Source organism: Ruminiclostridium sufflavum DSM 19573 (genome assembly GCF_003208175.1).
GTDB classification, from domain to species: domain Bacteria; phylum Bacillota; class Clostridia; order Acetivibrionales; family DSM-1351; genus Ruminiclostridium; species Ruminiclostridium sufflavum.
The window spans coordinates 1-41,661 of sequence record NZ_QKMR01000029.1 but is presented as its reverse complement, the minus strand read 5'-3'; the positions used below and the strand labels follow the sequence as shown (position 1 = coordinate 41,661).

Genomic DNA, 41,661 nt, shown 5'->3' with positions numbered 1-41,661 from the left:
CTTTAAAAGGCTTGTTCTTTTTTGATATGAATTTCAGTATTTCTGTCTGACCCTGCTCCATGAGCTGCTTTAAATGCACAGGTGACAACAGCTTCCCGGAGGTTACCTTCCAGACTGTCATACCGCACTCACAATACCATTTTTTATCATCCCCCTTCATCGGTTTCTTGCAGTTGATACATAAGATTTCTTCCAACAGCACATCACTCTCCGTTTCCTTTTGTTTTTGGATATCAAAAAAGCCATAATCCGGTTGGGACTATGGCTTAAAGGTTAACTGCGGTATTAATTTTTTGTTGTGTATTTCGATATATATAATAAAAGCTCCGTTTCCGGAGCTGTATCAAAATGTTATAGGAAAGAAAAAATGAAAAAAGACTATGCTTATATAATACTTGCCATATGTTAATATATATTGATGGTTAGGTTAATTTTATGTGAACATTTATATTTCATTGTTTCTTTAATATTTGTTTGTCGTCCTATTTTTATGCTTGTATTATTTTTTCAGCAGCAGTACATTTGCAGAGTGAGTAAGATAAACCTGACCATGTTCATCCGTTACTTGCATCTGGTCACCGTCAAAGTCCCTCCATTGCTTGATATTTACATCAATCTTTTCGTTTCCGATTACGATAATTGCCTTTTTAAAGGTATAATTCGTATCAATAATATCCTTATTGCATCCTGATAGAGCTGTTGATAAAGTAACAGTTAAAGCAAGCAGCACTGACCTTTCAGCTATTTTTTTCATGGTATGTACCTTCCTTCCGCAGCTTCAGCTGCACTAATTCTTTTCAAACAAAAACTGGGTGAAACTTCGCAGTCCTCTCAAAAAGGCAGATCATCCTCCTCATCCATAGGATAGAAGCCGTCATCACTATTACCACCTTGTGTATTTGCTTTTTGTGAGGCTTCGCCGGTGCGCTTGCTGTCGGCAAAATAGGTTTCTTCCGCCACCACCTCGGTAACATAGTGGCGTTTTCCCTCACTGTCATCCCAGGTTCTGGTCTGAATTTTGCCTATAACCGCCACCTGCTGCCCTTTTACAAAGTACTTTGAAGCAAACTCGGCGGTCTTGCCCCAGGCTATTATATTTATGAAGTCGGCCTGAGGCTGCCCCTCCTGTGTAAACCTCCTGTTTACCGCCAGTGTGAAGCTTGCCACAGCCGTATTGTTTTTGGTTGTGTACCTCAGTTCGGGATCTTTTGTAAGTCTCCCCATTAAAACTACTTTATTGATATGTCATTCCTCCCTTTCCTCTGCTGAATATAGTCAATTGACCTAAAAAATGATAATAAATACCGGACCGATATTTTATCACACAAAGGCTTTCAACCGTAATTGACTTTGCTAATCCTACTGTTTAGAAATCAGCTAAACAAATAAATCTGTTTAGCTGACGGTTCATAGTTCATCCATAAATTTTCTGTCCTTCTCAATCCTTTTTCTACTGTTGTATTTTTGGACACCTTGCTCCATTCCTTTAAACAGCTGTTGTACATGTCATTGTCATACCCTGACAATAGAACCTTTCCGGGATGCTTTTTCAAAAGGCAAATAAGCTCTTCATGTTCGCAATCCTTCATTTCATGCCTGTACAAATAATTTTTTCTTGTACCCTGCAAGTACGGAGGGTCTGCATAAATGAAGACATCCTCCGTATCATACCTTTTGATTAGTTCCACTGCCGGTAAGTTTTCAATTTGTGCCTGCAGCAATCTTTTGTTTGCAAGCTGTAATGTCTCCGGATATTCACGCCATGCTTTTGTAGTTGCCGGTGAACTTCCTTGCTGAGAGCTTCTGAAGCCGTTTTTATACAGATTGCTGCAGCCGAACCCCTGCCAGCACCTGACTGCGAATTTTCTCGCCCTTTCAGCATCGCTGTCTTTATCACTTATTTTATACGCAGCCTCGTATTCATCCCTTGCATAAGGAGTCAATCTGAGGGCGCTTATCAGTTCGTCCTTATTATCTCTTAGCACCCTGAAGTAATTAACCACATCAACATTAAGGTCATTTATTGTTTCTATTCTTGCAGGCTGCTTATTAAAAAATACTGCTCCGCTGCCGAAATACGGCTCCAAATACACCTCATGCTCGGGTATGTACTCTAAAATCCATGAAGCCAGTCTATTTTTGGCACCCGGATATTTCAAAACCACATTCATAATTTCACCCCTGTCTAAAGTCAATTAAATTTTACATTTATAATCCATGCTGAATTTTTGCTCAACTTACCAAAACACATAAAAAATACACCCTTTCAGGTGCAGATACAATTAGTTTTTTATATTCGGCTTTTTTCTTAATCTGTAGTAATAAACTGCAAAAGCTATGAAAAGTATGCCTGTTAAAGTATTAAATACTTTTAATACTGCCGGCTGTTCTGTCTGAGCATAGCAAAGGTTTATTATCCCGCCATACAGGTAAATTATTGAGTAATATTTTTTTTGAATGATATTAATCTTTTTATACAAATTCATATATATTCCCGTGATGAAAAGCAATATCAAGAATACTATATTACAAGAAATTAAAATAATCTTTATAACAGTCATCTCCGTTCATACAAACTTATTGTACCGCCTTTTATCTGTACTCCTTATCCATGTTTCTGTATTCAAAAGCATCCCAGACTTCATCGGGATGCTCAAGCCTTTTGAATGAAACACTCAGATTGCCGAAGCCATTGAATTTTACTTCATTAACAACAAGCTTATAGGTGTCATAAATATCAAAATCATTGGCTTCATCGGCTTCAGCTTCCTTGACCATATCCTGAATTTTTTCAGTTGTATTTCTGACAGTATAAACACCATCACTTATTGATATTATGTCGTACCCTATCTTTCTTAAAATATCAATTACATTCACAAATGCTTCCTCCCTTCTTTTCGTATAATGTATTTACGGTGTTTTTAACAAGGGCACCGTAGAAAAACTTGTTATCCTGTGGTGGATATGGGATAATGAGCGTAACAGACAGAGGGCGCAGTTGTCCTCCTTGAGGTTTGGCCTCGAACGAAAGAATTGCGCCTCTGTCCTTACGGTTAGATACGAATGAGTTGGATAGCATTTAGTGCTGCATATCTAACGAGGTTGTATTGCTGTAAGAATCAGAGGGTACTCTGTCTGTATATCTTGTACATGGGAGGGTTATCGTTGTTTTACTGTGGAATTGACATTGCCAAGCACAACCATGAAGCATCGGTCGTTGATGCAGAAGGAAAACCTTTGCTCGACTCTGTCTGAATACTACCAATCTCTAAAAGCCAGAGGAAAACATCACTTGACTGCTGTTGGTGCGATTGCACGGAAAATGTGTAACATCATCTTTACCATCCTCAGAGAGAACAGGCCATATGAAGCAACGCCACCCAAAAAGACTAAACCGGAAGGAGAATCATCATGACAAACATATATTTTGTCCGCCATGCCCAATCAGACTATACCGTTCACGATGATATGAAGCGCCCACTCACAAAGAAAGGGATGTGCGATCGTGCTTTAGTGTCTGAGTTCCTTGAATCCAAAGGTGTTTCCGTAGTTATTTCCAGTCCATACAAGCGTGCATATGACACGGTTGCAGAGTTTGCTCAACTAAACAACTTGGCTATCATCTGTATGGATAAATTTAAAGAGCGTCAAATTGCAGATATCTGGATAAATGATTTTGATGCATATTCAAGAGCACAATGGTCTGATTTTAGCTACAAGCTGTCTTCTGGTGAAAGCCTCGGTGATGTGCAGTCCAGAAATATTGAAGCATTATGTGAGGTCCTTGAGACTTATCCAAATGAAACTATCGTTGTGGGTACTCATGGGACTGCTTTGTCTACTATTGTGAACTACTTTGACAAGACATTCACCTATGAAAACTTTGCGGCTATCGTTGGCCTGATGCCGTGGATTGTTCACTTCCAGTTTGACGGAAATACTTGCGTTCACATTGATTCCATTAATCCTTTTGATTTGTAATTATTTGCTTTTTTCATATTGACTTTTTATAGCTGGTCTTTCCTCAGCTTTGCCGCCGCTCTTTTTGTTAAAATACATACATGTCTTTTGTCCTGCTTTGCAGGGAATATTCAGCTTCATGCACCGGTAATCTCCCTCGCTGTTTTCTTCAAACTCCATGCAGTTTCCGCAGTATCCCATTTCGCTCATCCTCTCTGTTTTTAATATAATGCTGTTTTAAGTTTGTTTACTATGCTAGTAGTAATCCTCATCCCTCCTTATGGTTCTCCTTATTGGAATAGGCATAGGCTGAGGCTGGGCTTGAGGCTCCTGCACTCCCTCGCATACCTCCTGCCAGTGCTTCCAGAATTCACTCCACAGCTCAATGTTTTCTGCACGCTGCTTTGTTATTCTCTCCGGCCTTTGCTTCTCCCGGTAGTCTCTGGCTTTTTCGTTGTGCGTTCTGCCTCCCAGCCCCAGCATTGTGTTGAAATGCCATTTCGACAAATCCGGCGAATACATTATTACCGGGTCCGCTCTTGAGGTTATCAGGCTGTACGGCCTTGTGATTCTTTGTATTTCCTCCGTCATTAACAGTGCTCTGCCTGTCAGGTTTACACTGGCTGTGGAGGATGCCGTCTGGTATTTGCTTGTCTGCGTTGACAGGGAGTAGGTTGATGTTGTGTACTGTCCCAGCTTTTCTGATATTTCTTTAAGTGTTCCATTCTCATCGCTCTGCAGGTAATCCCATATATGACAGTTTCCTTTTATGGTTTTTGCCACCTTTTCATCGTATTTGCTTTCAAGCTGTGCAAAGTCCTGTATGAACAGGTTAAATCTTATTCCCCTGCCCCCTCCAACCGTAAGCAGCGTGTCAAAATACGGTATGGGGGCGAAATTTCCGAATTCGTCAAGCACCAGGTTTACCCTTTTTTTCAGTCTTCCTCCTCTGGTGTCACTTTCATTTACCAGTTGTATATAATGCTGGAGTACAAGGATGGAGGCTATGCTGTAATAGGTCGGCCTGTCATCGGGCAAAACAAAAAACAGGGCTGTTTTTTCCCTGCCCAGCTCCTTGGGATTGTAGTCGCTTTTCATGGTCATTGCATTTAAATAGCTTGATGTAAACAGCTTTAAGGTTGTAAGCGCGGCTGTGTAAAAGCTTCCCCTCGTTCTCTCCGGCGCTATTTCCGATATTGCCACAAGGGGCTTCGCCGGATGCTTGTAGGGCAGCTGCTTCACGTATTCCACTATTGGCAGCTTTTTGTTGACAGGCTTGCACATTTCGGCTATGAAGTAGTATACATTTGTAAGTGTCTGGTATTTTCTCCTTTCTGCTTCCCTGTTGTCATATACCACCGCCATTATGGCACATGCTATTGTGGAGGCTTCGCCGTTTGTCCATATTTTTTCGCCCTTTGCCTCACCCACGAGTATTCCTACCAGATCCCAGACACATTCTGTTGCAAGGGGTATGTTGTCATCGTCTATTGCATCAATTACCGGCTGCAGCAGATTGTACCTGTCACTTTTCAAGGGGTTCTTGAAGTCAAGGACCACAACCTTGTAACCCAGCCTTTTCAGGAACTCTCCCGTGTACTGGTTCAGCTCTCCCTTCAGGTCTGATATTATCATGCTTTCGCCTGACAGACCTATCAGGCATATGCTCTGTATTACAAGGGTTCTGCTTTTCCCTGATCTAGTAGCCCCGAGGCACATAATGTGACCGTCCTCGCCGGAATAGTATATAAGCTCCTTGCCGCCCGGCAGCTTTTTCTTCCCCAGTACGATACCTCCCTCCTTCAGCTGTATATTACCAAGCAGCTTTTCTGTTTCTCCACCGGGCTGCCGCTTGTTTATTCTTCCGGTATTTTCAGCAGCACTGCCTGCTAAGCTTTTACCGGCTGTTTCATTTGTTATTTCGTTTTCGCCTGTTTCAAAATCCTCAAAGTCTTCAAACAAGCCGTCATCTATCAGGCTCAGCTCCTTTTCTATCCTCCGCTGCTCCTTTTTTCTCCATAGCTGAGGAAAAAGCACTTCAAGGAATATGTCAGAATATCTTCCTGATACAGCCTTTAGCTTTGGTATTAAAATACCGGTACGCTTCTTTTTTTGTACTCCGTCTCCGGTTATGACATGCTTTTTAAAGGTTGCCTTGTCAGCCTTTCCGGCTTCGATAAGCTTCCTGAAAAGAGGCTCCTTAGGATTTATTACTGCTGTCTGGAATACCCTCGCCTTATCCTTCTCCTTCATCCACCTTGCCGAGCCGTGCTGGTTCTGTCCCACTGCCGCAGGTGTGTATATATCAGGAGTTATTTTATTCAGCCTGCTTATGTAGCTCCTGCTGTAGCTAAGCAGCAATGCTGCTGATACAAAAAAGGAAAAGCCCAGAAGGCATAAAAAAAGCAGTCGGTGTTTTTCGACCGCCTCTATGCTTTTGATGCATTCTCCTATCGGATAATACCTCGGTGCCCTGTCCTTTCCAATCAGAATATTGTGTAATGCCGTTGAAGCAAAAACACTGAATGCTGAAAATGCAATAAACACTGTTATTACAGTGGCATACTGCAATCTTATTTTCCGGTTATGCATTAACTTGATACACCTCCATATTAATTTTAAATTTCCCAGCCTGTTGACTCAAGCTCCTTTGCCTTTTCCTTTCTGGCCTGCTTTGACAGCTCATTTCCTATAACTCCCTTCCTTGAAATATAGTCCCTCCTGTTCTGCTTTGTAAGCCTTGTCAGCGCCGCAAATATTTCTGTCACCATCCCTTCGGTCTGCTGTATCCTCAGCTGCCTTTCAAATTCTTCACCTTTCATGCCCCACTCCATTTTATTGAATTTTTTCATGAGCTGCAGCAGCTTGTTGGCAATCAATTTCTCTGCCTCCTTTTCATATTTGTCTCCAAGCGCATCAAGCTCTATTTCATCAGACCTGTACATTTTTGCCGTATCAAGTCTGGATTCAACATAATTCCTGATTACCTCCTGCAAATCCTCATTTGCATCCACCAGCTCACGCACCAGGGAAATAAGGTCACCCTTCAGCTCAGGCTTCAGGTACTCAAACTTAAGTGAGCCCTTAGGAATTTGCTGTCTTAAATCAAACAGCCTTTTAGCCAGATACTCACACATATTTCCGTCAGGCTTATCATAGATGTCAAAATCCGCACCCGAAAGCTTGTCATACTCACAGGAGGATAATCCGTCTAAATATGCCTCAAATTCCCGTATCTTGTCACTTGTAACCTCCTTCATCCTTATTTCAGCCTGCTGCCATTCCTCGTAGAATTCCTGAAGCTCCTCATCAAAAATATTTTTTATAAGCTTCTCACGAATACCGGCCGGTACTTTGGGACTTACCCAGTTTTTTTCAATCTCCTGCTTGTCATCCCAGAAGGCAATATGTACATGCGGGTGATTGGGAGTGTCGTGGGCAGCTGCCACCCATTTGAAGTCAGACATTTTAATATTGTTTTCTTTAGCTATAACAGCAATATTTTGTCTTACAAGCTCCTCCCAGGCTTCTTTTGTAACAGGCTTACCCAGCTTGACGGCTGCGTTCTCGGGAGAAAAGGAAATAACGGCTCTGAAAATATTTTTCTTCTCAAGGGATCTCTGCCTGACAAGCTCCATTACATCCTTCACCCTGCAATCTATTTTAAGGGTATCTGCATCATAAATATTTCCGAAAAGCCCGTGCCGCTCTCCTTCATTTTTAATAACACCGGGGCGTGTGCCTATGTACCTGATGTGCTCTGCGTTTTTTATCGGAGTGCTTATATAATTGACAGGCTTGAAGCGCTGCTTGTAGATGAGTGCTGACATGGGATGGCCTCCTTAAATGGTTTTGGGGTATAAAAATCTTAACATTATAGTATATTATTTGAATTTATTTACCCTTATTAATTCCAAAAGCTCTTCCTTCTCCTAAAGTTCCAATCGGCATATTATACTTTTGGTCACCCTTTATATACTCTATAATTATCACCGGAGAATCTGTCTCAACTCTTCCTATATAAATTCCATCCGGAATATTGTCGGCATTCTTACAAAACTCACTCTTATGCTTCACTTCCTTTTTTACAGGTTTCAATCCCACTCTCCAAAAATTCCTCAATAGCTTTCAACACATTATCCTTAATACGCTTTTGCAGGAAGTAATCATGATACAGCAAGGAATGCAGATCATTACAAGCTCTTTGATATAAGCCATCTGATAATGCCTGTCTTATTTGAATTAAATATATCAAGTAAGAATAATGCCCCATTTCATTTCTGTAGCAATATCTTTTATCCTGTTTGCATTTCATATATTCATAATAAAATGTGATAATAGCTTTTTTAGCCTCTGTATTTTCCTGTTCTGAACAATCATTAAGCCAGCTGTCATGTCCTCGTAATATTCCGCTCAGGAGCCTATATTTTTTTGAATAATACCCAATTGATTTATCTATTTTATTAGGTTTATATTTTAAATCCGCTATAATGGATTTTACATCTTGCTTGATTTTATTCCATTTTGATACCCATTTGAGCTTTTCAGAACTTTTAATCTTAAAATCCTCTTTGTCTTTGATACTCAGTGGATTAATACGGCCGCAGTGCTGCTTTAATGGCAGGTCACTGAAATCAAACTCTTCCGGTTTTATCATTACCTTCCTGTATCCTTCATAGAGTTCGTTACTTTTCAGTTCTCCCGCCTTAGTCATATATCCTACACTTTGTCCAAAAATGCCGTTATCGGTTTTGTTTTCCTCTTTCATATCATCTGCCTCCTATTTTTTCAAAATAAAAAACATGCAATCTGTTTGATCACATGCTTTGATTTAATATGCTAATTCTGTTTTCAGTTTATCCGTTTATATATACAAACGACTGAGGAGCAGCCTTTATTCCATAGTATGATAGTCTCTTCGGGCTTTCATATTTAACAATATCCTTTAATTTATATGCTATAGCTTTTTCTCTTCCGTTATAATATTTTTTAAAAAAGCTTTCGTTTATTCCTGAACTTTTACTTGTTTTCTTCCACACTTCGGCCGGACTTCCTTCCAATACTTCCTCAACAACTGCTTCACCCACTACTTTCATTACGGGAGCTGTTGAGTATATTATTATTTTATCAATACTCTCCTTACATTTTTTCTTACGGAATTCATATTTCTTTGTCCCATTAAAAATGCTTTCAACATGCTCTGGATTAATTGATAATAATATTTTACTCATTTTTTACCATCCTTTTAAATGCTTCATTGGAGTTTTATTAACAATTATATTCAATTTAATTAATCGCATCAACCTTTTCTTTAACCTTATAATCGTTACTTAGCATCATTCTCTATTCTGAAATTCTTTCCCTGTCCAGGTGTTCCAAGTGAAATTGAATTAAAATCACCAACCCTAACACTGCAATCAATGAATGTTGCATAAGTATCACCGGCAGACTCAGTTCCCAAATAATATCCCTTGGAAGTATCATCAAATTCCGTATTAAATAAGCTTTCAATTCCTATAGCTTTATTATTTTTCATTTTGTTATTTTCCCCTTTAAGTTTTTTATTTTAATCTTTCACTGTCACTTAATACTCCGCTTGCGTTATTTAAGTATGAATCCAATTCCATATCCTTCTTCTTCATATACTCAACCCCAAGTCTCAAGCTTTTATTTACCATCTCGAAATATGCCTGTTCATCTTCATCGGTGACAAGCTGTATTAATTTCAGGTTGGAGTACATCGTTCCGGCTGAAGCCTTGCCTATTTTCATCAGCAGCTTTACTATTCTGTTTACCTGTGGCTCCAGTACCTCCTTAAGCTCCCTGTGAATGATTTCTGTTATAAAGTCTATGTCGTTTTTGTAGCCGTCCACCGCCAAGCCCTTTTCAACGAATTCTCTTACTATGTCCGAAACTGTCAGTCCCCTTATTGCCGCAAGCTTCTCCATTTCCTCTATGCTCCTTGCTTTAAATCTGATTGACCTTTTGTGTTCATCAGGATTGCTTTTTTTCATGGTTTCGTTCATCCCCTTCAGCATCTATTACTATCTTAAATACCGTTGCAATTATTGTCATTACAGGCACAGTTAAAAATGAAAGAATCCGTGTAAATATCATTACTTTACTATAGTCAATATTAAATAAACTTATATCTTGCAGATTATGATTTCTAGCAACAGTTGCTTGAAATGCCATAAAAAGTGAAAAAAGTATTGCTAATCCAGCAAATAATAATTCAAATATAATCCACTCCATAATTTTTTTCATAACTTTTTTCATATTAAATTTTATCCTTCCTGCAGTCATTCTGCATATTGGACTAATCAAGTTTCCATTGCTGCAATGCAAAAAGGTTTATCGTTGGCAGAATAGTTGTGAAATTCAAGAGCCTTTATGAAAGGAACTTTTATAAACCATTCACAGTTAATTTTTTTCGTTGTTCCAAACCCTTCCTTACGCCCATCCTTAACAATCTGCTCAGAAATTCCCAATCTCTCCAGCTCAGAAATTTCATCAGTATTTTCATAAGGAATATACATTCCCTCTTTATCAAGATCACATTCCTTAATATCTTCAATTGTATATGTATCCTCCGGATCTGCTCCCATTTCTCTTAGATAGAGTTCCAAGGTTTCTTCTGGAGATAGGTTACTTGCCCACCATTCATAATCACTCATTTTATATACTTTCATATGCTCCCCGCTCTCTTGCAGCTCTCAACTGCATATCATAATTATTTTACGCACTAAAAAACCCGCATTTCTGAACTGCGGTAATTTATTATTAAGAAAATACTTTTCTATTGGATTTTTATGATATTCATAAATTGTATTTTTATTTCAAATCCTTACATCCCTATATATGCCTGCCTTCCAGCCTCCTGCCACCCGATTGCCACCCCAATTATAATATGTCACCCGTTGCCAACTTCGTTGGCAAGCTGTATTCCGTCGGGTGCGTCACCCGACTATTCCTGCCGTACATAGTACGGCAAAAAACAGCTACGTTTTTTGTATATTCTTTGGACAAATCAGCTGCATACGCACCTGCTTTTTGTACGGAAAGTTCGAAATGCGATACTGAAAAAAGAATTTTTTTGATAATATTACAGCTTGTATCATGTTCTCCAACTTGCCGCCTCCATTCTTTATCGGTTTACAGGCTCAAAGGCTCTTAATTGTACCAGAGCCTTCTGCCTGCATTTCTGATAAACCTGTTATTTTTTATTCAGTATCTCAACCTTTTATTATTACTGAACCATCTCTTCATCATCTGTTTCATTTATTAAATGATCAAAATCCCCCTCGTAATTTTTATATATTTTTACATTACCGCAATTCTTTCCAATTTCTATATTCATAGTGTTATTACTGAATACTGCCTGATTTTCTGATTTATTCCTGGGGCTATTCGCGGAATCTTCAGCCTTAAGGGATGATACTTTCATCTCTTGAGTCTCTTGAGTATTATTTACATGATAATTTTGAATATGGATTTGGAAAGGCGACGATAATTTCTCTGGCTCCTGTTTTTCATCTTTCAGAGGCTTATTCATCTTTTCCATTTCTTTATCCTCCTTCTCCATTGCCTTAAAACCCTCTATCTGTTCCATTATTTTCTCATGCCGCTGTTTTGACTTCTCCATTGCCTTAAAAATTTCTACCTGTTCCATCTCTCCCTCATGACGCTGTCTTTCCCTTTCCGCTGCCTTCTCTTTTTCAACGCATTCAATAAATTGAATATTCAGCAGCTCATCGTTCCAGTCCTTTGCATACGGCTTTTCGATTTCTGTTGTATAGCCCAGCTGCCTGTACTTATCTGCAAATTTTTCCGCTGCCTGCTGTCCCCAGTTTGGAGCAGGACTTCCGTCCGGTAACTTTGCTCCATAATCATCATCCAGTGCAAAGGTTATTTTTTTTATTTGAGGATGCATTTCAAGGTACTTTTTTAGCGGGTTGTCCGAAAGACCTCCAAGTGCTATCCTGTGCTTATTTTTCCAAACCCCGCCGAAATGTTTTTCAAGGCAGGCATGGCTTATTGCATCTATTGCCGCCTCACATACAGTCAGGCTGTCTCCCCTTCCTTCCATTGCAAAGCAGTAGTTTTTGTTGCTGCCGGCAACCTCACCCTTAAAGGGCAATCCGCTGACTGTTCCCCTCTGGAAGGCCTGTCTCGGTACTCCCTTTTCATCATATCCCACAAATACCACGTTATGATGGGGAGAGCTTTCATATATTTTCTTTTTGTTTACAAGGTCTGTTACAATATCCTTATCCAGTCCCCGGGTTTTTGTAAGGTATGCAAATAACCTCCTGTAGGAGGACGGTTCCTTCGCCGGCAGCTTGAATTCGGCTGGCTTTGCCTCAAGAGGCTTCTTCCACCTTTGAGTATTATTTGTCAGGTGCTGTGCTTGCTGTGTTTCTCCGTCTCCAACCAAAGATTTCATTGCCTCAACCCAATCCTTTTTTTCTATCAGCATCAGAAATTGAATCGGACCGCCTCCACGTTCCTGCGCCCAGCAATAAAACGAATTTTTCTGGTCGTTTATATAAAGGCCTCCATGCTCTTTTATGTGATAATTGCTTCCTCGTCTCTCCGGCTGATATCCTAACTGCTTTGCCAGCTCAAGCAAGCTGACTTGATTTGCCTGTGATATCTGTTCATCCGTAAATTTTTTCATCCCGTATCGCCTCCAATCCTAATAATTTGCACCTAAATCTCCGTTTTCTCCGTGCACCTCATCCTCTGCATATTCTTCCGTACTGTTCTGCTGCAGGGTAGCAGAGTATCCGTCAAATCCCGCATGCCTGCATATTTCATTAAGGAAGCCCTTGCTTTCGTCCGGCAGCTCATATTCCGGATTGGATTTTTGAATAAGCTCTATACGGTCTGTCAGCGTTTTTATGTCTGCGCCGAAGTTTATCAGTATCTTTGCTGTTTCAGGCTTGTTTGTTTCAAAGCAGGTATATAATGCTTCCCCGCCGTTCTCATTTATATTTGCATTCATGCTTGCAAGGGTATGCAGTGCATCCGCATCCTTTCTCTGGGCTGCAAAATAGTACAGTGAAGGAGCATGCTCGTCTATATTTTTGCACTGCTGCAGACAGGAATTGAAAAGGTCATATTTTCCGGCACGCAGCATTTCCTTGAATATAACGGTGTCGTCAAAGGCCTTTATGCTTGATATCTGTATGAACTTTTCTGCTTCGTTATCGGGCAGGGTATTGAGGGCATGGCTCAGGAAGCCTCTGATTGTATTGAACTGGGCTTCTCCGTGCAGGTTTGCATCGGAATATTTGTATATTGCCAGCGCCGATTCTACATTGTTGTCTATTGCGGTAACAAATGCATTTTGAAGTGTCCTGATTGATACCGGCACCTTTTCTTTATTCAGTATATGGTTTATTATGCTTGTGCTCTGGATGCTTTTCCCCTGAGCCGCCTCACTCAGTATGTCATGGCAGTATTTTATTTTCTGCTCCAGCCCTGCATACCTTTCTGCAAACAACTCATAGTTTTCATTATTGATAGCGGAATATATCAATTCCAGCTTATCCGATACTATTTTCTCGGAGTCTATTATACTGTCAAGCTTTTTGTTCAGGGCATGCAGCATTTTGCCCAGTACGTCTCCCAGCAGCCTGAACATTGAGCTCTTAGGCTCATATCTGTTCTGGTTTTCTTCAAGCAGGTTTATTACAACCTCAGCCTGGGCAGGTGTGAAGTTTACGTTTATCAGCTGGTTTTTTAAATCGCTGTTTTCAGTACCGGATGTATTTGCGGTATTGACTGTTTCAGAAGTACCGGCAGTCTGAGCAGTTTGTGCACTCTCACTGCCGGCCTTTTTATTTGAATACTCTACTATTTTTTTATCCGCAAGCACCTTATTATCCGCTTGTATTTTTATTGTTTGTGTTTTTGCTGTTTCTATATTAGCTGCCTGTGTGCTGCTTTTCTTATCGGCTTCCTGTTCCTGAAGCTTCTTGTATTCCTCCGCCACCTCGGAATCCGACAGCGCCTGCTGTATTGATTTTGCTATTTCCTGCGGGCTTCTGTTATCAGTGGATATTACCGCATTCTCTTTGCCGGGCTCCGCAGCTTTTTGCTGTTCTGATGCTTTTTGTGCCTGCTGCTCATTTTCAAGGTTGGTTTGGATATTCAGGTTTTCCTCCATATCCATATAGAAGCTGCCCAGCATTACTTTCAAGGCTTTAGTAGCCTTTTCAAAGGCCTCCGACATTTTGCCCTTTTCTATCTTGTACTGGGCAATGCACATCCTGCCTTTAATCTGGGATTCCTCGCCTTCCTCGGAGCTCAGGCTGATGAAGGCCCTTACCTCACCGTTGCCGACTGAAAGTGTTCCCGATATTTTTCTTTCTCCCGGAAATGCATTTTTTCTTAATACTTTGTATGGGTCAGATAAAAAATAAGAATCAGGTTTAATTCCCTGATTCTTTAGTCTTTCCTCCAGCTCATCGGCTACCTCCTGTATTGATTTTGGTATTCCTTCCTCTCCCTTGCCTCCCGGCTTGTACAAATTAATTTTCTTCACGTCCTTCTTCCTCCTCCTTATTTTCTTTTTCAGTTTCCTCTGCCTGACGTTTTCGTCTTTCAAAGTATTCTTCCAGAGCCGCTTCAATTGTTGCTGTTATTTCGTTTTGTGTTGTATATGCGTTGAAGAATCTTGAAATCAGCTTTGGCTTTACTGTTACTGCTGTTAGCTTGGCCTTTTTTCTTTTCTCAAAAAATTCCCCGGATGCTATTGCCAATATATCATCCTCTGTCAGTTTTCCGCTCCTTTCCTTTAATGTATCTGCTCTTTTCATGTCTATCCTGTAATCGTTCCGGGACAGGATATCGAAAAGAACAGCTTGCTCCTGATTTGTCAAGTATGACAGGCTTACTGCCGGAACCAGCTTTATGCTTCCTTCATCTACCATGTTTAATAACTCTTCCGTAAGGTGATTGAGGCGAATGTATTGTCTTACACTTTCATGACTCATTTTATTTTTTTTAGCTACTGAATCTCTGCTTTTACCAAGGTGCAATACTTTTGCACCCTCACTACAACTCTTACTCCCATCTGCGTTTGAGTCACTTTCAATTGCATTTATATACTCCTGCTTCTGCTTTGCTTCCTTGCAGGCCTCCAGCTGCATTTTTAAGCTTTTGGCAAGCTCGCTGGGGAGCATTTCTTCGGTGGAACGCTGTAAAAAGTTTGAGTCGGTTACTATGATTTTTGCCTGGGCATCCGATATGTTTTCCTTTATCTCAGCCGGTATTTTTATAAGCCCGGCAAGCCTTGCAGCATTAATGCGGTTATGACCGGCAAGGGTTTCATAGGTTCCGTCCTCTTTTTTCCTGACTACTATCGGTGTCATTACTCCGTTTTCCTGTATTGACTCAACCATTCGTTTGAGCTTCTCACCGTCATACAGTCTGAAAGGATGATTTTCAAACGGAACTATTAAATCAATATCCAGCTCGGAGGATGCCTTGTTCTGTGCATCGGCTTTTATCCCGAACATTTCCGCAAAGGAGTTGTTGGCTGTAGTATTATTCTTTGAAAAGTCTATTTTCAATTAAACCAGACTCCTTTCAATCAGCTCCTTTGTAACGTTTATGTATTCGGCTCCCAACACGCTGTTTATGTTTGAAACAAGACTTTTGCGCTCGTATGTACTGTTTGTCGCCTCCACTCTTCTGTGTATTCTGGTTACAAACAGCGTTCTGCCGTACTTGTCCTTGAGAGCCTTTTCAACGGCCTTTGACATGTTTGTGTTGTCAAGCATTGTCAACAGCACCCCTTCTATTTTAAGATTCGGATTTACATTGACCTTAACCAGCTCATAGACCTGTTCCAGCTGCACCAGCCCATCCAATGCAAATTTCTGCGCCTGCACTGGAATTATAAGGCTGTCTGCCGCCGTAATCGCATTTGTAAGCAGTATACCCAGACTGGGGAGACAATCTATAAGAATGTAATGATAGTTATTTAATATTTCTTTTTTCAGTATCCTTTTCAAAACATATTCCCGGCACATTGCATTGGACAGAAACAAGTCCGCGCTGGCAAGGCTTATGTTTGACGGAATATAGTCAACTCCTTCAGCATTGTGCAGTATGCTTGCTTTAAGCAGCTCATCCGTCAGATTGTTTCCGGCTGCTGCTACCATCAGGTCACTTATATTGGTTCTGCTGTCGTATTCATAACCCAGATACTCACTTAGGTTTGCCTGCGGGTCAAGGTCAACCGCCAGCACCCTTTTTCCTTCTTTAACCAGTCCCACTGCCAAATTTACAGCTGTTGTTGTTTTTCCCACTCCGCCCTTCTGGTTTGCTATTGCTATTATTTTGCTCATTTTGTTTTCCTCCTCATAATTGTTATAGGGTTAATTTTAATCAACAAGTTTTGCCGTACCATATTCCGTATTGCTTTTCCTGCCGGCAGAAATTATATTCTTCATCTCTATCCTGCCTGCTGCTATTCTTCCTTGCTTTTTCAGCCTTTTTCTTCTGCAGCCTGAATAATTTTATGAATTCGGCCTTGGTCAATTTTCTCTCCATCAATTTTCCTCCTGATTTTTCCCAAAATAAAAAAGCAGGCCTTTTAATTTTGGTCTGCTTTTCATTAACTCGGTTATTTAATTTTAATGTACCTTTACTTATCTAATTCTTTAATTTTATCTTTGAGAGCTTTATAATTTATAATTTCCTTTGTTGCAACAGATTCGATTTCAATAGACTCATCTGTAGAATCTGATGTCAATACCGATGTGAATTTTTCTGTACTATTTTTCAAATCACTGCTTTTCTGTTTAACTTTGTTAAAGCCTTGGTTATAACTTACTAATCTATAACTCCCATTCTCATTACTTTTATCTAAAAACAATACATACTCTGCCCCATTTTCAATTTTGTTATCTTTACTACCAATTAATCCAATTTCAAATTCATTATTAACAACGCCTTTAAGATTTTCAACTAATTTCATTTTATATGCCGTTACAGGTGATGTGATTGTAAATTCTTTTCCATCAGCTCCTGTTGTCATAGCAGTTTTATTTTCTGTTTTTGGTTCTCCTTCGAACACACACCTAACTATAATGTCAGAATCTTCTATCAGTTCAGCCTGACTTGCTTTACTTTCGTTAAAAGCTACCTCCAAAGATTTTTCTGTGTTTGCCTTATTATTTATATATGCTATACAAAATAAGACTGCTGCTACAACTGCCGATATAACTAGCAAATATAATAATTTCCGGTTCTTATGCATAAACCTTCCTCCCATCCGGATATTCCAAATAAGGAGCTTTCTTTTCATAATCATATTTTGCAATTGGATGGCCTTTTATCTTCTTTATCTCATTTTCTATTCGGACTGCTTCTTCAAAACGTTTTGTCAGCTCATCGTCAGAAAGTCCGCATGTAGAATCCAATTCGTTTTCTTCTTCCATGATTGCCACTCTCCTCATATTTAGTATACAAAAAATCCCAAAAATATACAACCGATTTTCCTATTTATATTTCCATAGCCTCGTTTTCTTCATCCCCAATATCGGCTTCAGCAGCATTGCATTCATCAGCACATACCTTTTCTTCCATTCCTGTTCGCTGCTTGTAATTTGCTCTATGGTGTCATCGAATATTGTTTTGAAATTTAGCATAAATGTATTCCTTTCTTAATCTGTACGCTCTTGCCTTTTATATTTCCATTTCCTCAACCTCTTCCTGCTGCATTCCTATGCTATTCTCATTTAATTTATTTCTATCCAGCATTTCATCCATTCCTATTGCAAAAGCAACCTTGATTACATCGTTCACCTTCCAAGGCTGATCATCTTCATCAAGGTTTTTGTTTCTATACTCTAAATACTTTCCGATATTCTTTTCATCCTCATCTGATAACCAAATTTTACGTTCCATAAAGAACACTTCCTTTCATCGTTCTACACCTCAAACTCCTCGTCCTCATCCCCCGATCTGTCAGCTTGCCTGTCTTCAAAATATGCATTCTGTACCTTCCTGAAATCCTTGGTGCTAATATACCCCCTGTATACAAAAGGGTCGAATTCATCCTCCCCTCCGTCACACATTTTCTCACACCAGAGAATGCCGGCAGGAACATTATCTGGTCTCGGACATCTTGCGCTGCTGTCTATTACTTCATCCGCTTGTCGAAGCAGCTGGATAACAGTATCATAGTCAAAATAAAAACCCTTATTCTCATCAGAATAAAGGTCATTTACTGCTGCAATTCTATTTAAAATATTCCGGATTTCTGAAATCTTATCCTTGTCCTGCATGATGCACCTCTCTTTCCGGCCCAATCGCTTTAAGTTTACTGGGCAAAATTCTCCTGAACCTCCTCGCCCATCCATTCCTCTGGCTCTGCATTTTTATCGTCAATCTCACAATACCTTTCATTTTCCTTAAATACCGGATTCCTTCCGTAAATTTTATTTTCAATATCAGGAATCACATTGCTTATCTTTCTCTTTACGCTATTCAATATCTTTTCAGCTTCATTTGTATTGTCAATGCCTTCAAGCTTAACCAGTCCGTCATATAATGCAATTAGCTCCGTTTCACTGAAAAGCTTATCTTCATTAATCAAGCCGGAACGCTTCGCAAAATCTTCCTTTGCAGCTGCATAATTTTCACTGAAATAATGCCCGGTTTGAACTCCGTCATCAAAGCTGTCTCTCGCCCATGTAACATACTGGATACTGTCAACCTTCTGCATCGCTGGATTCAAACCGGAGGCTCTGCATGCGGCAAGTATTACATTATTGTATTCCGACAGCAGCCTGTAGTTTTCCAGCTTATTTACCTTCAAGGCAGGCGCATTAATATAATTTCCCTCCTGCTCCTGCAGGTTAACTATTAACGCTAATATCCTTTCAACCTCTGACCTGTCATGCCTGTTGCTGTATGAAATAGTATTAGTACTGCAATTGATATCGCACACATCCTTCCCATCTCTAATTACACATATTTTTTCAGTATCCCAGTTGTTTTCCCTGCCGCTTGTATTTACAGCAATGGCACTGTAACCTCCGGCTTTTAATTCATTGATGATTCTTGCTGATACCGACTGCGAAATGGCTTCTGAATTTTTCATTTCCTACTTCTGCCTCCTTTTTGTGATAATAAAATAGGCTGCTGAAATACTTCTTCAACAGCCTATTTTATTATTTTATATTTAATTTTTATTTTCTGGCACAAAAATCTGCTAAGAAAACCAAGAGAAATTTTTGAACTTATACATGTTTTAACCTTTACACCTTTACGCGCTTGAAGCAGGCCTGTTTTTGTGCAGTATTACGATATGAAAGTTCCTTTTTCTCTGATTTTTTTATACTATTTTTCGCTACTGTTAATTAAAGGGAAGGTAACCTTCCAGTTTCCTTTTGTATTTATGCCATTGGAATAGTAGTTGCCAAACAGCTTATAGCTTCCAATCCTCTCCTGCGATACATCGAAAATAAATTCCTGATAGTCAATACGATTATCGGTACCCATACCATCAGCGAAGCAAACACTGTTGTATTGCACCTTGCTGCCGTTGGCATCAACCAACTGAAAATCTCCGTGTGTATCAAAGGTCATTTTATCATATGTCATTGCCTGAATGTGCAGCTGACCATCTACATAACCAATCCCTGTTATATCCATACCCTTGCCCAGCGAATAGACAGCTTTGCCTGGGATAAGGACAGTATATGAATCCGAGGACTTCCCATCGATGAAAGAGCCTCCAACATAGGTATACGTATTATTATTATACCCAGTGCCGAGCGTATATAAGTTGTTTGCTTCGCCAATCGCAGTAAGTTCCAATGCGATAGGGATATTTTCCTCAGATACTTTACTGCTGAGAAATTCTCTGACCGAAAAGGTCACCTTGCCACCATTTATAGCAATGTCTTTGCCATTCATTGTGGAGATAGTTATAAGGAATTTTGCCGTGCGGGTTTTCTCATCAAAGCCAACCTGTTCACAATGGGACATACTGTCAAACGGGATATGCAGTGAATAGCTGTCAAACAGGTCTGTGTCCGCATCAATCCTGTCTCCTGTAATATCCTGCATAATTACGTAAACCTGTGCCGTATCATCATGAATATACGTCGAGACAACCTCCATACGTATGCCATTGTCCTCGCAGAATTCCTGAACAGGAACGAAATACTGTGCGATAGCCGGTGAAACCATATACATCATCTCATAAATTGCCGGCATATTAGCCGCCAATGCCGGCGTTGCCAACACAAGACAAAGTACAATTGCCGCAGCAACAGCAGCCGGTCTGCGGAATATCGGCCTTGTCCTGCTTCTGCTTCCCGGATTATCCATTAAATCAATTGTATCGGTAATCAGCTCCGGAGCAGCTTTAATTTTATCATTCATACTCTTATATGTCCTTTCAAACATCATAAATCTCCTTTCAGCATTTCGGATAATTTGGCACGCGCCCTCGTGAGTTGAGTCCGAACCGTAGATTCCCTGACATCCAAGATACTGCTGATTTCTGCTACTGAATAGCCTTCATAATAAAACAGGTGTATCACCGAGCGATACTTGGGTGCAAGCTTCCATACGGCTTCGTTTACCCCTGTTTCCTCATTAGTCTCAAAGGGATAGCTGTCCTCCAACGGCACCGTCCTCCGGTGCCAAGCGGATGACCAATGCTTTTTTGTGCAATTAACTGTGACACGGATAAGCCATGCCTTCCTATGTTCTTCGCTCTCAAAAACCAATTTTTTTCGGACATACCGCAGGAAAACCTCCTGAAATATATCGTCTGCATCGCTCTTGGAACGGACCTGGGCAAATGCCAGCCGGTAAACCATATCCGCGTATTTTTTCACAACTGACTCGTTGGTCGCCGTGCACTGCGACTCATTTATCATCGGGTGTAATCCCCCCCCTTCTACTTCTAATACCTTTGAGAAGGCCCAAAAGCTACAACAAGGAAATTATAAATCATCAGCGCTTTTCTCAAGCCTTTTCAAAAAATCCCCTATGTCCAATACTGTTATTTCTCCCTATGCTCTTCGCTTTACCCTGTAATAAAAAATTAAGAGCCGCATTTTTGTGCAGCTCCTGTACCTTCATCTATATTAATTTCAGCCGTTCCCATATTATCCCTTTAGGATTTATGATTGCAATTATTGCTGCCTGTTATTTCATTAGCCATTTTTATTATTTCAATGTATCTCTGAATTTCCGACTCTACGTTTTCTGCTACCAGAAGTACCATTTCAAATGGGTCATTTTTAGTATAATAGCTTGTAAAGCATGAATAGTAACGCTTTCGGTCACTGTACTTTATATTGATTGGCGGATAACCATGCTTCATCAGCTCCAGATTCAATATCAGCCTGCCTGTCCTGCCGTTTCCGTCAATAAAGGGATGTATCCCTTCAAAATCAAGGTGGAACCTTGCCGTTCTTTCTATTATATGACCTAAGCTGCTCTGGCTATAGGCACTTATCAATTCCTCCATTTGTACAGGAACCAAATAGGGCTGGGGAGGTGTATGAGATGCTCCCATTATCATTACAGGAACTCTCCTGTATACTCCTCTGCTTTCTCTTTGCTCCATCAGAACAAAGCTGTGAATATTCTTAATTACCCTTTCCGATATATTTTCTTTTTCCTTTACAAGCTCCTCTATATATGGGAAGGCTTCTTTATGCCCAATTACCTCCAAGTGCTCTCTGAGAGACTTTTCACCGATTGTTACTCCCTCATTCAATATCAATGCCGTCTCCTGCAAGGTAAGGGTATTCCCTTCAATTGCATTTGAGTTATATGTAAAGTTTATTAGGAACTCTTCCTTAAGGCGGGTTATTTCACTCGCTGTAAGCGGTCTGTAGCTGTTAAGCTCCTTTAATAAAGCATCTATGCCTTTTAATTTTTTTATCAGCTCTCCCATTTCAAACTCCTCCTAAAATGCCTCTCATATAGGATAATATATTATTGCATTTCATTAGTCAATATTGCCTGTCATGCCAGAAGCCCTCCAATCCTTACAGCTATATTCGAGCCTTTTGTCCTCTGCTGCCTGCTTTGCCGGGGAGCCTTTTTTATCCGTTCCATTTTGTTACATCCTTATGCACTGTAGATTTTGATATACCGAATTTTTTAGCAGCATACCTAACTGTTGTCTTTCTGTCGATGATATAATTTGCAAGTTCCAGAACCCTCTCTTCTATATATTCCTTCAACCATATACCCCCCTTTGATAAGGCTATTTAATTCTTATGCATTTATGCATTTATGCACTCTGAATTTATACATATATTTTTCAGCGGGAATACCCGCCAAAAGAATATTTGACTCTAATTATAGAAACCTGCCCCTCACAAGCCTGCACAGCTGATAAAAGCCCGGTTGCTTCTGATATACGGGCTGAAACTCCTGCTTTTCTGTGTTCTTAAAGCTGCATGGTACTCTACAGTGTATATATATGCCTTCAAAAGCAGGCTTATGAATATATGGGAACAAATTTTATTATCCTCCTGCAATTTATGGATATTCTTTTTAAGAAGTCAATTACTATCGGCTAATAGTTTTGCTTTGAGGCTAAAGGCTCATAAGCCTTGCCTCCATAATTTCTATGTTGTAAAATTATCAAATAATGCCGAGCCTATATAATCAACTTAGTACCTTTGAGGTCAGTTGACATTTTGTTTAATATAAACTAAGATTAATCCATATTAACCATATATGAAATATATGGTTTCAAACGCTCTTTAAAAATGAATTATTTTTTTAATAAATTAATTATACATGTATAATAAGTACATATATCAGATAACAAATATAATTGAGCAGAATGAAAAATATGGAGGTATAAAAAGAAACGGCATACCTCCGAGAAGTATTCACCAAATTTTTATGCCGAAAACTCGGCGTGGGAGGTTCGCTTGAAAGACTTTAGATACAGCTAAAAAAAATGCTAGCGTACCTCCACGAAAGCTTTACCAAATTTTTATGCCGAAAACTCGGCGTGGGAGGTTAATATGTCAAAAATTTACAAAAGCCTTACAGATTTGATTGGAAGGACACCTTTACTCCAACTATCAAATTATGAAAAAAGAAATAACGTAAAGGCAGCTCTTATTGCCAAGCTGGAATATTTTAATCCGGCCGGAAGCGTAAAGGACAGGATTGCCAAAGCAATGGTTGATGATGCTGAAGCAAAAGGTTTATTAAAGGCTGGCTCGGTCATTATAGAACCAACCAGCGGAAACACAGGTATAGGCTTGGCCTCGGTCGCTGCTGCCAGAGGCTACAGAATTATACTTACCATGCCGGAAACCATGAGTGTTGAACGCAGGAGCCTTTTGAAAGCATATGGCGCAGAGGTTGTTCTGACAGAGGGCTCAAAAGGCATGAAGGGTGCTATTGAAAAGGCAAACGAGCTTGCCGCCGATATACCGGGCAGCTTTATTCCAGGTCAGTTTGTAAATCCGGCAAACCCGACGGCTCACAGAACAACAACAGGGCCTGAAATTTGGGAGGACACAGACGGAAATGTTGATATTTTTATTGCCGGTATCGGTACCGGAGGAACTCTGACAGGTGTGGGCGAATATCTTAAAGCAAAAAATCCTGAAATTAAGATAGTAGGAGTTGAACCGGCAAGCGCACCAATTCTGACAAAGGGATATGCAGGTCCCCATAAAATTCAGGGAATCGGTGCAAATTTTGTACCTGACACTCTGAATACAAAAATCTATGATGAAATTATTGCTGTTGAAAATGATGATGCATTTGCAGCAGGAAGAGAGCTTTCCAAAGCAGAAGGACTTTTGGTTGGAATTTCCTCCGGTGCGGCAATATGGGCAGCAACTCAGCTGGCAGGCCGACCTGAAAACGCAGGGAAAACCATTGTTGTATTACTTCCTGATACAGGTGAAAGATACCTGTCAACACAGCTGTTTTCAGACTGATAATTTATAAAGCTGCTTTTGCAGATGAAACAAATGTATACATAAATTACGGCTGAAAGCAATAGTTTTATGTTAAGCAAGGGTTTCAGCCGTAATTAGTTCTGCAAATATATGCTTATAATTTCATTATTTTCATGCCACTTTACCTAAGTCTATGAAATATGGTATAGTTTAACCTAAACTGTACTGAAAATTACACCGGGAGGTTCAAAATGAAAAAAACAATCGACAAGCTATACGAAACACATAACTTAGACAAGGATGAATTTCTATATATACTCAAAAATTTTGATACCCGTTCCGGTGAATACTTATTTGAGAAATCGCGTCAAACGGCATTAAAGCACTTCGGTAATTCTATATACACAAGAGGGCTAATCGAATTCACCAATTATTGCAAAAACAACTGCTATTATTGCGGCATCAGCAGCAGTAATTTACATGCGGAGCGATACAGGCTCAGCGCAGACGAGATACTGGCATGCTGCAAAACAGGCTATAGGCTCGGCTACCGCACCTTTGTACTGCAAGGCGGCGAAGACTTCTTTTATTCGGATGATGATATCATAGATATTATTGAAAAAATTAAAGCGGGCTATTCTGATTGTGCCGTTACCCTTTCCATAGGCGAAAGAAGCCATGAATCGTACAAACGCTATTTCAAAGCAGGTGCAGACCGATACCTGCTTCGTCACGAAACATCTGACGAAGAGCATTACAAAAAGCTGCATCCCAAGAGCCTTTCCTTGTCCAACAGAAAGCAATGCCTGTATAACTTGAAAGAAATTGGCTTTCAGGTCGGTACCGGTTTCATGATAGGTTCCCCATATCAAACCATTGAAAATATTGCAGAGGACTTGATTTTTATTAAGGAATTTTCTCCCGAAATGGTAGGAATGGGACCCTTTATCCCTCACAGGGACACGATATTTGCCGATGAACCCGCCGGAAGCTTGGAATTGACACTTCTGCTGATTGGTATTGTCCGCTTGCTGCTGCCGAGCTCACTTATTCCATCTACAACTGCTCTTGGTACAATTAACTCAAATGGGCGTGAAAAAGGTATTCTTGCAGGAGCAAATGTTGTAATGCCAAATCTCTCACCGGTTTCTGTGCGGAAAAAGTATTCACTGTATGACAATAAAATCTGTACCGGTGAAGAAGCGGCAGAATGCAGTAATTGCCTGCAAAACCGCATGAAAAGCATCGGCTATAAACTGGTAGTTGACAGGGGAGATTACAAAGCAAGTGACCGGCATTAGCATTAATGTCATATAGCGGTGCTTTATTATACTTGTGTTATTGCCGCCCTATAAAATAAATTTAATCGAATCCTGTGTTACTTTAGTATCTGCTATTCTAAATGCTTTTAACACCGGCTCCTTTTCACTCAGTGACAGAATTAGATAGCTGGCCTTAGGGTCATGCGCCAAGCGTATATCTTCTTCCGAAGGACGGGCAGGAGTAGACGGATGAGAATGAAAATTCCCAAGCGGAACAAACCCGTTTTGCCTCATATCCTTAATCGCTGACAGCTGCTCCTTCGGGTCTATGGAAAAATGCTCAGGACTCCGGTCGGGATTAGAAAGAAGATAAACCTTTTCTATAAATCTATCTTCGCCATCAAGCCTGCCCGCAATCAGGCCGCAGGCTTCATTAGGAAGCTCAGCCGCAGCATGGGCGGCAATAGTATCAAAATCGGATTTTTTAATATAAATACTCATTTCAAATCACACTCTTTTTGTTCATAGTCAAAAGGCATCAGTATTGTAGGATTTATCCCGCAGACAGCACAGGAATTCCGTTTTGGCAGCGTTATCTTTCTGAACTCCATCTTCAGCGCATCATATGTCAGCAGTCTGCCTGTGAGAAGCTCGCCCTTGCCAATAATATACTTGATGGCTTCCATTGCCTGCAGGCTGCCTATGACACCGCCCATAGCGCCAATAACGCCCGCTTGCCTGCAAGTCGGTACAGCATCGGGCGGCGGCGGCTCTTCAAACACGCAGCGATAACATGGCCCTTCACCCGGAACATAGGTCATAAGCTGCCCTTTAAAACGTATGATTCCCGCATGGGAAAATGGTTTCCCTGCCAATACGCAAGCATCGTTAATGAGAAATTTTGCTGGGAAATTGTCCGTACCGTCAAGGATAAAATCGTAGCCGGAAATCAGTCCCATAATGTTGCTGCTATCAACAAAAGTACGGTAAGTGTTAACGGTCACATCCGGATTTATTTCTTTCATGGTTTCAGCGGCAGATTCCACCTTTGCCCTTCCCACATCAGCAGTAGTATGGATAACCTGCCGCTGGAGGTTGGATAAATCAACCTCGTCTGCATCGGCAATGCCGACTGTTCCAACACCTGCCGCTGCAAGATACAAGGCAGCGGGTGCTCCAAGTCCTCCCGCGCCTATAATGAGAACCTTTGCCCCAAGGAGTTTTTTCTGCCCCTTTACACCAATCTCCGACAGGATGATATGCCGGGAATAACGTTCTAACTGTTCATTGGTGAATGTCATACGCACCACCTCCCATGAAATAGAGAAATTCCACGCTGTCACAGTGGTTCAAGACGGTTTCCTCAAAGGTATCGCCCGGTACAAATTCATCATTGATGGAAACAGTGACATATTCCGGCGTTTCCACCTTTTCAAGCTCTATCAGCTTGGCGACGGTCAGACCGTCTTCATATTCCTTTACATTACCTGCAACAGTCAGCTTCATTTCGATTCCTCCAAAATCTTATTTAACGTTTCCGCGATTTGCTCTTTGGCATAAATACCGGTTTTACGCTCGATTTCTTTGCCGCTGCTAAAAAACAACAGCGAAGGAGCAGACAGGATGGTGTATTCCGCAACCAGCTTTTCATTGATATTTGCATTGATTTTATAAACCCTCACTCTGCCTTTAAATTCTTCTTCAATTTCGGCTAATAAAGGTGAAAACTTCTTACAGGTTACGCATCCGTCTGTGAAAAATTCCACGAGCACCGGGATTCTGCTCTGCAAAATCTCCTGTTTAAAATTATTCTCTGTAATCCTAACTGGCATCATTCCCCCACCTTTCTCACAATAAGGCTATACGTTCCGTCACTGTTGTCTTGCAGCCTGAGGATTTGATGCCCTTCCTCCTTTATGCTGCGGGGAACATTTTGCACCGGTTCTCCGTCGTTCAGCTTTATTGAAAGTATCTGTCCCTCGTCCAGCTCTTCAAGTGCAACCTTGGCCTTTACGAAGGTTACCGGGCATACTACATCTGTAATGTCCACGGTCTCATCTATAATAAAATCAGCCATTGTAAGCAGCCTCCATTTCCTTTTTGAATTCATCCCATCCCTTACGCTCAATCGCCACGCGAAAACGCTCGTAAGGTGTCCCGTATTTGTCAAAGAAAGTGAGAGCCGCATCCGCTATGCGGAAAAAGGTTTCCTTATCCTTAATAACGGGCAGGAACTGCTCGCCCTTGGCAATCAGGTTTCCGAAGGTTCCGCCGAAAGAAATCAGATAGCCCGGTTCTCCTTTCCACGCATCAAACGGGCAGGCTTTCACACACCGTCCGCAGTGATTGCATTTTTCAAGGTCAATCCGGACTTCCTTGTCGGTTTGGGTAAGTGCATGCTCACGACATGCCTTGACACAGACACCGCACAGTGTACATGCATCGGGAATCCATTCTACAGTGTATCCGCCTTTGACACCAAGGTCGTTTTCCTCCGCTTTCAGGCAGTTGTTCATGCAACCGGTTACTCCGAACTTAAACTTGTGAGGCAGCTGCCGCCCCAAATAGCGGTCAGAGATTTCCAACGCCAGAAGATATGTGTCTATACACCCCGAGGGACAGATTTTACTGCCCTGACAGGCAGTGACGGTGCGCACGCGGGGACCGCATACCCCGGTGTTCACTCCGTTTCCTTCAAGCTCCGCCTTGACGTTCTCCACGTCCTGCAGCTTAATAAACGGGATTTCCACGCCTTGACGGGATGTGAGATGCACATGCCCGTCACCATATTTTTTGCTGATCTGGGCTATGGTTAACAGCTGGTCGGCGGTCAGGTTGCCGCCCACCACTCTCAACCTCAGCGAAAAATTATTTTTCTGAATTTGGCGCATAAAGCCGCCGTTCTTTAGCGCCTTGTAATCTACAGCCATATCACGAAGCCTCCCTGTTCATTTTATCTATCGCCTGTGTAAAATCTTCCTTCAAGTCTTCTATATTCTCAAGCCCGATGCTGATACGGATTAAATCGTCATACACTTCGGCATTCTGCCTTTGTTCCCCGGAGCTGTGCGCGTAGATGGTAGATGCGGGGTGTATGACAAGGGTCCTGACATCCCCGATATTGGTGGCAATTTTCGCATATTTTAAACTGTTAATAAGCTTGAAAGCTCTCTCCTTGCTGCCTGTGCGAATAGTCAGAATAGCACCGCCGCAGCCGGACTCAAACTGTTTTTTCACCAGCGCCGAATATGGACTTTTCTCAAGCCCCGGATAATTCACATTTTCGAGAGTACCGGATTCAGACAGATACTCCGCCAGCTCCAGCGCGTTTTTACAAAGACGTTCCATACGAATCCCCAGCGTTTCAAGTCCTACGGTGTTAAGCCATGCATTTTGCGGAGCAATACAAGCGCCGAAATTCCGCCATAAATCCTGCCTAAGCCTCGCGGTATATGCAAGCTTTCCGAATTTCCTGTATTTCAGCAGCGCAGGAAATCTTTCAAAATCCCAATTCATCCTCGCGCCATCCACAATCACTCCAGAAATTGCGTCACCGCTGCCATTGATATATTTTGACGACGAATGAACCACGATGTGCGCTCCCAGCTCAAGCGGATTTACCAGCGCCGGAGTCGCCGTCGTACCGTCTATAATCAGCGGAATCCCATGTGAGTTTGCTGTCTTGGCAACTTCAGCGATATTGACCACATCAAGGCGGGGATTTCCGATTAGCTCGGCAAAAATGACTTTTGTATTCGGCGTTATTTGTGCTTCTATTTTTTCAGCGGTTACATCGCTGACAAACTTTACAGTTATCCCTAGCAACTGCAAATCCGCAAATAAATCCAGCGTTCCGCCAAACAATCCACTTCCGGCAATTATCTCATCACCCGACTGTAAAATATTCAGCAGCGCCATTGATACTGCCGCCATTCCCGAAGCACAGGAAACAGCATCAAAGCCTCCCTCAATAACCGCCATCCTTTTTTCAAAAGCAGCCACGGTAGGGTTGGAAATACGCGTGTACGCAAATCCCGGCTGTTTATTGTCAAAAACCCTTTCAAGCGTTTCAGCCGATTCATGGGCAAAAGCCGAAACCTGATAAACAGGCGGAAGCGTGGAACCGTATGGATCGGCTGGAAAAGTGCTATGCAGAACCCTTGTGTTAAATCTCATAATCTTTCTCCCATATCGCAACAGTGCGGTATTTCAAAAAGCTCCTCGGCGGTGTGCTTTCGGCTTCAAGGCCGTTTGCATCAATAAGAGGCACCTCCGTATTCCGCTTGCCGAAGCCCGCAAATGCGCCCTTTCTGATATTTCCGTAAACGTCTCCGGCAGAAATGTCAAAGTCCTGCGGATATCCAAAGCCTGCGCTGTCAAGCGGCAGCCTGTCTCCCTTTTTATAGGTAGCCGGGTTTGGGCTGTGGCGCAAAACCGTATGAAGCTCCGGATGATAGTAGAAGCAGTCAAACAGCCCTACTGCAAGCTCGCGTTCTCCGTCCCTCAGCAAAACATTGCCGCCCGTCTCCTCGCATACTTCTTCTACGACACCGCAAGCAGAGGTTGCATGTGTGACACGGTCGATAAGAATAAGCTCTCCCGCCGTTTTATGCCGCGTGAAGGCATCTATCGTCAGCGATTCGCTCGCCACAATTTCACATACAACGATTTCATTTTTCCCGATGCTCTCCGCCATAAGCTTTTCTCCGCTGTTGACATCCGTCTTATAGCGAATTCCTGTCACAATGGCAGGTATGAGCTTTGTTCCGATTTTAAGCCAGTATTCCCTTCCGGGAATAAGAGGACTCTCATCCATCCAGAGCAAGGTGGCAAAAAAGGATTTCTCTGTTTTAAGCTGCGCGCCCCGCAGGAGGACACAGCCGCGGGATACATCCACCTCACGGTCAAGCTGAATGGTAACAGGCTGCCCGGCCTCGGCATATTCCGCTTGTCTGTCCCCAATATACAGCGTTTTTACAATTGCCGTTTCTCCGCTTGGAAGTGCGGTCAAGGTGTCGCTCACGCTGACTTTTCCCGCCTCTATCTGTCCCTGAAAGCCGCGAAAGGTGTGATCAGGGCGGCAAACCCTTTGCACCGGCATATAGAATCCGATTTCCTCTGTGCTTTCAATATCTACGGTTTCCAAATAAGACAGCAATGTTTCCCCGCAAAACCACGGCATATTCTTAGAAGGCTTTGTGATATTGTCACCTTCGGTGGCTGAAACCGGAATAATATATATATTTTTTAAGGTCAGCTCCTCTGAAAGCTTATCAATGTCCTTAGTGATAATTTCAACTACCGACCTCTCATAGCCCACTAAATCCATCTTGTTGATTGCAAATACAAAATTTTTGATGCCCATCAGCGAGCAAATGCGGGCATGCCTGCGGGTCTGCACAAGAACTCCTTGTGACGCGTCAATCAAAATAACTGCCAGATCGGCAAAGGACGCACCAACCGCCATGTTTCTGGTATATTCCTCATGCCCCGGCGTATCCGCAACTATAAAGCTACGTGCATCGGAGGTGAAGTACCGATAAGCCACATCAATTGTGATGCCTTGTTCACGCTCCGCCATCAGCCCGTCAAGCAGCAGGGAATAATCAATTTTACCGCCCCTGCTTCCCACCTGACTGTCAAGGATAAGAGCCTGCTCCTGATCCGTATAAATTAGCTTTGAAGCATATAAAATATGTCCGATCAGCGTGGATTTTCCGTCATCCACACTACCGCAGGTAATAAATTTCAAAAGTTCGTTTTCCGCATTCCTCATTAAAAATAACCTTCTCTCTTTCGGCGTTCCATGCTGCCCGTTGCTTCATTATCAATCACCCTGCTGGTACGCTCACTCGTCACTGCCGCAAGGGTTTCGTCAATTACCGCATCCAGCGTGTCGGCATCCGATTCCACACCTCCTGTCAAGGGGTAGCATCCCAGCGTGCGGAAACGCACCTTTTTTAACACAGGAGCTTCTCCCGGCAAAAACCTCATTCGGTCATCGTCAACCATGATGATGTTGCCGTCGCGGAAAATCACAGGGCGTTCTTTTGCAAAATAAAGCGGGACAATCGGAATACTTTCACGCCGGATATATTGCCAAATGTCTTTTTCTGTCCAGTTTGAAATAGGAAACACCCTAATACTTTCACCCTTGTTTATCTTTGTATTGAACAGCTTCCACATTTCCGGACGCTGGTTTTTCGGGTCCCACGCATGATGCTCATTTCTGAAGGAAAAAATCCTCTCCTTTGCGCGGGATTTTTCCTCATCCCTGCGGCCGCCGCCAAACGCAGCTGTGAAGCCGTATTTAGTCAATGCCTGTTTTAAAGCCTGAGTTTTAAGAATATCGGTGTAGGCAGCTCCATGGGTAAAAGGATTGATGCCCTGTGCCAGAGCTTCCTCATTTCGGTATACCAGCATACTAATTCCCAGTTCCTTTGCGCGGCGGTCACGAAAATCCGTCATTTCACGAAATTTCCAGCTTGTGTCAATATGCAGAAAGGGAAACGGCGGTTTTTCGGGATAAAATGCCTTTAACGCAAGATGCAGCATAACCGAAGAATCCTTGCCGATGGAATAAAGCATAACCGGCTTTTCGCATTCTGCCGCAACCTCCCGGATTATATATATTGCTTCAGCTTCCAGCTTATCCAGATGTGTCAAATTAAAACCTCCTCAGTATTGGTTTGACTTTTGCCTGTCGGTAATGATTGTCTTTATTTCTCCGCTTGGCAGCAGGACTGTCCAGTACAGCAATGTATTCTCCTGCCTGACGGTCAGCTTGCCGCCCAAGCCTCCGATATCCTCGCCCAGATACAAAGCGATTGCCTGAACAGGACATTCCTTTACACAGGAGGCACAGCCCCAGCAACGTTTCGGATCATAAATTGCAGCCTTGCCTCCGCTGACTTCAATCAGACTGCCGGGACATACAGATACACATGACCCGCAGCCGATGCACTTTTCCAGTGTAATTTTAATGCTCATAAACGCTTCCCTCCTTTATGAGCCTTCGTGTAAAGACTTTTATTCTGCCGTCAGTCAGCCTTGAATTAATATATATCTCATAATCCTCCCGCCTTTCGGGATAATCAGTATGTTCTGCAAAGCTGTGCCAGCGCGTTTCCTTCCTTGCCGCCAGATGGGCGATAACAGACCGGCATAGCACCAGCCTTTCCCGAAGCTCAAAGATATACAAAAGCTCACGCATGTTTTTTGCGGACAGATTTTCGGCTTTAACTGAAAGCTCTTTGATTTTTTCATCCGCTGCGGCGAGAGAATCCTCATCATAGCGGTAATGCCGGCTGATTCCTCCGGCATATCTGTCCATCACTTCCTGCATCTCGTCTTCCAGCGAATCAATGCTAATTTGGGATTCACTGTTCAGGAAAACATGAAGCCGGTTTTGAACCCTTTTGACTTGTGCGTCCGATAGTATGACAACTTGACTGTCTATGTATTTCAAAGCAGCCTTGGCGGCAATTTCACCTTCTGCAAATGCACCGGTCACATATTTCTGCGGACAGCCGCCCGCCACATCACCCGCAGCAAATAACCCCCTTATTGTCGTTTCGCGGCTGGTATCCACCCAAAACCCGCTTGCAGTGTGTCCCCCGACTATATAAGGCTCTGTTCCTTCAATTTCCACATTCTCCATGCTTGCAGTTTTACCGCTCTCCAGCCATTTGAGCGTTTGGCTCGGAGCCATATTCAAATAGGCCTTCTGCAAGTCCTCCTCCTGTTCTTTGCTGATACCGGCAGTTTGGAGATAACACGGGCCTCGCCCCTCAAGGTTTTCAATCACTGTTCCGTGCAGCCGCTGGGAGGTGGTAATACCGTATTTCTGCTCGTATACTTCACCCTGTACGTTTATTTGCTTTGCTCCCACGCCTTGTGCAAGTGTTCCGGTAGGAGCTATTGTATCCTTGCAGCGCAGGGCGATAAACCTCATTTCAAGGGTGGTCATTTCCGCGCCGGCCAAAATCCCCATTGCATAGCCCGCCCCAGTATTAAACGGCGGATACCACATTTTATGGCGTGAAAATCCTGTATTATTCGGTCTGTAAAGCCCTGCCGCACCGCCTGTGGTGCAAATCACCGCCTTGGCTGAAATAACCTGCAGAATCGGCTCGTCAATGGAAAAAGCGTATGCACCTATAGCTCTGCCTCTTTCTACTATAATTTCAAAAACATTAAGACGGTTCATCACCGTTATTTGAGGCAGTCTTGACACTGCACCAGCCAAAATCGGCTTGATATTTTCACCGTTGATTTTAATGTTGCGGTTTCCTCTGGCGGCATAATTGCCGTGTTCGTCCTTGAGAACGGAAAGCCCTAACTGCTCCAGCTTTACAATGGTTTTATTCAATCCCTCCGCCATTGTCAGAAGCAAATCGCCGCGCACAATGCCTTCCGCATCCTTGCGCGCATAATCCACATAATCCTGCGCTTTCCGTCCGGGCAGGATATAGGCATTGATTGCGTTAACACCCGCGGCAAGGCAGCCGCTGCGCCTGATATCAGCTTTTTCCGCAATCAGAATTTTTGCTCCCGTATGTTCACCAAGAGTAAGAGCTGCATAGCAGCCTGCCGTGCCGCCTCCAATAATTAAAAAATCTGTAGTTATTCGTTGTATCTCTAATGTTTTCAAAATATAGCACCTGCCAAACTGTTTTGATTATTTTTGATAGTAATATTATAAAATTCGCAAACGATAAACAGCAATAGCAATTTACGCAACCGATTGCTCAAGTATCAATAGAAAAATCAACAATTATATCCGAAAAATAACGCAAACGATTTACTAAATTTTCGTTGCGCAGCTTCCAGAAAAATTTTATAATATATTTATTCTGTTAAATTATTTATTTGGGAGGGAACCCGGTTGACCATCAAACAAATCGCGGAAATTGCCGGAGTATCAGCCTCGACAGTTTCACGCATTATCAATTCACCTGACAACAGCTTTGCCTCAAAAGAAGTACGCGACCGCGTTTGGGCAGTCATACGTGAGTATGAATATGTGCCTAACCAAAACGCAAAAAGTCTGAAGCAAGCAAATGCAGCTAAGCATAAACGCAACAGCATTGTCTGCGTTTTAGGCCGGGTGAAAAACATCAGTGAAAATCCGTTTTTTGAGCAGATTACAAGAGCGGTCGAGCAGCATTCCTTGAGCGTGGAGGTTGTCGTTTCTAATATTCTGACCTCAAATTACGATTCTTCCTTTTTGGATGACAAAGGCAATTTTGGCAACGCTATTGTAATAGGAAGAATCAATGAAAGTCAAATTAAGGCAATCGAGCAGCGTTATAAAAACGTCGTTTATGTGGGAAGAAACCCCCTCGATACAGCTTTTGACCAAGTGATATGCGATGGTCGGGAAGCAACTGAAAAAGCCATGACACTACTGTTAAAAAACGGGCATAAACACATTGCTTACTTTGGTGAAACAACAAATGAAGTACGCTTTCAAGCATATGCGGAAGCTATGAAAAAAATATCCGCCAGACAGGAGCAGCTTTGTGCCATCAATGTGCCTCATACAGTGGAAGGCGGATATTCTGCCGCGGAGCAGCTGCTTAAAAAGTGGAAAACCTTACCGACGGCTGTTTTCTGCGCTTCTGATTCAATTGCTATCGCTGCTATGCGCCGGTTCAGGGAATCAAGGATAAAAATCCCTGAGGACCTTTCGGTCATCGGCATGGACAACATCGAACTTTCCGCCTATGTTTCACCTATGCTTACCACTGTCGAAATGCCCGCCGTCGAAATGGGAACTATTGCGGTAAACATATTGCTTGACCGTATTAATAAAGGACATAAGCTGCCGGTTAAAATTATCCTTCCCAGCAAGTTAATTGAACGGGAAAGCGTATGGCCTCAAGGATATATTGACAAAGGCAGCTACATATAAGAATATTGCATCGGCAAAGCCGATGACTTAACCAAGCTTGAAGGTGAATTGGATGGAACAAAAAAAGCAAGCCGGAATTTTGCTTGTGGGGTTCGGTAACCTTTCTGATTTTGCAAAAGAAGCCGCACACCGATTTCCTGATTATAAAATTTCATTTGCCCGTTCAGCGGCCGAGGGACTGAAACAAATCGGACTGAGAAGGGTACTGGTGCAACCGGCTTTTCTGCTGACCGGCATTGAATATGATAAAATACGCTCGGAAGCAAAGGCTTTTGGGGATACTACTGCCGTCGGACACCCATTGCTGCCGGATAATGAACGCATTGAAAAACTGGCAGATATATTGGAAAGGGAATATTGCGGTAAAACTGTCTTGTTTATCGGACACGGAACCTCGCATCCTGCCGGTGAAATCTATCGCAAGCTATATCTCGCCTTGAAGAAAAAATCTCTAACCGCCTTCATGGGCGTATTGGACGGTAATCCCAAGCTTGAAACAGCTTTATCGGAAATTCTGCATCACTCCGTTAATTCAATTCTTCTTGTCCCGCTTATGATGACCGCCGGGAAGCATGTTAAAGAAGAAATTACAGGTGATACGGAGGGAAGCTGGCGCAGCCTGCTGGAACAGCAAGGTATTAAAACTAGCTGCGTGGACAAGGGTCTTTTAGCTTATCCTCCTATACGAGAAATGATATTCGCATCAATTGAGCAATCTATTTACGAGGGGATTAATAAATGAAATATAGACTTACAGCCATTTTAATCTTGTTAATTTTACTTCTGACGGGATGCAATCAGTCAGGCACATCTCTGAAGCAGCCTGACAATACAAAGGCTTCCTTCGTGGACGCACTGGGACACAATGTTACGGTACATAAGGCTGACAGGGTGATCGCCTTGTCCGGCAGCTTTGCGGAAACTTGGCTTTTGGCCGGAGGCAATCTAATCGGCACAACGCAGGACGCTTTTACAGACGGGCCTGCACTTGACGAGAGTGTTCATGATGTAGGCAGGCTGCACAGTCCCAGCTTGGAGCAGATTATAGCCTTGGAGCCAGATTTGGTGCTTCTCTCAAAAAGCATCTCCGCTCATGTCAAGCTGTACGACCAGTTAAAGGCGGCGGGAATTACAACAGCATATTTTGATGTGGAAGTATTCGGTGAATATTTGGATATGCTGAAAATCTGCACGGATATTACAGGACGAAGGGATCTTTACGAAAGCAACGGCATCGCCGTAAAATCAAGGATTGACAAAGTAATTTCAAAAGCAAATCGGGCAGCCTCACATCCAAGGGTGCTGTTTGTCCGTGTAAATTCCACTTCCGCTACAGCACGAAACAGCGACACAATGGCAGGTGCAATGCTAAAGGATTTAGGCTGCATCAACATCGCAGACAGCCAGAGCAGCCTTTTGAAAAATCTTAGCATGGAAACAATCATACAGGAAGACCCTAACTTCATTTTCTCCGTTACAATGGGGGAATCAGAAGAAAAGGCGCTGAAGGTTCTGGAAGAAACACTGGAAGCAAATCCCGCGTGGTCAGGACTGACAGCAGTGAAAAACAAACAGAATTTTATTTTGCCGAAGGACTTATTCCATCTGAAGCCGAATAACCGCTGGGGAGAAAGCTATGAAAGGCTTTATGGTATACTCTATGACGAAAAATAAAAGCTTTGCGGTTATCAGTGCCTGCCTCATTATTCTGATTTTTTCCGCGTTTCTCAGCCTGTGTCTAGGTGCGGCGGACTTATCTCCCGCACAGATTGTCCAGGGAATTTTTGAGGGAGACTCGTCAAGCTCAGGGCGTATTCTTTTGCATGTCCGGCTGCCGCGGCTCTTTGCGGCAGCCTTGAGCGGAACAGGGCTTGCGGTTTCAGGTGTAATCATTCAAACTGTGCTGAACAATCCTCTTGCAAGCCCCGGAATTTTGGGCGTAAACGCAGGAGCCGGATTATTCACCGCCATATTTGCCGTGTTTCTTCCCTACGCCGTTATGCTGCTGCCTTTGGCGGCATTTATAGGTGCGCTCGCCACTGTTCTATCGGTATACGGCATCGCAAAAAAGGCGGGATTATCTAAAATAACGCTGATTTTATCGGGTGTTGCAATCGGAAGCCTGATGACAGCAGGAATCAACACAATCACAGCACTGTTTCCCGATGTTCTCATCGGAATGCACGATTTCCAGACAGGGGGATTTACAGGCGTAACCCCTCAGATTTTATTTCCGGCCGGAATTCTTATATTAATCGGCACTTTAGCAGCGACTCTGCTGGGCGGTGAACTGGATGTTCTGGGATTGGGCGAAAGCACGGCTCTCTCTCTTGGATTGAACGTACGATTTTATCGTTTCCTTTTTCTGATGCTGGCAGCAGCGCTTGCGGGTGCGGCGGTAAGCTTTTCCGGTTTGTTGGGCTTTATCGGGCTGATTGTTCCGCATATCACACGAATGCTTATAAAAGGCAGCCGCCGACTGATACTTTTCACATCTGCTCTTATTGGCGCAAGCTTTTTAATTCTTTGTGATACCATCGCCCGCACGGTTTTCGCACCATTTGAATTGCCGGTAGGCATTCTGGTTTCATTTTTTGGCGTACCGTTTTTTCTCTGGATTCTTTTTCGGGAAAGGAGGCACCGAAATGCTTGATCTCAAAAACCTTTCCGGTGGGTATAGCGGAAGTAATATCGTACAGGATGTTTCTTTATGCTTCCCGGAAGGAAAAATCACTGTAATTATCGGGCAAAACGGCTGCGGAAAAAGCACTCTGTTGAAGCTCGCCTGCGGCCAGCTTGCTAAAAGAGCAGGAGAGCTTTTACTGGACAAGCAAAGCCTTGCCGCACTGTCCCGTCAGGAAATCGCGCAAAAAATATCATACCTGCCGCAGGCGCGTACCATGCCGGATATAACTGTGGAGGCCCTGGTCCTTCACGGGCGTTTTCCGTGGCTCGGATATCCGCGCGTATATACGGTCAAAGACCGTAAGCTGGCAGAGTCAGCAATGGAACGTGCAGGTATAATCTCACACAGAAAGAAGCTTTTCGCCAAGCTTTCCGGCGGTGAGCAGCAAAAGGCATACCTTGCCATGCTGCTGGCTCAAGACACAAAAACAGTGCTTCTTGACGAACCGACTACCTATTTGGATATTGAACATCAGCTGGAGCTTATAGAACTGCTCAGTGCATTAAAATCCGATGGAAGAGCTATTGCAGCTGTGCTTCATGATTTGAATCTGGCACTGAGCTGTGCCGATCAGCTTGCGGTAATGCAAGCGGGAAGCTTGCTGGCGGTCGGCACCCCTCGGAATATTTTGGACCTCGGCATACTGGAGCAGGCGTTCGGCATAAAAGTGCGGCTGGAACAAAGCTATAGCTTTGAACGGCTGTAATCGGCTTCCGGCAGGCGATGTCCTCCATGTCAACACTTCACATAGCAACAAGCCCCGCAGCTTTTGGCGGGGCTGTTATTAAAATTTCGGTTCATATAACCACAGAATTGATATTTTTTAGATTTTGATTTTCAACGGACAAAACCTGTGATTCATTATAAAGGAACAAACGGTTTATAATTACATCGACGGCTTCGCCGATTTGAAAAGGTTCTTCTTCCAATGAATAGTCCGCAATAATTTTTATGCCGTATAGATGGATATGCAGTTCTTGGCTGTTACCCCGAAAAAAAGAGCTCTCAACAACTCCGCGATCCGTTGTATTCGGATAAAGTGATTTTCCCGGCTTTGACACTCCCACAAACTCAGGTCTGATAATAGCGCTGCTGAATCCCTTTGTAATCTGAAATCCCCGGATTTTATCATAATTGCTGATTGATGTACCCTCCCCAACGAATTTGGCAGCAAAAGGCGTTTTGGGATTGCGGTATATTTCGAGCGGTGATCCGGTTTGCTCAATGCGGCCATTATTGGTCAAAATAATTTTATCCGAAACTTCAATTGCTTCTTCCTGATCATGCGTAACAAATATGCTTGTTATCCCGACCTTGCTGATGGTTTCCCTGAGCCACGTGCGAAGCTCCTTGCGGATTTTGGCATCAATGGCGGCAAAAGGCTCGTCAAGCAGCAAAAGGTGCGGGTTGGGGGCAAGGGCCCGGGCAAACGCAACTCTCTGCTTCTGACCGCCCGACAATTGATGCGGATAGCGTTTCTCCAAGCCCTCTAACCCGATGAGTGAAATTAATTCCGACACACGCTTTTCAATATATTCCTTGCTATGCTTTTGAATTTTGAGCCCAAAGGCAATGTTATCAAAAACCGTCATATACCTGAAAAGAGCATAATTTTGAAAAACAAAGCCCACGCCTCTTTTTGCGGCTGGGATATCATTGACAAGCTTACCATCTATATAAATTTCACCGGAATCCGGTCTTTCCAGCCCTGCAATCGAACGCAAAATAGTGGTTTTCCCGCTTCCGGAAGGCCCAAGCAATGCCACCAGCGTTCCTTTTTCTATCGAAATTGAAATTTCATCCAATGCTTTAAAGCTCCCAAAAGTCTTATTGACATTTCTCAACTCAACGTACACGAAAGTTTTCCTCCTTTTTTCCCTTATACTCAACAATATTCTTTAAAATCAAAATAATAATTGCAATTAACACCAGAATTGATGCCGCCGCGAAAGAAGCGGTCAGATGAAATTCCTGAAACAGCTGCTCAACATGCAGGGGAAGTGTGTTTGTTTTCCCGCGGATTTTGCCGGAGACCACCGATACCGCACCAAATTCACCCAAGGCACGTGCTGTGCAAAGTATAATTCCGTACAAGAGACCCCATTTTATATGAGGCAATGTTATCCTTCGATAAATAGTAAGTCCCTTCGCTCCCATCAGGGCAGCTGCTTCCTCCTCTTCTGAGCCTTGGGAGTGCATTAGAGGTATAAGCTCACGTGAGATGAAAGGAAAAGTAACAAAAATCGTTGCAAGCACGATGCCGGGAACGGCAAATACAACTTTTATGCTGTGATTGTTGAAAAAATCATATGCCCAGCCAATACGTCCGAATATAAGGATAAATATCAAACCGGCAATAACCGGAGAAATAGCAAACGGAATATCAATGAGCGTTGTCAGAAAATTTTTTCCCTTGAAACGGAATTTTGTTATTGCCCAAGATGAAAACAGGCCAAATATCGTGTTGAAAGCAACAGCGATTACTGCGGCGTATAACGTCAGCTTCAGTGCGGCTATTGTGTATTTGTCACTAATTGTACTGCTGAAAACCTCCCAGCCCTCACGCAGCGAATAAACAAGTACGCTTGCCAGCGGCACAATCAGCATCACGCCAACAAAAATGACGCACAGTGCAATCAAGACTATTCTTGTAACACTAGATTTTATTTCTTGTTTCATTGTCAGACCTCCTGTGCCTTTAGCTGTTTTTTGCAGCTTTATTCATGCGGCCTTGTATAAAATTGATTGCAAACAAAAGTATAAACGCAAAAACAATCATTACAAGAGCAATGGCAGTTGCACCAGCATAGCTGAATTGTTCAAGCTTGCCCATTATAATCAATGGGGCTATCTGCGTTTTGTATGGGATATTTCCCGCTATAAAAACCACGCTTCCGTATTCCCCCAGCCCTCGTGAAAATGCCAAGCCAAATCCGGTAAGCAAAGCGGGAAGGATTTCGGGGAAAATAACCTTAAAAAAAGTTCTCAAGCGTGATGCTCCCAGCATTTCAGCCGCTTCCTCATATTGAGAATCCAGCTTTTCAAGGACAGGCTGCACCGAACGCACCACAAACGGTATACCGATAAAAATCAAAGCAATCGTAATGCCGATTAGAGTGTAAGATATCTTTACTCCCAGAGGCTTAAACAACGAGCCTATCCAGCCTTGGTCGGCATATATTGTCGTCAGCGCAATGCCCGCTACTGCGGTTGGCAGTGCAAAAGGCAGCTCTATAAGCCCGTCAAGAAGCCTGCGCCCCGGAAATTTATATCTTGTCAGTACCCAAGCCAGAATTAATCCGAACACACAGTTGATAAGCGCCGCAATAAACGAACATACAAAGCTGACTTGATAAGCATGCAGCACCATTTTATCAGTTATGCAGTCCCAAAATTCTTTCCAGGTAAATCCGGAAATTGCAACTAAAACCGACAGAAGAGGTATAACCACAATGAAGCTGATCAAGGTTATCGTAATCCCAATTGACAAACCGAAACCGGGGATTACTCCTACCTTTCGTTTAGCCGTAAAATTTTTTAAGTTTTTTAGAATCGTATCCATTTAAAATTACCTCTCTGATAGTCATGACCACCCGTAAAACGGGTGGCTTGTGCTAGCCCTATAAGGGCTTGTTACCGGCTAGCGCCTAAAGACGCTGGCTTTCACTTTGTTCAAGCTACTATTGCCCTTGCCATCTTTGCCGCCCCTAAAGGGACAAACGTACTACTTGCTACCCCTTGAAGGGGTCTTCATACTCTTTTACACTTAGTTTATCCACCATAATATCGTGCTTCTCCTGCTCTTGGATATACTTCCTAATAGTTGCTTCGTTTAAACCTACTGTGCTTATATAATATCCTTCTGCCCAAAAATGTCTGTTCCCAAACTTATACTTTAAATTTGCATGT

General features: G+C 42.6%; 52 protein-coding genes and 1 pseudogene. 8 read left to right on the top strand and 45 right to left on the bottom strand.

Annotated features, from left to right (window positions below; translation table 11 throughout):
* The 5 genes from LY28_RS17545 to LY28_RS17520 all read right to left on the bottom strand — a co-directional run.
* A partial coding sequence (locus LY28_RS17545) for a topoisomerase C-terminal repeat-containing protein (RefSeq protein ID WP_340162555.1) occupies window positions 1–202 on the bottom strand: 202 nt, incomplete at its 3' end.
* A gap of 297 nt (window positions 203–499) precedes the next feature.
* Window positions 500–754 (bottom strand): hypothetical protein, encoded by a 255-nt coding sequence (locus LY28_RS17540; protein ID WP_110463477.1) that lies wholly within the window; start codon window positions 752–754, stop codon window positions 500–502.
* Between the two features lie 77 nt (window positions 755–831).
* Window positions 832–1,242 carry a single-stranded DNA-binding protein gene (locus tag LY28_RS17535; RefSeq protein ID WP_110463476.1) on the bottom strand — a complete coding sequence of 137 codons (411 nt, stop codon included), beginning with the start codon at window positions 1,240–1,242 and terminating at the stop codon, window positions 832–834.
* A gap of 131 nt (window positions 1,243–1,373) precedes the next feature.
* Window positions 1,374–2,171 (bottom strand): DNA adenine methylase, encoded by a 798-nt coding sequence (locus tag LY28_RS17530; RefSeq protein ID WP_110463475.1) that lies wholly within the window; start codon window positions 2,169–2,171, stop codon window positions 1,374–1,376.
* A gap of 421 nt (window positions 2,172–2,592) precedes the next feature.
* Window positions 2,593–2,877 (bottom strand): hypothetical protein, encoded by a 285-nt coding sequence (locus LY28_RS17520; protein ID WP_110463473.1) that lies wholly within the window; start codon window positions 2,875–2,877, stop codon window positions 2,593–2,595.
* A gap of 534 nt (window positions 2,878–3,411) precedes the next feature.
* On the opposite strand from LY28_RS17520, the gene LY28_RS17510 reads away from it, so the two are divergent.
* Window positions 3,412–3,981, top strand: a complete 570-nt coding sequence (locus tag LY28_RS17510) for a histidine phosphatase family protein (RefSeq protein ID WP_110463471.1) — start codon at window positions 3,412–3,414, stop codon at window positions 3,979–3,981.
* Here the strand turns inward: LY28_RS17510 and LY28_RS17505 are convergent, their stop codons facing one another.
* The 25 genes and pseudogenes from LY28_RS17505 to LY28_RS17395 all read right to left on the bottom strand — a co-directional run.
* Entirely contained in the window at window positions 3,982–4,161 is a 180-nt protein-coding gene (locus tag LY28_RS17505) for a hypothetical protein (protein WP_110463470.1), read from the bottom strand.
* 54 nt (window positions 4,162–4,215) lie between these two features.
* Window positions 4,216–6,552: a VirD4-like conjugal transfer protein, CD1115 family gene (locus LY28_RS17500; protein ID WP_110463469.1), complete on the bottom strand. Its 2,337-nt coding sequence runs from the start codon at window positions 6,550–6,552 to the stop codon at window positions 4,216–4,218.
* Between the two features lie 26 nt (window positions 6,553–6,578).
* Entirely contained in the window at window positions 6,579–7,790 is a 1,212-nt protein-coding gene (gene mobP3, locus LY28_RS17495; protein ID WP_110463468.1) for a MobP3 family relaxase, read from the bottom strand.
* 64 nt (window positions 7,791–7,854) lie between these two features.
* Window positions 7,855–8,058: a hypothetical protein gene (locus LY28_RS17490; RefSeq protein WP_110463467.1), complete on the bottom strand. Its 204-nt coding sequence runs from the start codon at window positions 8,056–8,058 to the stop codon at window positions 7,855–7,857.
* Window positions 8,027–8,728, bottom strand: coding sequence for a hypothetical protein (locus LY28_RS17485; RefSeq protein ID WP_110463466.1), 702 nt, complete (start codon window positions 8,726–8,728; stop codon window positions 8,027–8,029). Before LY28_RS17485 ends, LY28_RS17490 begins: the two co-directional genes overlap by 32 nt.
* 88 nt (window positions 8,729–8,816) lie before the next feature.
* Window positions 8,817–9,191, bottom strand: coding sequence for an ASCH domain-containing protein (locus tag LY28_RS17480; RefSeq protein ID WP_110463465.1), 375 nt, complete (start codon window positions 9,189–9,191; stop codon window positions 8,817–8,819).
* A gap of 95 nt (window positions 9,192–9,286) precedes the next feature.
* Window positions 9,287–9,496: a hypothetical protein gene (locus LY28_RS17475; protein WP_110463464.1), complete on the bottom strand. Its 210-nt coding sequence runs from the start codon at window positions 9,494–9,496 to the stop codon at window positions 9,287–9,289.
* Window positions 9,497–9,521: 25 nt separating this feature from the next.
* A complete protein-coding gene (locus LY28_RS17470; RefSeq protein ID WP_110463463.1) occupies window positions 9,522–9,974 on the bottom strand; it encodes a hypothetical protein in 453 nt (150 codons plus the stop codon).
* On the bottom strand, window positions 9,955–10,239 hold the full coding sequence (locus LY28_RS17465; protein WP_133250208.1) for a hypothetical protein: 285 nt from the start codon (window positions 10,237–10,239) through the stop codon (window positions 9,955–9,957). Before LY28_RS17465 ends, LY28_RS17470 begins: the two co-directional genes overlap by 20 nt.
* A 44-nt stretch (window positions 10,240–10,283) precedes the next feature.
* Window positions 10,284–10,652, bottom strand: coding sequence for a hypothetical protein (locus tag LY28_RS17460; protein ID WP_110463461.1), 369 nt, complete (start codon window positions 10,650–10,652; stop codon window positions 10,284–10,286).
* 557 nt (window positions 10,653–11,209) lie between these two features.
* On the bottom strand, window positions 11,210–12,640 hold the full coding sequence (locus LY28_RS17455) for a DUF3991 domain-containing protein (protein ID WP_110463460.1): 1,431 nt from the start codon (window positions 12,638–12,640) through the stop codon (window positions 11,210–11,212).
* Between the two features lie 18 nt (window positions 12,641–12,658).
* Window positions 12,659–14,512: a cell envelope integrity TolA family protein gene (locus tag LY28_RS17450; protein ID WP_110463459.1), complete on the bottom strand. Its 1,854-nt coding sequence runs from the start codon at window positions 14,510–14,512 to the stop codon at window positions 12,659–12,661.
* On the bottom strand, window positions 14,499–15,542 hold the full coding sequence (locus LY28_RS17445) for a ParB N-terminal domain-containing protein (protein WP_242981400.1): 1,044 nt from the start codon (window positions 15,540–15,542) through the stop codon (window positions 14,499–14,501). Before LY28_RS17445 ends, LY28_RS17450 begins: the two co-directional genes overlap by 14 nt.
* Window positions 15,543–16,322: a ParA family protein gene (locus LY28_RS17440; protein WP_110463458.1), complete on the bottom strand. Its 780-nt coding sequence runs from the start codon at window positions 16,320–16,322 to the stop codon at window positions 15,543–15,545.
* Between the two features lie 40 nt (window positions 16,323–16,362).
* Window positions 16,363–16,527 carry a hypothetical protein gene (locus LY28_RS19255; RefSeq protein ID WP_165835620.1) on the bottom strand — a complete coding sequence of 55 codons (165 nt, stop codon included), beginning with the start codon at window positions 16,525–16,527 and terminating at the stop codon, window positions 16,363–16,365.
* 94 nt (window positions 16,528–16,621) lie between these two features.
* Window positions 16,622–17,236, bottom strand: coding sequence for a hypothetical protein (locus LY28_RS17435; RefSeq protein ID WP_110463457.1), 615 nt, complete (start codon window positions 17,234–17,236; stop codon window positions 16,622–16,624).
* Window positions 17,229–17,417, bottom strand: coding sequence for a hypothetical protein (locus LY28_RS17430; protein WP_110463456.1), 189 nt, complete (start codon window positions 17,415–17,417; stop codon window positions 17,229–17,231). Before LY28_RS17430 ends, LY28_RS17435 begins: the two co-directional genes overlap by 8 nt.
* A gap of 60 nt (window positions 17,418–17,477) precedes the next feature.
* Window positions 17,478–17,627: a hypothetical protein gene (locus tag LY28_RS19250; protein WP_165835619.1), complete on the bottom strand. Its 150-nt coding sequence runs from the start codon at window positions 17,625–17,627 to the stop codon at window positions 17,478–17,480.
* A 37-nt stretch (window positions 17,628–17,664) separates the two neighbouring features.
* Window positions 17,665–17,886, bottom strand: a complete 222-nt coding sequence (locus LY28_RS17425; RefSeq protein ID WP_110463455.1) for a hypothetical protein — start codon at window positions 17,884–17,886, stop codon at window positions 17,665–17,667.
* Window positions 17,887–17,909: 23 nt separating this feature from the next.
* Entirely contained in the window at window positions 17,910–18,266 is a 357-nt protein-coding gene (locus tag LY28_RS17420; protein ID WP_110463454.1) for a hypothetical protein, read from the bottom strand.
* Window positions 18,267–18,301: 35 nt separating this feature from the next.
* Window positions 18,302–19,084: a hypothetical protein gene (locus LY28_RS17415; protein WP_110463453.1), complete on the bottom strand. Its 783-nt coding sequence runs from the start codon at window positions 19,082–19,084 to the stop codon at window positions 18,302–18,304.
* 239 nt (window positions 19,085–19,323) lie between these two features.
* Window positions 19,324–20,373: a DUF4179 domain-containing protein gene (locus LY28_RS17410; protein ID WP_242981398.1), complete on the bottom strand. Its 1,050-nt coding sequence runs from the start codon at window positions 20,371–20,373 to the stop codon at window positions 19,324–19,326.
* A gap of 23 nt (window positions 20,374–20,396) precedes the next feature.
* Window positions 20,397–20,834 carry an RNA polymerase sigma factor gene (locus LY28_RS17405; RefSeq protein WP_340162554.1) on the bottom strand — a complete coding sequence of 146 codons (438 nt, stop codon included), beginning with the start codon at window positions 20,832–20,834 and terminating at the stop codon, window positions 20,397–20,399.
* A gap of 281 nt (window positions 20,835–21,115) precedes the next feature.
* Entirely contained in the window at window positions 21,116–21,904 is a 789-nt protein-coding gene (locus tag LY28_RS17400; protein WP_110463450.1) for a Fic family protein, read from the bottom strand.
* Between the two features lie 163 nt (window positions 21,905–22,067).
* Window positions 22,068–22,196, bottom strand: a pseudogene (locus LY28_RS17395) (sporulation transcriptional regulator SpoIIID); the annotation flags it as partial.
* A 798-nt stretch (window positions 22,197–22,994) separates the two neighbouring features.
* On the opposite strand from LY28_RS17395, the gene cysK reads away from it, so the two are divergent.
* A complete protein-coding gene (gene cysK / locus LY28_RS17390) occupies window positions 22,995–23,927 on the top strand; it encodes a cysteine synthase A (protein ID WP_110463449.1) in 933 nt (310 codons plus the stop codon).
* A gap of 212 nt (window positions 23,928–24,139) precedes the next feature.
* The gene (gene hydE, locus LY28_RS17385; protein ID WP_110463448.1) at window positions 24,140–25,189 is read left to right on the top strand and encodes a [FeFe] hydrogenase H-cluster radical SAM maturase HydE; all 1,050 of its coding nucleotides are present in this window, start codon (window positions 24,140–24,142) and stop codon (window positions 25,187–25,189) included.
* A 48-nt stretch (window positions 25,190–25,237) separates the two neighbouring features.
* Here hydE and LY28_RS17380 read toward each other — a convergent pair whose 3' ends face one another.
* Genes LY28_RS17380 through LY28_RS17330 form a run of 11 tightly spaced genes read right to left on the bottom strand, consistent with a single transcriptional unit; the run spans window position 25,238 to window position 33,806 of the window.
* Complete coding sequence (locus LY28_RS17380) at window positions 25,238–25,651, bottom strand: M67 family metallopeptidase (protein WP_110463447.1); 414 nt, start codon at window positions 25,649–25,651, stop codon at window positions 25,238–25,240.
* Window positions 25,648–26,451 (bottom strand): HesA/MoeB/ThiF family protein, encoded by an 804-nt coding sequence (locus LY28_RS17375; protein ID WP_110463446.1) that lies wholly within the window; start codon window positions 26,449–26,451, stop codon window positions 25,648–25,650. Before LY28_RS17375 ends, LY28_RS17380 begins: the two co-directional genes overlap by 4 nt.
* Entirely contained in the window at window positions 26,435–26,656 is a 222-nt protein-coding gene (thiS, locus tag LY28_RS17370; protein ID WP_110463445.1) for a sulfur carrier protein ThiS, read from the bottom strand. The genes LY28_RS17375 and thiS overlap by 17 nt, the downstream gene beginning before the upstream one ends.
* Window positions 26,653–26,985, bottom strand: coding sequence for a thioredoxin family protein (locus tag LY28_RS17365; protein WP_110463444.1), 333 nt, complete (start codon window positions 26,983–26,985; stop codon window positions 26,653–26,655). Before LY28_RS17365 ends, thiS begins: the two co-directional genes overlap by 4 nt.
* Window positions 26,982–27,227, bottom strand: coding sequence for a sulfurtransferase TusA family protein (locus tag LY28_RS17360; protein ID WP_110463443.1), 246 nt, complete (start codon window positions 27,225–27,227; stop codon window positions 26,982–26,984). The genes LY28_RS17365 and LY28_RS17360 overlap by 4 nt, the downstream gene beginning before the upstream one ends.
* Entirely contained in the window at window positions 27,220–28,080 is an 861-nt protein-coding gene (locus LY28_RS17355; RefSeq protein WP_110463442.1) for a 4Fe-4S binding protein, read from the bottom strand. Before LY28_RS17355 ends, LY28_RS17360 begins: the two co-directional genes overlap by 8 nt.
* Window position 28,081: 1 nt before the next feature.
* Entirely contained in the window at window positions 28,082–29,326 is a 1,245-nt protein-coding gene (locus LY28_RS17350; protein WP_110463441.1) for an O-acetylhomoserine aminocarboxypropyltransferase/cysteine synthase family protein, read from the bottom strand.
* A complete protein-coding gene (locus tag LY28_RS17345; protein WP_110463440.1) occupies window positions 29,316–30,926 on the bottom strand; it encodes a sulfate adenylyltransferase subunit 1 in 1,611 nt (536 codons plus the stop codon). The genes LY28_RS17350 and LY28_RS17345 overlap by 11 nt, the downstream gene beginning before the upstream one ends.
* Entirely contained in the window at window positions 30,926–31,816 is an 891-nt protein-coding gene (gene cysD / locus LY28_RS17340) for a sulfate adenylyltransferase subunit CysD (RefSeq protein ID WP_110463439.1), read from the bottom strand. Before cysD ends, LY28_RS17345 begins: the two co-directional genes overlap by 1 nt.
* 12 nt (window positions 31,817–31,828) lie before the next feature.
* The gene (locus LY28_RS17335; RefSeq protein WP_110463438.1) at window positions 31,829–32,140 is read right to left on the bottom strand and encodes an indolepyruvate ferredoxin oxidoreductase subunit alpha; all 312 of its coding nucleotides are present in this window, start codon (window positions 32,138–32,140) and stop codon (window positions 31,829–31,831) included.
* Window positions 32,130–33,806: an adenylyl-sulfate reductase subunit alpha gene (locus tag LY28_RS17330; protein WP_110463437.1), complete on the bottom strand. Its 1,677-nt coding sequence runs from the start codon at window positions 33,804–33,806 to the stop codon at window positions 32,130–32,132. Before LY28_RS17330 ends, LY28_RS17335 begins: the two co-directional genes overlap by 11 nt.
* 231 nt (window positions 33,807–34,037) lie before the next feature.
* Between LY28_RS17330 and LY28_RS17325 the strand changes: the two genes are divergently transcribed.
* The 5 genes from LY28_RS17325 to LY28_RS17305 are packed head-to-tail and all read left to right on the top strand — an operon-like array spanning window position 34,038 to window position 38,458.
* Complete coding sequence (locus tag LY28_RS17325; RefSeq protein ID WP_110463436.1) at window positions 34,038–35,066, top strand: LacI family DNA-binding transcriptional regulator; 1,029 nt, start codon at window positions 34,038–34,040, stop codon at window positions 35,064–35,066.
* Between the two features lie 52 nt (window positions 35,067–35,118).
* Window positions 35,119–35,808, top strand: coding sequence for a sirohydrochlorin cobaltochelatase (locus LY28_RS17320; RefSeq protein ID WP_110463435.1), 690 nt, complete (start codon window positions 35,119–35,121; stop codon window positions 35,806–35,808).
* Entirely contained in the window at window positions 35,805–36,740 is a 936-nt protein-coding gene (locus tag LY28_RS17315; RefSeq protein ID WP_110463434.1) for an ABC transporter substrate-binding protein, read from the top strand. Before LY28_RS17320 ends, LY28_RS17315 begins: the two co-directional genes overlap by 4 nt.
* Window positions 36,703–37,719, top strand: a complete 1,017-nt coding sequence (locus LY28_RS17310; RefSeq protein WP_242981396.1) for a FecCD family ABC transporter permease — start codon at window positions 36,703–36,705, stop codon at window positions 37,717–37,719. Before LY28_RS17315 ends, LY28_RS17310 begins: the two co-directional genes overlap by 38 nt.
* A complete protein-coding gene (locus LY28_RS17305) occupies window positions 37,712–38,458 on the top strand; it encodes an ABC transporter ATP-binding protein (RefSeq protein ID WP_110463433.1) in 747 nt (248 codons plus the stop codon). Before LY28_RS17310 ends, LY28_RS17305 begins: the two co-directional genes overlap by 8 nt.
* A gap of 91 nt (window positions 38,459–38,549) precedes the next feature.
* Here LY28_RS17305 and LY28_RS17300 read toward each other — a convergent pair whose 3' ends face one another.
* From LY28_RS17300 to LY28_RS17285, 4 genes are all read right to left on the bottom strand, one after another.
* The gene (locus LY28_RS17300) at window positions 38,550–39,608 is read right to left on the bottom strand and encodes an ABC transporter ATP-binding protein (RefSeq protein WP_110463432.1); all 1,059 of its coding nucleotides are present in this window, start codon (window positions 39,606–39,608) and stop codon (window positions 38,550–38,552) included.
* Window positions 39,598–40,431 carry a sulfate ABC transporter permease subunit CysW gene (cysW, locus tag LY28_RS17295; protein ID WP_110463431.1) on the bottom strand — a complete coding sequence of 278 codons (834 nt, stop codon included), beginning with the start codon at window positions 40,429–40,431 and terminating at the stop codon, window positions 39,598–39,600. The genes LY28_RS17300 and cysW overlap by 11 nt, the downstream gene beginning before the upstream one ends.
* A gap of 19 nt (window positions 40,432–40,450) precedes the next feature.
* On the bottom strand, window positions 40,451–41,314 hold the full coding sequence (cysT, locus tag LY28_RS17290; RefSeq protein ID WP_207658134.1) for a sulfate ABC transporter permease subunit CysT: 864 nt from the start codon (window positions 41,312–41,314) through the stop codon (window positions 40,451–40,453).
* Between the two features lie 169 nt (window positions 41,315–41,483).
* A partial coding sequence (locus LY28_RS17285) for a transposase (RefSeq protein ID WP_207658136.1) occupies window positions 41,484–41,661 on the bottom strand: 178 nt, incomplete at its 5' end.

Coding starts and splice junctions, on each gene's coding strand:
- LY28_RS17470 (WP_110463463.1), bottom strand. CDS start 9,974: ATGAAAAAAAGCAATCCTGATGAACACAAAAGGTCAATCAGATTTAAA.
- LY28_RS17430 (WP_110463456.1), bottom strand. CDS start 17,417: ATGGAAGAAGAAAACGAATTGGATTCTACATGCGGACTTTCTGACGAT.
- LY28_RS17380 (WP_110463447.1), bottom strand. CDS start 25,651: ATGAGTATTTATATTAAAAAATCCGATTTTGATACTATTGCCGCCCAT.
- LY28_RS17500 (WP_110463469.1), bottom strand. CDS start 6,552: ATGCATAACCGGAAAATAAGATTGCAGTATGCCACTGTAATAACAGTG.
- LY28_RS17530 (WP_110463475.1), bottom strand. CDS start 2,171: ATGAATGTGGTTTTGAAATATCCGGGTGCCAAAAATAGACTGGCTTCA.
- LY28_RS17355 (WP_110463442.1), bottom strand. CDS start 28,080: ATGGCTGTAGATTACAAGGCGCTAAAGAACGGCGGCTTTATGCGCCAA.
- LY28_RS17505 (WP_110463470.1), bottom strand. CDS start 4,161: ATGGGATACTGCGGAAACTGCATGGAGTTTGAAGAAAACAGCGAGGGA.
- LY28_RS17440 (WP_110463458.1), bottom strand. CDS start 16,322: ATGAGCAAAATAATAGCAATAGCAAACCAGAAGGGCGGAGTGGGAAAA.
- LY28_RS17365 (WP_110463444.1), bottom strand. CDS start 26,985: ATGATGCCAGTTAGGATTACAGAGAATAATTTTAAACAGGAGATTTTG.
- LY28_RS17455 (WP_110463460.1), bottom strand. CDS start 12,640: ATGAAAAAATTTACGGATGAACAGATATCACAGGCAAATCAAGTCAGC.
- LY28_RS17345 (WP_110463440.1), bottom strand. CDS start 30,926: ATGAGGAATGCGGAAAACGAACTTTTGAAATTTATTACCTGCGGTAGT.
- thiS (WP_110463445.1), bottom strand. CDS start 26,656: ATGAAGCTGACTGTTGCAGGTAATGTAAAGGAATATGAAGACGGTCTG.
- LY28_RS17480 (WP_110463465.1), bottom strand. CDS start 9,191: ATGAGTAAAATATTATTATCAATTAATCCAGAGCATGTTGAAAGCATT.
- LY28_RS19250 (WP_165835619.1), bottom strand. CDS start 17,627: ATGCTAAATTTCAAAACAATATTCGATGACACCATAGAGCAAATTACA.
- LY28_RS17485 (WP_110463466.1), bottom strand. CDS start 8,728: ATGAAAGAGGAAAACAAAACCGATAACGGCATTTTTGGACAAAGTGTA.
- hydE (WP_110463448.1), top strand. CDS start 24,140: ATGAAAAAAACAATCGACAAGCTATACGAAACACATAACTTAGACAAG.
- LY28_RS17510 (WP_110463471.1), top strand. CDS start 3,412: ATGACAAACATATATTTTGTCCGCCATGCCCAATCAGACTATACCGTT.
- LY28_RS17350 (WP_110463441.1), bottom strand. CDS start 29,326: ATGAGATTTAACACAAGGGTTCTGCATAGCACTTTTCCAGCCGATCCA.
- LY28_RS17320 (WP_110463435.1), top strand. CDS start 35,119: ATGGAACAAAAAAAGCAAGCCGGAATTTTGCTTGTGGGGTTCGGTAAC.
- LY28_RS19255 (WP_165835620.1), bottom strand. CDS start 16,527: ATGGAGAGAAAATTGACCAAGGCCGAATTCATAAAATTATTCAGGCTG.
- LY28_RS17375 (WP_110463446.1), bottom strand. CDS start 26,451: ATGACATTCACCAATGAACAGTTAGAACGTTATTCCCGGCATATCATC.
- LY28_RS17360 (WP_110463443.1), bottom strand. CDS start 27,227: ATGGCTGATTTTATTATAGATGAGACCGTGGACATTACAGATGTAGTA.
- LY28_RS17465 (WP_133250208.1), bottom strand. CDS start 10,239: ATGAAAAAAGTTATGAAAAAAATTATGGAGTGGATTATATTTGAATTA.
- LY28_RS17410 (WP_242981398.1), bottom strand. CDS start 20,373: ATGAATGATAAAATTAAAGCTGCTCCGGAGCTGATTACCGATACAATT.
- LY28_RS17425 (WP_110463455.1), bottom strand. CDS start 17,886: ATGGAACGTAAAATTTGGTTATCAGATGAGGATGAAAAGAATATCGGA.
- LY28_RS17540 (WP_110463477.1), bottom strand. CDS start 754: ATGAAAAAAATAGCTGAAAGGTCAGTGCTGCTTGCTTTAACTGTTACT.
- LY28_RS17475 (WP_110463464.1), bottom strand. CDS start 9,496: ATGAAAAATAATAAAGCTATAGGAATTGAAAGCTTATTTAATACGGAA.
- LY28_RS17435 (WP_110463457.1), bottom strand. CDS start 17,236: ATGCATAAGAACCGGAAATTATTATATTTGCTAGTTATATCGGCAGTT.
- LY28_RS17420 (WP_110463454.1), bottom strand. CDS start 18,266: ATGCAGGACAAGGATAAGATTTCAGAAATCCGGAATATTTTAAATAGA.
- mobP3 (WP_110463468.1), bottom strand. CDS start 7,790: ATGTCAGCACTCATCTACAAGCAGCGCTTCAAGCCTGTCAATTATATA.
- LY28_RS17315 (WP_110463434.1), top strand. CDS start 35,805: ATGAAATATAGACTTACAGCCATTTTAATCTTGTTAATTTTACTTCTG.
- LY28_RS17305 (WP_110463433.1), top strand. CDS start 37,712: ATGCTTGATCTCAAAAACCTTTCCGGTGGGTATAGCGGAAGTAATATC.
- LY28_RS17335 (WP_110463438.1), bottom strand. CDS start 32,140: ATGAGCATTAAAATTACACTGGAAAAGTGCATCGGCTGCGGGTCATGT.
- cysK (WP_110463449.1), top strand. CDS start 22,995: ATGTCAAAAATTTACAAAAGCCTTACAGATTTGATTGGAAGGACACCT.
- LY28_RS17310 (WP_242981396.1), top strand. CDS start 36,703: ATGAAAGGCTTTATGGTATACTCTATGACGAAAAATAAAAGCTTTGCG.
- LY28_RS17400 (WP_110463450.1), bottom strand. CDS start 21,904: ATGGGAGAGCTGATAAAAAAATTAAAAGGCATAGATGCTTTATTAAAG.
- cysW (WP_110463431.1), bottom strand. CDS start 40,431: ATGAAACAAGAAATAAAATCTAGTGTTACAAGAATAGTCTTGATTGCA.
- LY28_RS17460 (WP_110463461.1), bottom strand. CDS start 10,652: ATGAAAGTATATAAAATGAGTGATTATGAATGGTGGGCAAGTAACCTA.
- LY28_RS17415 (WP_110463453.1), bottom strand. CDS start 19,084: ATGAAAAATTCAGAAGCCATTTCGCAGTCGGTATCAGCAAGAATCATC.
- cysT (WP_207658134.1), bottom strand. CDS start 41,314: ATGGATACGATTCTAAAAAACTTAAAAAATTTTACGGCTAAACGAAAG.